The sequence below is a fragment of the Zavarzinella sp. genome (assembly GCA_041399155.1).
In the GTDB taxonomy this organism is placed as follows: Bacteria; Planctomycetota; Planctomycetia; order Gemmatales; family Gemmataceae; genus JAWKTI01.
The window spans coordinates 1,960,829-2,018,499 of record JAWKTI010000001.1 but is presented as its reverse complement, the minus strand read 5'-3'; the positions used below and the strand labels follow the sequence as shown (position 1 = coordinate 2,018,499).

At 48.2% G+C, this 57,671-nt stretch carries 41 protein-coding genes and 1 pseudogene (2 of these 42 running past the window's edge); 16 read left to right on the top strand and 26 right to left on the bottom strand.

Annotation, left to right across the window (positions count from 1 at the left end; translation table 11 throughout):
- The 5 genes from R3B84_08320 to R3B84_08300 form a co-directional block, all read right to left on the bottom strand.
- A protein-coding gene (locus tag R3B84_08320) for a DUF1592 domain-containing protein (protein ID MEZ6140561.1) crosses the window boundary here: on the bottom strand, positions 1-1,453 show its 5' portion. 941 nt of this gene lie to the left of the window's left edge; the window shows 1,453 of its 2,394 coding nt (coding positions 1-1,453); the start codon lies at positions 1,451-1,453; its stop codon lies beyond the left edge, outside the window.
- Between the two features lie 95 nt (positions 1,454-1,548).
- On the bottom strand, positions 1,549-3,498 hold the full coding sequence (ccsA, locus tag R3B84_08315; GenBank protein MEZ6140560.1) for a cytochrome c biogenesis protein CcsA: 1,950 nt from the start codon (positions 3,496-3,498) through the stop codon (positions 1,549-1,551).
- Entirely contained in the window at positions 3,488-4,825 is a 1,338-nt protein-coding gene (locus R3B84_08310) for a cytochrome c biogenesis protein ResB (protein MEZ6140559.1), read from the bottom strand. Before R3B84_08310 ends, ccsA begins: the two co-directional genes overlap by 11 nt.
- A 19-nt stretch (positions 4,826-4,844) precedes the next feature.
- Positions 4,845-5,432: a hypothetical protein gene (locus tag R3B84_08305; protein ID MEZ6140558.1), complete on the bottom strand. Its 588-nt coding sequence runs from the start codon at positions 5,430-5,432 to the stop codon at positions 4,845-4,847.
- 197 nt (positions 5,433-5,629) lie between these two features.
- Positions 5,630-6,286 (bottom strand): phosphoribosylanthranilate isomerase, encoded by a 657-nt coding sequence (locus tag R3B84_08300; protein ID MEZ6140557.1) that lies wholly within the window; start codon positions 6,284-6,286, stop codon positions 5,630-5,632.
- 279 nt (positions 6,287-6,565) lie between these two features.
- On the opposite strand from R3B84_08300, the gene R3B84_08295 reads away from it, so the two are divergent.
- The gene (locus R3B84_08295; GenBank protein MEZ6140556.1) at positions 6,566-6,934 is read left to right on the top strand and encodes an HU family DNA-binding protein; all 369 of its coding nucleotides are present in this window, start codon (positions 6,566-6,568) and stop codon (positions 6,932-6,934) included.
- 158 nt (positions 6,935-7,092) lie between these two features.
- Positions 7,093-7,320, top strand: coding sequence for a hypothetical protein (locus R3B84_08290; GenBank protein MEZ6140555.1), 228 nt, complete (start codon positions 7,093-7,095; stop codon positions 7,318-7,320).
- Between the two features lie 39 nt (positions 7,321-7,359).
- On the opposite strand, the gene R3B84_08285 is transcribed toward R3B84_08290, so the two are convergent.
- Positions 7,360-7,782, bottom strand: a complete 423-nt coding sequence (locus R3B84_08285) for a DUF1553 domain-containing protein (GenBank protein MEZ6140554.1) — start codon at positions 7,780-7,782, stop codon at positions 7,360-7,362.
- Positions 7,722-9,638 carry a DUF1549 and DUF1553 domain-containing protein gene (locus R3B84_08280; GenBank protein ID MEZ6140553.1) on the bottom strand — a complete coding sequence of 639 codons (1,917 nt, stop codon included), beginning with the start codon at positions 9,636-9,638 and terminating at the stop codon, positions 7,722-7,724. The genes R3B84_08285 and R3B84_08280 overlap by 61 nt, the downstream gene beginning before the upstream one ends.
- A gap of 212 nt (positions 9,639-9,850) precedes the next feature.
- Between R3B84_08280 and R3B84_08275 the strand changes: the two genes are divergently transcribed.
- From R3B84_08275 to rph, 5 genes are all read left to right on the top strand, one after another.
- On the top strand, positions 9,851-10,432 hold the full coding sequence (locus R3B84_08275) for an RNA polymerase sigma factor (protein MEZ6140552.1): 582 nt from the start codon (positions 9,851-9,853) through the stop codon (positions 10,430-10,432).
- A gap of 125 nt (positions 10,433-10,557) precedes the next feature.
- Positions 10,558-11,439 carry an acetylglutamate kinase gene (argB, locus tag R3B84_08270; protein ID MEZ6140551.1) on the top strand — a complete coding sequence of 294 codons (882 nt, stop codon included), beginning with the start codon at positions 10,558-10,560 and terminating at the stop codon, positions 11,437-11,439.
- A 38-nt stretch (positions 11,440-11,477) separates the two neighbouring features.
- Positions 11,478-12,677 carry an aspartate aminotransferase family protein gene (locus tag R3B84_08265; protein MEZ6140550.1) on the top strand — a complete coding sequence of 400 codons (1,200 nt, stop codon included), beginning with the start codon at positions 11,478-11,480 and terminating at the stop codon, positions 12,675-12,677.
- Between the two features lie 50 nt (positions 12,678-12,727).
- The gene (argF, locus tag R3B84_08260) at positions 12,728-13,654 is read left to right on the top strand and encodes an ornithine carbamoyltransferase (GenBank protein MEZ6140549.1); all 927 of its coding nucleotides are present in this window, start codon (positions 12,728-12,730) and stop codon (positions 13,652-13,654) included.
- A complete protein-coding gene (gene rph / locus R3B84_08255) occupies positions 13,654-14,394 on the top strand; it encodes a ribonuclease PH (GenBank protein ID MEZ6140548.1) in 741 nt (246 codons plus the stop codon). Before argF ends, rph begins: the two co-directional genes overlap by 1 nt.
- 24 nt (positions 14,395-14,418) lie before the next feature.
- On the opposite strand, the gene R3B84_08250 is transcribed toward rph, so the two are convergent.
- The 6 genes from R3B84_08250 to R3B84_08225 all read right to left on the bottom strand — a co-directional run bounded on the left by R3B84_08250 (position 14,419) and on the right by R3B84_08225 (position 22,278).
- Positions 14,419-15,060, bottom strand: a complete 642-nt coding sequence (locus R3B84_08250) for a CbiM family transporter (protein ID MEZ6140547.1) — start codon at positions 15,058-15,060, stop codon at positions 14,419-14,421.
- Positions 15,061-15,067: 7 nt separating this feature from the next.
- Positions 15,068-15,757: a DUF4198 domain-containing protein gene (locus tag R3B84_08245; GenBank protein ID MEZ6140546.1), complete on the bottom strand. Its 690-nt coding sequence runs from the start codon at positions 15,755-15,757 to the stop codon at positions 15,068-15,070.
- Between the two features lie 441 nt (positions 15,758-16,198).
- Entirely contained in the window at positions 16,199-17,302 is a 1,104-nt protein-coding gene (locus R3B84_08240) for a cis-3-hydroxy-L-proline dehydratase (GenBank protein ID MEZ6140545.1), read from the bottom strand.
- A gap of 71 nt (positions 17,303-17,373) precedes the next feature.
- Complete coding sequence (locus R3B84_08235) at positions 17,374-18,423, bottom strand: ABC transporter permease (GenBank protein ID MEZ6140544.1); 1,050 nt, start codon at positions 18,421-18,423, stop codon at positions 17,374-17,376.
- Between the two features lie 5 nt (positions 18,424-18,428).
- Positions 18,429-19,379 (bottom strand): ABC transporter ATP-binding protein, encoded by a 951-nt coding sequence (locus tag R3B84_08230; protein MEZ6140543.1) that lies wholly within the window; start codon positions 19,377-19,379, stop codon positions 18,429-18,431.
- An 82-nt stretch (positions 19,380-19,461) separates the two neighbouring features.
- Positions 19,462-22,278 carry a serine/threonine-protein kinase gene (locus R3B84_08225; GenBank protein MEZ6140542.1) on the bottom strand — a complete coding sequence of 939 codons (2,817 nt, stop codon included), beginning with the start codon at positions 22,276-22,278 and terminating at the stop codon, positions 19,462-19,464.
- A 207-nt stretch (positions 22,279-22,485) separates the two neighbouring features.
- Here R3B84_08225 and R3B84_08220 point away from each other — a divergent pair, with 207 nt between their 5' ends.
- A complete protein-coding gene (locus tag R3B84_08220; GenBank protein ID MEZ6140541.1) occupies positions 22,486-23,847 on the top strand; it encodes a DUF1501 domain-containing protein in 1,362 nt (453 codons plus the stop codon).
- 13 nt (positions 23,848-23,860) lie between these two features.
- Here R3B84_08220 and R3B84_08215 read toward each other — a convergent pair whose 3' ends face one another.
- Positions 23,861-25,867, bottom strand: coding sequence for an NAD(+) synthase (locus R3B84_08215; protein MEZ6140540.1), 2,007 nt, complete (start codon positions 25,865-25,867; stop codon positions 23,861-23,863).
- Between the two features lie 175 nt (positions 25,868-26,042).
- Between R3B84_08215 and R3B84_08210 the strand changes: the two genes are divergently transcribed.
- From R3B84_08210 to R3B84_08200, 3 genes are all read left to right on the top strand, one after another.
- Positions 26,043-27,218 carry a hypothetical protein gene (locus R3B84_08210; GenBank protein ID MEZ6140539.1) on the top strand — a complete coding sequence of 392 codons (1,176 nt, stop codon included), beginning with the start codon at positions 26,043-26,045 and terminating at the stop codon, positions 27,216-27,218.
- Positions 27,219-27,225: 7 nt separating this feature from the next.
- Complete coding sequence (locus R3B84_08205; protein MEZ6140538.1) at positions 27,226-28,485, top strand: hypothetical protein; 1,260 nt, start codon at positions 27,226-27,228, stop codon at positions 28,483-28,485.
- Between the two features lie 105 nt (positions 28,486-28,590).
- Positions 28,591-31,905, top strand: coding sequence for a DUF1553 domain-containing protein (locus R3B84_08200; GenBank protein MEZ6140537.1), 3,315 nt, complete (start codon positions 28,591-28,593; stop codon positions 31,903-31,905).
- A gap of 65 nt (positions 31,906-31,970) precedes the next feature.
- On the opposite strand, the gene R3B84_08195 is transcribed toward R3B84_08200, so the two are convergent.
- The 4 genes and pseudogenes from R3B84_08195 to R3B84_08180 form a co-directional block, all read right to left on the bottom strand.
- Positions 31,971-33,593, bottom strand: a complete 1,623-nt coding sequence (locus R3B84_08195; GenBank protein MEZ6140536.1) for a hypothetical protein — start codon at positions 33,591-33,593, stop codon at positions 31,971-31,973.
- 79 nt (positions 33,594-33,672) lie between these two features.
- On the bottom strand, positions 33,673-34,584 hold the full coding sequence (locus R3B84_08190) for a prenyltransferase/squalene oxidase repeat-containing protein (GenBank protein ID MEZ6140535.1): 912 nt from the start codon (positions 34,582-34,584) through the stop codon (positions 33,673-33,675).
- A 129-nt stretch (positions 34,585-34,713) separates the two neighbouring features.
- The gene (locus R3B84_08185; GenBank protein MEZ6140534.1) at positions 34,714-36,165 is read right to left on the bottom strand and encodes a DUF1501 domain-containing protein; all 1,452 of its coding nucleotides are present in this window, start codon (positions 36,163-36,165) and stop codon (positions 34,714-34,716) included.
- Positions 36,166-36,179: 14 nt separating this feature from the next.
- Positions 36,180-39,214, bottom strand: a pseudogene (locus R3B84_08180) (PSD1 and planctomycete cytochrome C domain-containing protein).
- A gap of 398 nt (positions 39,215-39,612) precedes the next feature.
- Here R3B84_08180 and R3B84_08175 point away from each other — a divergent pair.
- Genes R3B84_08175 through R3B84_08165 form a run of 3 tightly spaced genes read left to right on the top strand, consistent with a single transcriptional unit; the run spans position 39,613 to position 41,013 of the window.
- The gene (locus R3B84_08175; protein MEZ6140533.1) at positions 39,613-39,990 is read left to right on the top strand and encodes an STAS domain-containing protein; all 378 of its coding nucleotides are present in this window, start codon (positions 39,613-39,615) and stop codon (positions 39,988-39,990) included.
- A 38-nt stretch (positions 39,991-40,028) separates the two neighbouring features.
- Positions 40,029-40,397, top strand: a complete 369-nt coding sequence (locus tag R3B84_08170; protein ID MEZ6140532.1) for a hypothetical protein — start codon at positions 40,029-40,031, stop codon at positions 40,395-40,397.
- Entirely contained in the window at positions 40,330-41,013 is a 684-nt protein-coding gene (locus R3B84_08165; protein MEZ6140531.1) for an LOG family protein, read from the top strand. The genes R3B84_08170 and R3B84_08165 overlap by 68 nt, the downstream gene beginning before the upstream one ends.
- A 7-nt stretch (positions 41,014-41,020) precedes the next feature.
- On the opposite strand, the gene R3B84_08160 is transcribed toward R3B84_08165, so the two are convergent.
- Positions 41,021-42,238: an NPCBM/NEW2 domain-containing protein gene (locus R3B84_08160; protein ID MEZ6140530.1), complete on the bottom strand. Its 1,218-nt coding sequence runs from the start codon at positions 42,236-42,238 to the stop codon at positions 41,021-41,023.
- Positions 42,239-42,294: 56 nt separating this feature from the next.
- On the opposite strand from R3B84_08160, the gene R3B84_08155 reads away from it, so the two are divergent.
- The gene (locus tag R3B84_08155) at positions 42,295-42,687 is read left to right on the top strand and encodes a hypothetical protein (GenBank protein MEZ6140529.1); all 393 of its coding nucleotides are present in this window, start codon (positions 42,295-42,297) and stop codon (positions 42,685-42,687) included.
- 1 nt (position 42,688) lies between these two features.
- Here R3B84_08155 and R3B84_08150 read toward each other — a convergent pair whose 3' ends face one another.
- From R3B84_08150 to R3B84_08130, 5 genes are all read right to left on the bottom strand, one after another.
- Positions 42,689-43,021 carry a hypothetical protein gene (locus R3B84_08150; GenBank protein MEZ6140528.1) on the bottom strand — a complete coding sequence of 111 codons (333 nt, stop codon included), beginning with the start codon at positions 43,019-43,021 and terminating at the stop codon, positions 42,689-42,691.
- A 46-nt stretch (positions 43,022-43,067) separates the two neighbouring features.
- Positions 43,068-44,150, bottom strand: a complete 1,083-nt coding sequence (locus R3B84_08145) for a prenyltransferase/squalene oxidase repeat-containing protein (protein MEZ6140527.1) — start codon at positions 44,148-44,150, stop codon at positions 43,068-43,070.
- Positions 44,147-44,884 (bottom strand): hypothetical protein, encoded by a 738-nt coding sequence (locus R3B84_08140; GenBank protein MEZ6140526.1) that lies wholly within the window; start codon positions 44,882-44,884, stop codon positions 44,147-44,149. Before R3B84_08140 ends, R3B84_08145 begins: the two co-directional genes overlap by 4 nt.
- Before the next feature lie 97 nt (positions 44,885-44,981).
- Complete coding sequence (locus R3B84_08135; protein MEZ6140525.1) at positions 44,982-48,875, bottom strand: hypothetical protein; 3,894 nt, start codon at positions 48,873-48,875, stop codon at positions 44,982-44,984.
- A 33-nt stretch (positions 48,876-48,908) separates the two neighbouring features.
- Positions 48,909-54,005: a BatA domain-containing protein gene (locus R3B84_08130; GenBank protein MEZ6140524.1), complete on the bottom strand. Its 5,097-nt coding sequence runs from the start codon at positions 54,003-54,005 to the stop codon at positions 48,909-48,911.
- A gap of 117 nt (positions 54,006-54,122) precedes the next feature.
- Here R3B84_08130 and R3B84_08125 point away from each other — a divergent pair, with 117 nt between their 5' ends.
- The gene (locus tag R3B84_08125) at positions 54,123-55,013 is read left to right on the top strand and encodes an ABC transporter permease (GenBank protein ID MEZ6140523.1); all 891 of its coding nucleotides are present in this window, start codon (positions 54,123-54,125) and stop codon (positions 55,011-55,013) included.
- A 127-nt stretch (positions 55,014-55,140) separates the two neighbouring features.
- Here R3B84_08125 and R3B84_08120 read toward each other — a convergent pair whose 3' ends face one another.
- Positions 55,141-55,527 (bottom strand): hypothetical protein, encoded by a 387-nt coding sequence (locus R3B84_08120; protein ID MEZ6140522.1) that lies wholly within the window; start codon positions 55,525-55,527, stop codon positions 55,141-55,143.
- Positions 55,528-55,809: 282 nt separating this feature from the next.
- Positions 55,810-57,671: the 3' portion of a valine--tRNA ligase gene (locus R3B84_08115; GenBank protein ID MEZ6140521.1), read on the bottom strand. Its footprint extends 1,129 nt past the window's final position; the window shows 1,862 of its 2,991 coding nt (coding positions 1,130-2,991); the start codon falls outside the window, past its right edge; the stop codon is at positions 55,810-55,812.

The window sequence follows — 57,671 nt, the reverse complement described above, 5'->3', positions numbered from 1 at the left end:
TCCCCTGGCGAGCCAGTTCCAACAGTTCCGCATCAGGCATGGTGCTCCACAGAAAATACGACAGTCTGCTGGCGATTTCCCAATCGTTTAATTCCCCACGTTGTTTGGCTTCATCACCCTCAGCCAGGAAGAGAAAATCTTTGCTGCAAAGGATTGCCAGCATGGCTGTTTTCGTTGCCTGCCGCACACTCTCTCCGTTGGAAATTTCGTGTTCTGCAATGGAAACATACCGTTGCAATTGATCGGAAGTAATTGGTTTTCGAAATGCATCGGTGGCGAATCGTTGCAGACAGAGTTTGACTTCTTGCTTGTCCTTGGGCATGTAAGATGCGCGTTTAGTGCGTGTTTCCTCGGTAACCAGTGGCCCTTTCCATGAAATGGAATCAATAATCAAAAATGGGTAACGGGCCTGCCCCTGTTCATCGGTTAATTTCATCTGCCACGGTAATCGGCCTTCCTTGATACTGATAAATGGAACAGTGCCATGTCTGCCGGAACGTGGCAGGTTGGACGGGCCAGGGACATCATTATAGACCATGATACTTGGGCGGCCCTTCGGTAAATGAGCCTGAAAAGTAACCGTAATCGGCTGGTTTTCAGGAGCAATAATGTCCCGTTCGAACAGCACTCGATCCAGCTTTTCTTCATAAACCTTCAAGCGAGGTGCCCGACCATGGGGCGGTTTGAGCCCACTGAGTGTGTAGCTGATTTCATACATACCTGCAGCTGGCAGTGGACCCTGCAATGCAGAATAACGAAACTGATCTCCAGGCCAGGCTTCAAAGCGAACTTTATCCAGCAACCCACGTTCCCGCAATGTTTCGCGGTGTCGACTGTTAATCTGTGTTTCCAGAATTGCCCGTTTACTGCCTGTAAACAGGGGAGCTTCCGTATCTGGAAAGGCTTCGTCCAGAATTGTTTCCGCTGCAGCAAGATATTTTTCGATGTTTGCGGGAGACAAGGTCAGAACAGAACCGATTCGTTCAAAACCGTGCCATTCTGGATCATCCAGAAAACCTCCAGGATCGGTGGCATCGAACTGTACTCCCAGAAGGTCACGGACGGTATTGACATACTCATCTCGACTGAGACGGTGAAAACTGACTTTCCCACGTGCGGCCATACGCGCTGCTTCACCTGACTTCAGTTGATCTGAAAGCCATTGGGTGACCATGGTGCTGAGCTTCGGATCTGGCTGAACGGGATGTTTCTTTGGTGGCATCTCGCCAGCGGTGATGCGGCCAAGAATTTCTGCCCACTGGGGGGTGTTTTCAAAACCTACTTTTGGTGACAGCTGATCGATACGAAAGTCGTGGTTCGATTTGCTGTGGCATTCATAACAGTATTTCACCAGATACTGGCTTACTTTGGCATCCAACTGATCCGCAGCAGATGCTGGCAAGCCAGCAAGCAGAGTAAAACAGGTGCAAAAAATGAAAGCAGCTTTTGGCATTGGGTGTGGTACAAAAATCTCTTTAGATGAGATCGTACCAAAATATCAGATGGTTCACAACAAAATTCAGATGAATCAACGAGATGATATGGACATTAGTCTGACTGTTTTGACTTCCTGCGATGTCTTTCTGGAATGATACTCACTGGTTCGAAACTGGCCCAGTAGCGAGTGGGTACCATGCCAAGGATTGAAATCAACGCAAAAACAATCCAGGTGGTTGTACAGGCCAATGCCAGTTTTTCGCTGAAGCCATAGGCATGTAAGCCAGCCCCGAGCTGGTTGGTGCCAAACCAGGACCAGGTAGTGATGATATTTCCCTGGATTGCCAGGATGGCAAAGCCACGTGCTTTGACCAGCCCTGCCCAGCGTGCGTGCAGGATAATGGCGTTCCAGATCACAATCAAGACAGCACCATTTTCTTTGGGATCCCAACCCCAGAACCGGCCCCAGGATTGGTCAGCCCAGATCCCACCCAGAACGGTTCCAGTAAAACTGGTGAGCATTGCAAAGCAGATCACGCCATACATCATCCGATAAGCATGTTTATCACCACCATTCGCAAACAGTTTCGTGAACATCCCTATGAACACATACGCACAACCAATGATTCCAGCGACATAGCATGCAGCATAGCCGATGGTTACAATCGTAACGTGGGTCCACAACCAGAAATTGGTATCCAGAACAGCCTGCAACATTTCCATCGTGTCGCCAGTCACAGACAGGAATTGTGCAATGATCATCGTGGCCATACCAATCACACCCGCTGTAATACTGCCGAGCCCATTACGGTAGATTGTTTCGAGAACCAGAGAAACAAACAGGGCGATCATGCCGATAAATACAGAAGAAGAGTAAAGATTAGTTACTGGTGGGCGACCAGAAATATAAATCCGCATTACCAGTGCCGTAAAGTGTACTGCCAGTGTTAAGGTTGCCAGCCAGAATGCACTTTGTCGTAATGGCTTTGTCAGGCCTAACCAGGAAAACAATGCTAGAACAGCGACAAGAACGTATGTCCATTGGCAGAACAAAAATGGACGCCAATTATTTAAGAAGTGTTCAGCTTTTATTTTGGAAAGTTGTGATGAAGTCAATGCTGGCGTGAAATTTTGATGATACTCTGCCAATAATTGATTGAACTCTTGGACATTGTCCTGTTTAAAGGCATCCAGCATTTTCAGCATCTGTTTGGCATTATCTGTGTAGCTCTCCTGCTGATCAACCAGAAGTTGTTTCGCCCGATAATCTTCAAGTGCTTTGTTTCGACTTGCAGTTTGAATATATCTGTTGGCGGCTTCAACAGATGGGAACTTCTTTCTGAACTCTTCTGCTACCTGTGCGTTCTTGCTTAATTCTTCGAAAAACTTGATTCGGGCGGCAGTGACTGCAGCCTGACCATCAACACTTTCCAGGTAATTTTCTTCCAACGTCGTTTCAAGATCTTTGAAACTGATCCATTTTTCATTGACATTCACTGCTGGAAAAATTGCAGGGATTTTTCTGGTGATTAGTTCGTTAGTCAAACGTAGTTGCTGGCGAAATTCATTCCACGCGCTTTCTTCTTCGCTCAGGTCTGTTCCTTCTTCCAATTTGTTCTGCACCTGAGTGATGTTTTTCCAGAATTCTGGTTTGTTCAATTCCTCAAGAGAATATCGGTAATTGCCGGGACGATCTTCCAACTGTAATGCATTTCGAATTTCTGGTGAATCAATTCGGATAAATTGGCGATCACGATGGTCGGGATGTTGACACCATTGCTCCAATAACCATCGAACTGCGGGTTGCTTTTCAGTGACAAACTCTTTCAATTCAGCGTCAAAATATTTAATTTCGTAAGTCTGGCTGCCATTGCTGATCGCCATTAGTGCATTTCGTGCCAGTGAGTCCAGTGGCATAAAACGCCCGCCGTGTTGGATCGGGATTTTGCCAAAGGAGACGAAATTGAACTGATCTTCTTTGACTGTTTGTGGTTTGGCAGGATAAAGCAGCAGAACACCACCTAATAACACCACAATCAATGGCAATAGTTTATTCCACATGGGTGCTCTCCTTCTTCAACTTGCTTACGAACTTGTTCAGGTGGAGTGTAAAATGAACCAGCATTCCAAGGGCAATCAGAGCGCATGATACATACGGACCCCATGGAGCAAACTTGCCCACAACTCCCCCACGGTATTGCACAACCTGCAGGCCAGTGGTCCGTTTACGGGCATCCATCGAAGATTGATAAAAGGTACTACCTTCGTATCGAAGTGGGTGATTCATCCAGATGTTTGAATCAAATTTTTCACCAGTACTAGGGTTCGTCAGTGTGATTTTGCTGGTATAGTTTTTAGGTATTTCAGTACCGGGGTATTTTTCGTAGATCAATTCGTTTAAGCGAATTTTGAACGCCGTGTATGTGCGTTTCAAGCGAAAATCAAGACGATATACTTTGCCACCTACTTCTACCTGATCAATCTTGCTTAACATGGGTATATTGCCGCGAGTGAGTTCGACCGCAGTTGATGTGGCCAGCACGCCAATCGATTTTCCTTCTTTACTAAGCAATTCATAGTAGATTGCTGGCATATTGATGTCGCCTGCTTTAACGCCGGTAACTGGCTTCTCTTCAGGAAAAGAGAAAGTCACTCCGTTTCCAACTGTGGGTGCTATCGGATGTTTGGTTAGATCTTCGCTGAATTGACTGTTGATTGCATAATGGTGTACTTTCACTAGAAAAGGCAGCGAATCGTGGGAAATAGGCTGTTTCGTTTTTGCTGAGCGTTTCAACATCTCGTCGGGAATCACGACGACATCATCCACCCCATTGCCCGCATCGCTCATTACAGCCAGTTCGGATTCATCAAAACTGATCATGTAGTTGGAAGTCGCTTTTTCTTTGATGTCCATGCGATATTCTTCAGACATTTCAGCATGGTAGAACTCTCCGAACAACAGCAACAACATACCCCCGTGAATGATAAAAATACCTGAACGCTTCCAGGTAAGCCGAAATCGGGTGAAGTGGGCAGCAGTCAGATTGATCACCATTGCCCAGCCGAGTAAGTAACCGCCCACAAATGGAACTCGAATCATCTGATTGGTTAATCTGAATTTAAAAAATACTTCTGTGAAATCTGAGAAAACATTAATGTCTATCCAGGAGATCCAACAATAGAAGTAGTCTTTCAGAACGATCTGGATGCCCGTATTCTTCTGGGCAACAGTGCCCATGAAAACCAGGAAAAGCGAAATAACAAAGAGAACAATCGTCAATTGCAATGAAGCTAATGGTTTCAGTAGCATCCAAAGTATATCTGAACCAGTCATCTCACGTGGGACACTCGTGGGAGGGGTATCGTAGAAAGTGTCTTTATTTTGCATTGTTACGAACTCATGAAAGTTATTTTGCAGGCACAGGTTCGCCGGCACCTCGTTGAAAGCTGGTACCCGTCACTTGCACCAGATAGGCTTCTTCGCCAGTTCTAGTTGGGATCATCTGATAGTTATCAGACAAATTGTCTTTTGTCGCCGCGGGTAGGTCAAATTGCCCGCGCCAACGATTAATATTAATTAATAGATCGCCACCAAAGTCAGAAACCACGATTTCCGGACTGTCTTGGTTTGGGCCAGTTTTGATAATGGCACGCTGAAGTTGTGTGCGGGGTGCTTCCTGCGTCCAGCCAGCGGGCAGCTGCCATTCCGGTAAGTTTTTGCGATCTTTGAAGTTATGAACAGTGGCGACCCATTTTTTGAAATCGTCCATCACCTTTTTGACTTGTTCTCCATCGCCGCGAATGGTGAAGAACCACCACCATGGCCGTTCCGGGATATCTTCGCACCATAACATTGCGGAAACCAGTACCTGCTCCACTTCTTCGCGTGGGGCCTTGTATGTGCGGATTTCTGGCTTCGGGTCGCAGCCTGCAGCAACAATAATCCCAGCCAGGATGAATGGGATCAGTCGAAAATATTGGAAAATTTTAACCATTTCAGATTGTCTTAATTTTCACGATCAAGGTTTTCGGCAGCACCACTAAAAGATCCGTTTTATGGATTTCGATGCCTGCCGTGGAATGGATCACCACGTATCGTGGTGCCATTAAGGTAGGAACATCAAATATTATACAAGTGGCAACCGATGTTCCGCTTCTTATTTTCGGGAAAATCCTGTCAAATTTCCCAAAATTACATCGTTCTGTTCGCGTCTGATACCGATCGAACCGCTGTCACGAACTGTTGAAGTAGGCGGCGGTCTTTTTTGCCCGGGGCCGATTCTACGCCACTGGCAACATCCACGGCGAAAGGACGCACGATGGAAATTGCCTGTGCGACATTCTCGGGTGTCAGGCCACCTGCCAGAATCAGTGGGACAGAAAAACTCTGCCCAGCCAATAAATCCCAGGGTGCGGTAATGCCCGAACCGCCGTGAAATTCGGGATGAAAGCCATCCACAATAATGGCGCTGGGGCGATTCCCAGAACTGGTCAAGTGTTCCAAATGCTTGTGAATCTGGTCGATATCGGCCTGTTCACGCACGCGGAATGCGGGAATCAGGCCAAAAGGGAAGGAATTCTCATGAGTTGGCAGTTTTCCGTGGATCTGGACCCCACGGAGACCCAGTTGGTAGGCAAGTGCTGTCATCAGGTTCACAGGAGTATCGACAAATACACCCACCAGGGAAATCAGTGGAGAAACAGCGTTCAGGATTCCCGCACATTCTTTGGGTGCGATGTAACGAGGTGAAGGAGGGTAAAAGTTCAAACCAAGTGCATCCACGCCCAGCTCTTCACAAAATCTGGCATCTTCTGTTGTCGTAATCCCACAGATTTTAATACGAGTCATTTGTAATACCGGGGTCGATTCATGTGGGCAGTTGTCTAGTTATGTGTATTTTATGAACGAAAACGGCTGATAAACTGCACAAAATAGACAAAATTTCCCGAGGCACATGCGTATGAACTTTCAAGGGGAAAGACATGGCATTTTTGTTACAAAAATTGTTCTAACTTCTTACCAGTAAAGTCACTACGTCGAATCCTTTTTGCTTGACATTACCCCACGCGCTACCTAGACTTGAGTTTTGTCTACGTCTAAACCGATCTGGCAACTGGGGGCCTACTTGTGACGAAAAAAGAGATTGTCTGGAAATTAGCGGAACGTGCCAATTTAACGCAAATGCAAACCAAGGCGATCGTGCAGTGGACATTCGATGCGATCATTGAAACATTGATTGAGAAAGGCAGAATTGAACTGCGTGATTTTGGTGTTTTTGAGGTAAGGACTCGAAAATCGCGTCGGGCTAGAAATCCGCTGACCGATGAACCGGTCAACGTGCCCGCGAAGAATGTGGTTGTCTTTAAGCCTGGCAAGCATATGGAAGAGAAAATTCGCGATGAGGCAATTGCTTACGAGCCCAAGCGCAAAGAATCTGATAAGCCAGGTAAAGGGCGAAAGGCAAAAAAGAAAGATGCCGACCCGACACCTGAATAATCGACACAAGTTCTCCAGTTGTTTATTGAAGAATTACAGGTTTTTTCGTTACAATTCTCAAGAATCCGATCTTTGCTGCCGATAATCCTTTTGAAAACAACATGTATGCAAGGTTGCTTCGGGAGAGCCTCGGTTCTCATTGAAGGAGGATGCTGATAATGGCACGGAAGTTATTGCTGGGAATCGTGGCGATCGCAGCATTGTATGCTCAAACGGGGTGTGCACTGATTAACCAGTACCCGGGCGATCCCAATGAACGAATGAATGTATTAATTAACCAATCGGAAGATTTGCGTCAGGCTCGTCTCGAGTGGGGCCGATTCTGGCAGAATCACCAACCGTCGACGATGACGTACGAACGGGTCAACGGTTCCATCGGGCCGTGATTGTGCTGATTGGTGAGAATCTTCTCATTAATGGTATTGCTATCTGATGAAAATAGCTTCATTAGAATTGAACAAAACCAGTGCCAGTCGTTGCCAGCCCAAATCTTTCACAAACTGAGTGCACTTTTGGGTCTCCTGCTCCGTGGGAGGCCTGCCGTAGATTTTCAGGAACGCAAGTTCCACGCCTGTAGTGACTTGTGGCGATTTTTCTAATTCGGCCGCAAGCGAAGTTGCCATCTCGTGAATAAATCGGTGATTCATCATCGATAGTGCCTGCACCGGTGTAATACTTTTTGCCCGCCTTGGGGCTGCCATTGCCGGATCGGGGCAATCAAAATCACTGAGAATATCAACGTGGGCTGCTCGGGCGTTCTGGTGATAAACTGCTCTGCGATAAGTACTTACATCGTGTTGGTCCAAAGGGTGATAGGTGGCAACGTTGTCCTGGACGTAACGGTACAATTGAAAACCTGGTCCCCACCTTCATGTCGCAGGAGATTCGCCATTTGCAGCACCCCGTCTCGGATTTCTTCGCCAGTCAGCCTTCGAGGCGGAAAACGCCATAAAAGACGAGAATCGCCATCCTTTTCTGCCGCTTCAGGCCGAAATGCGGAACTTTGCTGATATGTCTGGGAAGTAACAATCATGCGGTGCATTGATTTCAGTTTCCATTCACCTTTTTGCAACGTTTTTGCCAGAAAATCGAGCAATTCCGGGTGTGAAGGTGGGGAACCCATCAAACCAAAATCACTGGGAGTCGCCACAATTCCGGTTCCAAAGTGGTAGTGCCACAGCCGATTAACGATCACTCTGGCAGTTAGCGGATTCTCGGGTGAAATCAGCCAGTCTGCAAGAGCTCTTCTTTTTGCAGAATCGGTGGCATCGTTGGGAAGCTGAAAATGGAATGCACGTGTTCGAAATGCCTCCATTCCCTGGATTGCCACCACAGAACCCTTTTTGGCGGGATCGCCACCCTGAAAAATGTGGAACGGGCCTTTCTGGTTCTGGAATGTCCCCACCCAGGTGGGTTTGGGAGGTGCTTCCAGGCTAATTTTTTTCTCTAAGTTCTTTATTGCAAGTGAGATACGATCAATATCCTCGGTCTTTTTTGCCTTTGTAGCTGCTTCCAATTCGCTCTGATATTGCTTCAACTCTTTTTCGAGTAGATCTTGCTGCCTGGCCGTGCGTGCGTGCTTCACCTGCTGATCACCGTGCTTCACACCCGCAAAAATGGCATTGAACGCATGGTAATCCTGTTGCGAAATGGGATCAAACTTATGGTCGTGGCAGCGCGCACAACCTACCGTGATGCCAAGAAAGGTTTCCGTGGTCGCACGGATCATTTCATCGATCGTATTTGCCCGAATGATCGCTGCCTGGTACGCATCCGAATTTCCCACGTTGTCATACGGTCCGCAAACGAGAAAAGTGGTGCCATGCCGGGCCTCTGGTCGTTCTGATGCAAATTGATCCCCAGCGATATGTTCTTGAATCAGATGGTGGAACGGTTTATCGCTGTTCATCGCATCGATGACATAATCACGAAACGGCCAGAGAGTCTGGATCAGAATATTCCGTTCAAAACCGTTGCTCTCACCAAAACGCACCACATCCAACCAATGTCGGCCCCAATGTTCGCCATAGCGTGGTGAAGCCAGCAAGCGATCAACAAGTAATTCGAATTTATTCTGACGTTTGTCGGCGAGATATGTCCGAATTTCCTCAGGTGTTGGTGGTAGTCCAATGAGGTCGTAAGTCGTTCTGCGCAATAGAGTTAAGTCATCCGCCATAGGGTTAGACTTCAGTTGGTTTTCAGCCAGCTTTGCCCAGATAAAGTGGTCAATTGGGTTTTGCTGCCACTCTTTGGGTGCGTCAGGAATCGCAGGTTGGTCGTGTTGCTTCAAGGGCTGAAAAGACCACCAGTTGGCATCTGCACGCTGCTTGGGCAGGATCACCACTGTTTCAGGCCAAATTGCCCCTTCTTTCACCCACTGAGTAAGGGTTTTCAATTCCAGGTCATTCAGAATTGCCCCTTCTTTTGGCATGCGGGGCTTTTTCCCTTCCTTTGCAGGAACAAGAAGTTTGAGCAATGGGCTGTTTGCAGGTGTCTCGAAGTTGAAATACTGTCCTTCCTGAAGATCTTTTTTGGTTGAAAGTGAAATATCCCCTTTTTTGTTGTTCTCGTGGTGGCACCGAATGCAATGTTTTTGAAGAATTGGCGCGACTTCTTTCGCAAAATCAACTGCCGCCGTGCTTGAATTAACGGTAAAAAAAATGGCACTCAGTGCGAGCAGGCAGATATATGAGGAAAATCTCATCAGTTGTCAGTTCCCAAGTTTCATGTTCTGTAGAGTTTAACACATTGGTGGTTAGGATTTCAACGGAAACCCCACCCACCCGGAAGTCTGTTCAGTGGGTTTATTCGGATAAAGTTTTTTTCGATTTGCAACATTTCATAGTTGACTGCCAACAATAATACTCACCGCGGGTTATAATAACGGTGATCTCTCCCGACCAAATTGGGTGATTTGTGGCTTTGTTACCCTATGATCGCGAACTTCTTGAACGCTGCCTGCAGCAGCAGTCTGGTTCCTGGAACGACTTTGTCGATCGATTTGCAGGATTGTTCCATCACATCATTCGTGCTGTTTCATTTTCCAAATGTATTCCCCTGCAGCAATCGGAAGTGGATGATGTTTTGCAGGATATATTTTTGCAAATTATTGCCAATGACTTCACCGTGCTGCGTTCATTCCGTGGCGACAGTTCATTAGCCACTTATTTGACGATCATTGCCCAGCGATGCGTCACTACCCAGCTTGCCAGAATCTACCGTGAAAGGAAAGCCAACCGAACGTCCGAAGAACAGGTTGTATTACCTGCTGAACCCGCAGCACAATTAACAGATGAAGTGAATAATCTCTTGTCTCGTTTGAAAGATAAAGAACGGGAAGTTGTTCGACTGTTTTACCTTGAAGGCCGATCATATGAAGAAATCAGTTCGCTTACCGGTATCCCACTGAATAGCGTTGGCCCAATTATCAGTAGAGCAAAAAAGAAATTAAATCGCCCACCTGCCAACAAATCTTCCTTGCAGCCGAAAATTGCCTGAACCAATTCCCACCGAGATATCTCGTTATCGTTCAAAGAAGTTTTAAAATGTAATTTCGTTATCCATTGACGCTGATGGCCTCCGGGTCTACACTGCTTTTTTCCCGTGATGTGGGTACATCGTACATGCTGGCAGCAACATTACCGAATACGATTGCCGATTTGCGGATGATTGCTGGATCATTGCAGCACGAGCGTGGGGCAATATTTGTCATTAAGCTGGGCGGTAGTGCCATGGAAGACCCCCAGCAGGTTTCTGCCACTCTGGAATCAATCTGGCTCTTGCAGCAACTTGAGGTTCACCCGGTATTGATCCACGGTGGTGGAAAAGCGATCGATCAGGCGATGGCGGCTGCAGGGCTGACACCACGGAAAGTACAAGGCAGACGATACACCGACATCGAAACACTTGCGATTGTCGTTGATACCTTGACTAATACGATCAATCGGCAACTTTGTGAACAGCTATCAGACATTGGCGTACCTGCTCAGTCAATGCACCTTGGGGACTATCAGGTGCTGTTTGGCGAACAGTTTTTTCTGCAAAACGCAGACGGCACCACCACTGACCTGGGTCATGTTGGCAGTGTCACTCGTGTCAACCGGGCTGCCATTCAACAGGTTCTTGATGCTGGTGCTGTGCCAGTAATCCCTTGTATTGCACAAGGTCCTGATGGTGGCTGGTTAAATATCAATGGAGATACTGCTGCGGGCGCTGTGGCAGCTTCACTAAAATCCTCGCGGTTATACATGATGACCGACACCCCGGGATTGTTACAACAACCAAAAGATCCGTCTTCCTTGATCCATCGCCTGGCCCCGACGTTGCGAAGAGAATTAGAAACTGCAGGCGTCATCGATGGTGGGATGTTGCCGAAAGTAGAAGCCTGTTTTGAGGCATTGCAGGCTGGCGTCCAGCGTGCAAAAATCATCGACGGAAGGCGAGCTTACTCTTTGTTGCTGGATTGCGATCCATCAACGGCTATTGGAACAGAATGTGTTCTTTAGAATTTACTAATTGATCAGATTTCCCAGGAATGAACCGCATGACATCACCGGAAGTAATCAGCCTCTTTCAGGAATACGTTATTGGTAATTACACACGTTATCCGGTTTGTCTGGTACGTGGGGCTGGTTCACGTGTTTGGGATGCGGAAGGAAAAGAATATCTCGATTTCTTCCCGGGATGGGGCTGTGGTCTGCTTGGGCATTGTCCACCTGCAATTGTGGAAGCGGTACAGAAACAGGTGGCGGAATTGATCCACGTTCCGAACACCTGGTACACCATTCCTCAGGGACAACTTGCAAAAGAATTAAGCACCCGAACAACTTTTGGCGGCAAGGCATTTTTCTGCAACAGCGGGACGGAAGCCAACGAAGCCGCAATTAAACTGGCCCGCCTGAATGGTAAACAGACCGGTGCCATGGGTGATCGGTACAAAATCATCACCATGCACAACAGTTTTCATGGTCGGACATTCGGTTCGCTTTCTGCTACGGCCCAGCCAAAATACCATCAGGGTGTCGGACCGATGTTGCCCGGCTTCTCTTATGTGCCTTACGGCGATCTGGATGCACTGGCAAAGGCAATCGATCCGGAAACAATCGCGGTGATGTTGGAGCCAATCCAGGGTGAAGGTGGGGTAAATATTCCCACGGATCATTTTTTTGCAGGCTTGCGCGAATTGTGCGACCAGCACCGGATTTTATTAATATTTGATGAAGTTCAGACTGGGATGGGACGCACCGGCAAGTGGTATACCCACCAACATTGGAACATTCAGCCGGACATTATCACGTTGGCCAAAGCAGTTGCAGGTGGGGTTGCGTTAGGTGGCCTGCTGGCCCGCCCGGAAGTTGCCAGTAAGCTGGTGCCTGGAACGCACGCTGCTACTTTTGGTGGCAATCCAATTGCGTGCGTCGCTGCACTGGCTACAATTCGGACAATTGAAGAGGACAATCTCCTGGAGCGAGCAATTGCGATAGGAGAGCGTTTTCGGTCCCACGCCGCTGATTTTTCCCAAAAATCAGGCTTAATTCGGGATATTCGGATCAAAGGTGCAATGATTGGCATAGAAATTGCTAGCGATGGTGCCCCAGTGGTGGCTGAGTGCCTGAAGCGCGGATTATTGATTAACTGCACCCACCAGACAGTGATTCGATTATTGCCTGCTCTGAATATTTCCGATGAGGAGATAGATCGTGGGTGTGAAATTCTAATGAGCGTGTTATCCACGCTGTCTTAATTATTTTATTTTTTGTCGGCTGACGCCATTTCATAGGAGACTGGCGTTTTATGAAAGATTTTCTTCGAATTATTGACCATTCCCCGGAAACACTGCGGCACATGATTGACCGTGCTGCGGATATCAAACGTGATTTGAAAAAAGGGATCATGCACCACCCGCTGCGGGATAAGATTGTTGCCCTGGTGTTCGAAAAGCCCTCTTTACGCACCCGCGTGAGTTTTCAGGCGGGAATTACTCAGTTGGGTGGGGAAAGCCTGTTTATCCATGGCAGTGAAGTCGGGCTTGGTGAACGCGAATCTGCGGCAGATTTTGCCAGAGTGATGTCCCAGTATGTCGATGCGATTGTCATGCGGGTGTTTGATCATCGTACTGTTGCGGAAGTTGCGAAATTTGCCACTGTTCCTGTAATCAATGGATTGTCCAACACATCCCACCCCTGTCAGGCAATGGCAGACATTCTGACGATTCAGGAATCGTTTGGTAGCTACGAACGCAAAAAAGTAGTTTTTATTGGCGATGGCAATAATGTTGCCCTGTCTCTCGCAGTGCTTTGTGGGAAACTGGGGATGCAGTTTATCCTCTCCTGCCCGGAAGGATACGGTTTTCCGAAAGATTTTGAAGAAACCTATGCCAGTTCCGTTGATGGTGCTATTCCCCACGAAATTCGTGATCCGATGGAAGCTGCCAGCATGGCGGATGTGCTCTATACCGATGTCTGGACCAGCATGGGACAGGAAAAAGAGCGCGAAATCCGACTGGAAAAGTTCAAGCGGTATCAAATAAATGAAGAAATGATTAAGAAAGCCCCGCTACATGTGCGGGTGATGCACTGTTTGCCCGCCCATCGTGGGGAAGAAATTACCGATGGTGTCATCGAATCACCAGTGAGTCTGGTGTTTCAACAAGCTGGTAATCGCATGCACGCACAGAAAGCAATTCTTGAATGGTTATTTACTGAAGAAAAGGTGTATTAATGCCCTATCAAAGGCAGGATGGTCGCCAGTTCAATGAATTGCGTCCGATCAATTTTGAACTGAATTTCACCAAGAATGCCACCGGCAGTGTGCTGGTGCGCTGTGGCAACACCGTTGTGCTGTGTACGTGTCAGGTGGAGAATTCTGTTCCTCCGTTTCTGGTGGGTAAAGGGACTGGTTGGCTGACTGCCGAATACGGGATGCTTCCCGGTTCCACTCATTCAAGGAAACAACGTGATAAAGCAGGGAAAGTGGATGGCAGATCAGTTGAAATTCAACGTTTGATTGGCAGAAGTTTGCGGGCTGTGGTTGACCTGAGCCAGTTAGGTGAGCGTACTTTGTGGCTGGATTGCGATGTTCTGCAGGCTGATGGCGGTACACGCACCACCGCCATCAACGGCGCTTTTGTAGCACTATACCTTGCACTGGCGAATCTGAAAGAAACCCTCCCACCAATTACGGCTATTTTGACGAATTCCGTTGCAGCTGTCAGCGTGGGGATTGTTGAAGAGACAGCGGTGCTGGACCTTCCCTACGTAGAAGATCGTGATGCTGCAGTTGACATGAATATTGTGATGACGGGTAAGGGGGAATTCATCGAAGTGCAGGGGACTGGTGAAGAAACTACCTTTACTGGGACACAATTACAGCAGATGTTGCAACTAGGACAGGACGGTATTGCCCAGATTGCACAATTGCAACGTGCTTCTCTGGGCGAATTGTGGCAGCACTCGTGTTGATGGAATTTCTTGAGAAAAAATAACTTACAACGATTTCACTGGGCCAGTTTCTGTCGTTTGGATGCCGAGTAATTCCGGTTTGGCTTTTGCAAGATATTTTACAGTAGCTCCCACAATCGCAGCTTCAATCCCAATGATTGGCAGGTGGGCAAACCCCATCACGGTGGCCAGATAACGCCAATCTTCATTCCCACCAGCAACCAAAACCAGCCAATTGAGGACAACAGCACCCGTGACAGCGAATGCACCTGCCAACGCACCAGCAACCATAGGCGTTTTTCGAAGAAAACGGAAAATGCTACCTGCCATAAGTGCAGGCAAAGAGATGATGACTATATTACATCCCAGGCTGGAATACCCACCATGTGCCAGCAACAATACCTGAAGCAGCAGGCCTATGGATATTGCCAAAACTGCCTTCCGGCCGAGAATCACCCCCAGTAGCCCGTTCATCAGTAAATGAACCGAAGTGGGACCGACGCGAATATTGATGGTAGATGCTACAAAAAAAACAGCACTGAGCATTCCAACGCGGACAATATCCGATTCGGAAAAGCGATATGATCCTACCGCGATCAGCAACGTAGCAAGCAGGTATCCAACTTCTACGTAGGTAGTGGATAAAATGCTGTCTGCAATGTGAACTGCAAATAACGGAGAATTCATATCTTTGTTACTTCTTTGTTACGTAGACCCAGATCGCAGCACGATGGTGGACCGGAGCCATTTCACCTGTTGGGCTTGCCATGGTACCAGCATTTTCTTTTGTAGCACAGATGCACCACCATCCAGGGTCGGGCAGACTGACTACGGCTTTACCAGTTCGATCTGATTTTGCTGTAAACGTAATCAATTCGTCTGGCGGAAGCACTTTTGGTGCCTCTGGCAGATAACGTTCCGTTTCCAGATGGGCACCTGAAAGGTCGCATTGAACGCTGAATGCGGTGCCTGAGAGAATGCCGTATGGTCGTGTCAGTGGTTGCAAACTGAATTCTTTTTCGTTAGTCCCACGGTTGTCCCAACCTTTCTGAGTTTCAACATGAATTGTCACGCGTGTCTGATCCACGTGGTAGGCTTTTTCCTCTGGAATCCAAATTGGTGGCGACGTGACAATCAACGTGTAATCCCCACGTGCAGGTGGAGTGAGCTCGAGCTGAAAAGCATTTACTTTTTCTTCGCCTTCTCCAGCAATATTGATTTCCTGCCAATTTTCCATTGCTTTTACACTACCGTCTGGCATCACCAGAACGGTTTTCGCTGGTGCTGATGCGGGATAGGTCTGATGCTCGTATGGGTGTCCGTATGAGTAGGAGATCTTCATCGATTCCCCTTTCTTCCCACTAGTGGAAGAAGGGAGAAGCATATGGAAATGGCAGAAGCCACATGATGAACTTGCAATTAACAGTACCAAGGTGAGCAAGAAAGTTCTCATACAGATGATCCGTATTACGAAAATCAATTTTGTAATATTGTGTTTCCTAGACATTCTATGGGGCAAGAGTAGCTACTGAAATGAAAAAAAGATGAAAGTGGCAGGGCGGATGCACAACAACATCTTGAGAGGAAATCAGTTGCCAATATTCACGCACCTGCTGGGCAAGGCACTTTCTCAAATCATTGTCAGGATAATCCATTCATTCAAAAGAAGGTGCTGTTAACATGGCAGAAATCAGTTCGGGCAATCGAGATGCAGAAAAACCATCGAAGAACTCGATGCCATGATAGCAGAACTGTGGGTGCTGATTGCTGACAATTAAATCAATTAAGTAGCGTGATTCCTCAGTACCAATGATGAAAAAATATGTTAGCCCACGGTGAGAACAGGATTCCCCAGCACTTCCATTCGTGGGGTGATCCCCAAACCAGGCTTTGTGGGAGCTGCAAGTCGTCCATTAATTCGCTGGGGTGCATCGAATGCCGTAGAGACCGTGACATAACTATTAAAGTCGGTGCTGCTGAATAACAACTCGGTAGGGGTGCTGTGTGCCAGGTGCGCGATGGCTGCTGTGGCAAAATCACCACCCCAGCTATCTTCCAGGGTCATTGCAATACCCATGGAAATACAGAAATCGCGAGCTAGTTTAATTTTGGTCAACCCACCGAACTTACTGATTTTCAGATTGACAACATCCATTGCCAGATCGCTGCAGGCACGCTGCAACATTTCCAGAGAATCGACAACTTCATCAAGAATGAATGGCAAGTTGGTATTCCTGCGGACATTTAAACATTCCTGGTAGCTGAAACAGGGCTGTTCGATGTAGACATCGCGATCACGAACAGCATTGACCACACGAATCGCTTCATGCTGGCTCCAGCCAGTATTCGCATCTGAAACAAGTCGATCACCTGGCTTCATGATATCTGCCACCGCATGGATTCGTGCAATATCTTCATCCGGATCACCGCCAGTCTTTAATTGAAATCGGTGGTAGCCTTCTGCCAGATAGCCAGCCACGTTTGCCGCCATTGCTTCAGGAGTATTCTGCGATATGGCCCGATACAGATGGAATGATTCGCCATATCTTCCACCAAGCAGTTCGCAAATCGGCAGGTTTGCGTGCTGCCCCAAAAGATCCCAGCAGGCGATGTCGATGCCGGTTTTGACATACGGGTGGCCTTTCAGGGCAAAATCCATCAAGCGGTTCAGTTTCCCCACTTCGCGTGGGTCCTGCCCAATCAGGTGGGGCCCTAATTCCACTAACCCGGCACGCACCCCCGCCGCGTAAGCGGGCAGATAAAATGGTCCCAAAGGACAGACTTCGCCATAACCAATGTGCCCAGTGTCGGTTTCCACGGCCACAATAGTGCTATCAAACACGGTAACCGATTTCCCACCTGACCAGCGATAAGTGGTTTCATGTAAAGGTAAATCAACCTGATACGCCTTGATCTGTTTAATTTTCATAACTGCTCAATTATCAATTAGAATCGCAATATTGTGATATTGCTATGTGATTGTTGTGTGATATTGTGGTTTTATTTCCACCGGAAGATTCTCAAAGCGATTACGAAGCCAATCCCACCCCATGCCAGCATGATGATGATTTCCTGCATCAATTGGGTGAGATGCTTGCCTTCCAGCATCACCCCACGCAAACTGTCGATGAGTGCGGTCAGGGGGAGTACTTTAATGAGTGGCTGCACGATTTCCGGGAACCGTTCGGATGAAAAGAATACGCCCGATACGACGTACATCGGGAGCATCACTGCATTCATTAAACCGGAAACCGATTCAATCGTTTTCACCCTGCTGGCAACCAGTAAACCCAGGCCACCAAAGCAAAAACCACCCAGGCAAATGACAGTAATCAGTTCCAGCAGGGTGCCTTGATTTCGCACGTCAAAAAGCAGGTATCCGAATAATAACAGTACCAGCACTTCGGGAATTGTGAAGATCAGTCGGCTGAACATGATAGACAGAAGGAAATCCCGCCGCACCATGGGTGTGGCTAAAAATCGCTTAAGCAGTTTCCGCACTCGCATGTCGGCGATGACAAAACCGATCCCCCACAGACCCCCACCCATCAGGTTCATGCCCAGCAAGCCTGGGAGTAGAAAATCGATATAGCGGCTGCCAGGTTGTTCCAGATGTTTTGTTTCAATCGGTGGGCCGCTGGCATTTGCCTGCCGTAATAAAATCGCTTCAACAGCATGGCGTGCCAGCACGGATTCCGGGCGGTTGACTTCGTCCCAGAATAAATAGCCAGTATCCTTGGGGGCAATAATCAGGTCAGTTTTGCCCGCAGCTAACTGTTTTTGCCAATCAGCTGTTGCGGTGCGTACCACCAATCGGCTATCCTGCTGCAATAATTGGGTAGTTTCTGCAATTTTTGCTTCGGACAGCCCAGTGGGGTCAATGTCCACCGTGATTCGTTCCACAGGACGCTCACGGAAGGCAATTCCCAGTGCCAGCGCTATCAATAATGGGAAGCAATATACCCAGAATACAGCGGCGGGTTCTCGGAAAAATTCTCGAATACGGGCTCGGGTCAGTTCCCAGATCGCCGAATAACGTTTCGGTTCCATCGAAATCAGTTTCCTTCACGTAATTGGCGGCCTGTGAGATTCACAAATACATCTTCCAGAGTGGCATGCCGCGTGGTAAGCGTGGTCAGGTTGTAGCCATGACTCTGCAGGTGTTTCATGAGTGCAGGCAGGGCAATATGTGGTTCCGTCGCCGAGATTGCATAACTTTGCCCAGCATGACGACAATGACTGGTTCCCGGTAGTATTTCAAATGCTTCCGGTTTGGGTGTTTCCCCGGTGATTTCCAGTTCGAATTCGATCATATGTTCCCCACCTAGTTGCAGAATAAGTTCTTTGGGGGTGCCACAAGCGATAATTTTACCGTGGTCGACGATTGCCACGCGGTCACAAAGCCTTTCTGCCTCATCCATGTAGTGGGTGGTAATCATCACTGTGCGGCCGCGGGCTCGATAACTTTGGATGAATTCCCACAATTGGCGACGAGACTGGGGATCAAGACCAGTCGTCGGTTCATCCAGAAATAGCACTTCCGGATCGCCAACAATAGCACAGGCTACGGCGAGACGCTGTTTCTGTCCGCCGGACAGTTTCACGACATAACTGTTCGATTTTTCCTGTAAAGAAACGCGGGCAATCGCTTCATCCGGTGTCAGACCTTCAGGGTAAAAACTGCGGAACAAACGAACGGTTTCTGCAACCGTCAGTTTGTCGGACATGACCGTTTCCTGTAAGGAGATGCCGATTTTCTGCCTGATAGCGGTGGCGTCTGTTTGCCATGATTTGCCAAGGATGGAAATATTGCCCGACGTGGGATCGAGCAATCCTTCAATCATCTCCATCGTGGTGGTTTTGCCAGCGCCATTGGGTCCTAACAGCCCAAAACATTCCCCCACGGAAATGGTCAGGTCAATTCCACGCACCGCTTCAACGGGCGTCTTGCCTGGGTAAGTTTTCGCAATTTGTTCGCAGTGAATGGCAGCCGATGTGGTAATCATCAGTTCTCCAGATAACTAACTTGTTATATTAGCTTCGGTCATTGATTACCATCCCAGATTCCAATGAAGAATCGATGAGAACTTACTCTTCGTCGTCTTCGACAAGTTCTTCGGCTGGTTTGAAGAGAACAATTGCCAAAATGGTTAGTGACACGCCCGCCAGCATTCCAAGGTGGTGTGGGGCAATAGGTCCCAACGTGGGGATACCTGGCACGAAATGTAACGAAGCGGTCACAACTGCTGCGAGGAGCATCACTAACTGGCGTTTTCTGGAGCCAGTGAATACGGAAAGTAGCAAAATCAAGCCAGCCACGAGAGCGTTTAGTGAATCCACCCAGCGGAATGTACCAAACACGGGCAGGTCGATTGGAATACCACGCTGCAACAACACACGCAATGAACCTGCTGCCTTCAGTGCGGCTTCCTGGCTGTCTTGCTGATTGTTCGCAGAAATATCGATTTTCTTCGCAAGTTCTGTAGCAGCAGCGATTTGCGCCCGATATGCCTTGACCCAAAGGCCACCAAGTACAATCAACAGCGCTGCCAGCAGAAAACGGGTCTGCCAGCCAAAGAGCAACTGATCTACCACCTTGACTGGATTAACTGGTGGGCGATTGCTGGGCTGACTGGGTTTTTCCGATTTTGTGAGAATTTCTTTAATGTTTACCACTTCGGTTTTCTGTTGCCGCAATCGATTCACTTTTTCAACAAAGTCGTCAGCATTAGCCGCCGCCTGCAACTGCGCAGCACGCTGATCCATTCCCTGGGCACGGAATCGAGCTGCTTCAATTTTCTCGAGGTGTTTCAAATCTTTTCTTTTCTGACGTTCTGCATTTGTCCGATCAAAAAATTGAATAATCGGATCACGCCACCCACCAAACTTCGTTGTGCGGAAGTTCTCATTTTCTGCAAATTTTGCTCTGGCGTGAATTTTCGCATCATAGCCGAAAATTGCCTCAAATAACTCTTCCCAGCGTGGGCCACTGTTCTGGCAAACATAATCTCTGAGAGATTCCTCATCCATTCCCTGTACCCGCATGGTACGCAGCAGTTGATCGATGCCAGCTAGCACTTTCTGTTGCTGTACTTTGATTGGGCGGTCCAGCACAATGACGGCGGTAAACGCAATACCAACGGAAACAATGGACACCCCCACCCATACCCACAACAGCCCTGTAAACCAAAGCACGAGTATTACCAGAATGATGAATGCGGTGGCCATCAGCCAATCGTTCAGGCGTGCCCCAAACAGATATTGGCGGGTGCGTTTCCAGATGTAGGTTCGGTTCAGGATGCCATCGACCACAAAGTAACTGAGGAGAGTTTGTACCGCCGTCAGCAATAGACTGGAACCTGCAAGCCACCCACCAGCCAGGTAACCCACCACCACGGCAATCAGAGCGACAACTGCGGCCCCACGTACTACGGTCTTTTTTCGCAATTTTGCTGGCGTCGATTGGAATTGTTTTGCTAATAATTCAAACGTCTGTAGTTGCTCCGTGGCTCGATTCGAAGTGCCTGCCAGTTCCTTCAGAATTTCTTCCGTTGCTGCAATCAATTCTGTGGTGGTCTGAAAACGATCACCAGGCTCTTTGGCAGTCATTTTTTCGATCAGTTTTCCAACGGAGGCAGGAATACCAGGGATTGCCGGCATGGGTTCCGTGGCATGTTTTGACATGACATCGAATACTGACTGCCCACTGAAAGGTGGGGCACCTCGCAACAGCGCGTACAGCGTGCAGCCAAGCGAATAGATATCGGATCGAGCATCCACAGCAGAAGCATTGCGGCATTGCTCTGGAGACATATACGCAGGTGAGCCCATAGCGGTATTCACCATTGTAATATCCGAGGGCAGCGAACGCAGACTGGAACCAAACGATCCCACTTCCGGTTCGGTTTTTTTTCTTTCGAGTTGATCGTCATCTTCATTCATCGTGGGGGTCTTAACCAGACCCAGATCAGCTACTTTGACCAATCCGTGGACGTTCAACATCAGGTTATCTGGCTTGATATCGCGATGGATCATCCCACGACTGTGGGCATAGTTTAACCCGCGCGCTGCCTGCAAAATGTAACTCAGTGCCTGTTCAACGGGCATAGGGCCATTTTTTTTCAGAGCATCGCCCAGGGACTGTCCTTCAACAAACTCCATACTGAAAAAATTGGTGCCATCATCTTCGCCAATATCGTAGATCTGAACCACGTTGTGGTGGGCTAATTGGGCCGCTGCAAATGCTTCGCGAGTAAAGCGTGCCAGAAAAATCGCATCCTGCGACCATTCGGTTTTCATTACTTTCAGTGCAACAGGACGATCCAGAGACAGTTGGCGAGCCAGATAGACCGCCCCCATCCCACCCCGTCCCAGTTCCTTAATGATCTCATAACTACCAATTTTTTCTGCAAGTTCTTCACCACTGCTGGACATAGGCCGGGATTTGCTTGTGTGCTGCGTTGCCACAGTAAACTCGCTGTCTGCCTCATCCATCCTGGTCTGGTGGCTGATCGTCGATTCCAGATTGGGATTACTGGTAACCATCTGTGTGGCGTCGTTGGTATCGTAGCCAGCTACATTGGCGCTACTGGGCATTGTTGCATTAGCATCAGCCCCAATCGGTGCTGATTTTGGCGCCAGTGATACAGTTCGATCAGCCATTGCTGCAGATTCACCCGATGGTGAAGTTGAAATCGATGCATCTGCACCCACAAAGGTAGCGTCCGTCAGCGAAGCTGGCAATTCACCGGGTACTCGTTCTGCAGTCCAGGATGCAGGATCTTCACCTGGGACCAGCAGCACAATTTTGCCATTGCACTTGGGGCATTTTGGCTGATATTTTCCAGGTTTCGGTGCAGTTTTGACCGTAATTTTGAATTGACAGTAAGGACAATGAAAAAACATCGGTAACCCGAATTATGGTATTGAGTGCAGGTCTGCGCTATTGTCCACTTTTTCATAAAGATCGACAAGGGTTAAACGAATACTTCATGTTGCGCTGCGACGTATGTTCGAAATCGTGCATGTAGAATGAAGTTTTCGCTTGTACTCCTGCGTTGGTTAAGTTATACTCCCCCCCCCTACCAAACTTCCTGCGGGAGTCGATTGCAAGTGTTCCGACCAGTATCTTCAACTCAATCACAGTCGCGACGTAGTTTCCTGAAATTTGGCACTTTTGGTGCTGCAGGACTGACATTGCCAAACTTGTTGCGGGCCGAATCAGAAGCGGGAATCCGCTCTTCCAACAAATCAGTGATCTTCATCTATCTGGTGGGTGGGGCACCACACCAGGATATGTTTGACCTGAAACCAGATGCACCGAAGGAAATTGCAGGTCCCTGGAAGCCACGTGCGACAAACGTCAATGGCATCCAGATCTGTGAAGCATTTCCGAAGCTGGCTGGGATGATGGATCAACTGGCAATCATTCGGTCTTTGGTGGGCAATCAGGCTGGGCACGATGCTATTCAGGTATTTAATGGCCACAATCCCAAAGATAAAGCACCCGCAGGTGGGTGGCCACAGTTCGGTTCAACTGTTGCAAAAATACAGGGGCCAACCAATCCTGCAACACCACCGTTCATCAGCCTGTGTTATACCTGCACGCACGGTCCGTACAACGAACCTGGCCCTGGGTTTCTGGGGGCATCCCACTCGCCCTTTCGACCAATGGGTCCATCACGGGATAACATGACTTTGCGTGGGGTTTCTGTGGACCAATTTGGGGATCGCAAGCAGTTATTGAAGCAATTCGATACGATTCGACGCGATTTTGACGCAAAAGGGATGATTCAGGGAATGGACACGTTCCATCAACAGGCGTTTGGCTTACTGACCTCTTCACGGATGGCAGATGCCCTGGATCTTTCCAAAGAAGATCCCCGCGTGGTGAATCGGTATGGAACCGGCGATCCGACGAAAATGATTGATGGCAACGGTGCACCACGTGTTCCGCAAAGTATGCTGGCCGCACGTCGCTTGATTGAAGCCGGTGCCCGTGTGGTTACCCTGAACTACAGCAAGTGGGACTGGCACGGCGGCAGGAATACGGAAGGCCGGGCGAACAACTCCATTTTCGTGCGAGAACAGGAAGACTTCCCGATTTTTGATCAGTGCGTCAGTGCTCTGATCGAAGATCTGAAACATCGTGGATTGGACAAGGATTGCACGGTGGTTATCACTGGTGAGTTTGGCCGCACCCCGAAAATCAGTAATCAGGTGGGTCGGGACCACTGGCCACAGGTCAATAGTGCCCTGCTCGCAGGTGGTGGGATGAAAACCGGGCAGGTAATTGGAGCCACCGACAGGTTGGGTGGGGAGGCAACACAGCGACCGGTAACATTTGGTGAAATTTACGCTACCCTTTACCACAATCTTGGCATCGATGTCAATCAGGCCACCATTACTGATTTGAACGGTCGGCCTCAATATCTGGTGGAAGAAAACGCCCAGCCACTCCCAGAACTGGTCTGATCTTCATTTTTCTTTAATGATTCAGACTCTCGATCCACGCATTCACCTGAGCATCGCTGGGCATCCGCCAGTCCCCACGTGGGGAAAGAGAAACGGAACCCACCTTGGGCCCATCTGGAATACACGACCGCTTATATTGGTTCTGGAAAAATCGCCGTAAAAACAATTGCAACTGTTCCCGAATCTGAGAACCGGTATACGGGTGATCGAAGCGGGCCTGTTCTGCCAACCAGACAATTTTCCGTGGGTGCATTCCAAACCGAAGAAAGAAGTACAGAAAGAAATCGTGCAGTTCGTACTTACCAATAGTGGCTTCCGTCGATTGCACTTTACCATCGGCACTGATTGGTAAGAGTTCTGGCGAAATTTCGGTGGCTACGATGTCCAACAGGGTTTCCCGCGTCGGGCCACTGAATTCGTGATCTGCGATCCACCGCACCAGAAACTTCACCAGCGTTTTCGGAATGCTGACGTTGGGATTGTACATGCTCATGTGGTCAGCGTTGTATGTGCACCATCCCAGGGCCAGTTCCGACAGATCCCCAGTACCAATCACAAATCCAGAATTCATTAAAATTGACGTTCTGGCACGTGCCTGCACATTTTCGAATACGAGATCAGCCTTTTTTTCAGGTGGGAGGTGCAATAATTGGTCTGACAATTGATCGAGTGTAAAATTGTCAAGATTTATGCCAAATGGTGCGTGTTTCAACAGCACCCACTCGTCAAAACAAAGTTGGCGAATATCCACCTCATCCATGCTGATTTGCAGGTGTTGGCCTAACTGACGTGCATTTTGCAAGGTGCGTGGGGTCGTACCAAAGCCGGGCATAGTATAGGCACGCACTCGTTCAGCAGGAATCTCACAATCCTTTAATGTTTTCCAGAGCACCAATAGTGCAAGGGTCGAATCCAGACCACCGGAAACGCCAATGGTAATCTTTTCCGGTTTGGCAGCGTGTAATCGTCGTCCCAGTCCAGCGACCTGTATGTGAAAAATTTCTTCGCACCGTTGGTTCAATTCAATGCTTGCTTTGGGAATAAACGGGTGGGGGTCGATGGAACGTAGTGTGCGGGTACTGGTTTTCTTTTCTGGCAGTTCAAAGCCAATGGTGCGGTAGTTTGGCAGGTCGTTCACCATACCACCATCAACAAATGTGCTTGTTGTCTGGCGGTTGACTCGCAGACGGTCCAGGTCGATATCCTGGACCAACAATTGATCAGTGCGTGAAAATCGCTCACTTTCAGCCAGCAGTGTCCCATTTTCTGCGATTAATGCATGACCGCCAAATACCAGGTCTGTGGAGGATTCTCCCACGCCGGCACCAGCGTAAATATACCCGCTCATGCAGCGCGCAGATTGCTGCACCACCAGGTCTCTGCGATAGGTCACTTTGCCGATGGTTTCATTACTGGCCGATAAATTGGCAATAATAGTCGCACCGGCGAGGCACATCTGCGAGCTGATCGGAATGGGTGTCCACAAATCTTCGCAGATTTCAATTCCCAATGTACAATCGGGCACGTTTGCAGCTGTGAAGAGCAGGTCTGTTCCAAATGGAATCGGATCGCCATCGAATTCAACAAAATCTACCAGTGCGGCAAAAGCAGGTGCAAAAAAACGGCGATCGTAAAACTCTTTGTAGGTGGGGAGATACGTTTTTGGTTGCAAGCCCAGCAATTGTCCCTGACTTATTATAGCTGCACAGTTATATAAGACCTGATTGATGGACAGTGGCAGGCCCACAATGAGGATACCGGCAAAATGTTTCTCCGAATCATGGATCAGCTGTTGTAGGGCATTCCTGGCTGCATCCTGCAGTTCCTTCTGAAAAAAAAGTTCGTTACAGGTATATCCAGTGAGACTGAGCTCAGGGAAAACCAGCACGTCCACATCCAGCGACTGGGCTCGCACCATCAGGTTTTTGGCAATGACAGCGTTTTTTCCTGGGTTTGCCAAGGCCAATTGTGGGACTGCAGCAGCCACCCGAACCATCCCGAAGCGATCGTTTTCAACCATTGTGTTCCTTACCGCCGTTCCGCAGGCCAAATGTCACCAGCAGTGATTTTGAAGTTCATTGTATTCTGCAGAAGGTGATGGAATGCTTCAGTACAAACTGTGGGGCAATTTTGTTGCACCTTGATTTCCGATTTGGCATGATAGGCGGGTAATTCTTCGCCAGCACCTGCAAAGCATGCCAAAGAAAATAGCTGCCATCATCACGGAATATCGGCGTCATTCCCATGCGGATGTGATTATCGGAAAAATCCTTGAAGGCCCCAATTACGATGGTAAAAATCTTTACGACATGGAAATCACCACTATGTATGTGGATCAGTTTCCTGCAAATGACATGAGTAGGGACCTGGCAAAAAAATACCAATTTTCCATTGTTGACAGCATCGAGAAAGCGCTGCTGGACCCACGTGGGAAGCTTGGCGTCGATGGCGTCATCATTGTGGGAGAGCATGGAAAATACCCCAAAAACGATCGTGGGCAAATTTTGTATCCCCGCAGGAAATTTTTTGAGGAGATAGTGAAGGTTTTTGCCAAAACTGGCACCGTGGTGCCTGTTTTCAACGACAAACACCTTTCCGCACGTTGGATAGATGCTTTTTGGATGTACGAACAGGCAAAAAAATTGAAGATTCCAATGTTTGCGGGTTCATCCTTACCAGTTACTTGGCGCAAACCAGATCTCGAACTGCCGATCGGTGCGGAAATCACTGAAGCGGTTCAGCTTGGTTATGGCCCACTGGAAGGTTACGGTTTTCACGCACTGGAATCGTTGCAGTGCATGGTAGAACGCCGCAAGGGTGGGGAAACGGGTGTTTCTGCAGTTACCGCACTTCAAGGTGCAGCGATCTGGCAGGCGCTGGACCATGGGGCATTTTCTAAGTCCCTACTGGAAAAGGCTTTAGGTGTGGTTCCTGCACACGCACGTGGGGACATTCGACAGATTACCAGCAAGGCACGCGATGCTGCTGTCTACCTGATTGATTACCGCGATGGTTTTCAGGCGGCAGTGGCGATGCTGAATGGTTACCTGTATGAAGGTGACGGTGGGGCGTTCTGTTTCGCCACGCAGCAAAAAGGCAGCAAAGAACCAGTTGCCACCCACTTTTATCTGCAGCAGCCCGATCCGTTTGCTCATTTCGCGCAACTGGTTACTGCAATTGAGTTTATGATGAAAACTGGCAAGCCTCCATACCCACTGGAACGCACCTTGCTGACCACCGGTATGCTGGATGCGGCGATCAGCAGTCAGAACACTGGCAAACGGGTGGAAACGCCTGAATTAAAAATTGCCTACCAACCCACCCAGTGGAAGCATGCCACGGGTGTAATTCCCAAATCAATCAAAAGATGAGAAAAATATGAAGGCAGTGTTCATTGTCTGGCTTTGTTGCACGACGATCGTAGTTGGGCAATCGCCCATGCCGTGGCTGGAGGCGAAGGCTACAAAACTTCCCAGTGAGTTTACGAATCAGGAGAGCGGTTATTTTTCAATCATCGAAGGGAAAAACGGCTTACTTTACATTGGTTCTGCCAAATATGGGGTGAATGGTTACTTGTTGGAGCATGATCCGAAAACGGGCAAGACCCGCATGGTCATGGATGTCATGAAGGAAATTGGTTCTAAAGCCACCGGATTTGCAGCACAGGCAAAGATCCACACTCGCAACAATGTGGGAGAACTGACCGGCAAGATTTATGTGGGTTCGAAGCAAGGTTATCCAGAAAAAGGTGAGACCCGGGCAGGTTACCCCGGTGGGTACCTGCTGACATACGATCCGAAAGAGGGCAAATGCGAACAATTTGGCATCCCATACCCCAAACATGGCCTTGCCAGTGTGATGCCGGACGAGGTCAATGGTCTGGTATATGTATCGACATGTTCCGACGACCGTCCGATTGATCACACGCGGTTTATGATTTTCGATCTTAAGTCTAAGAAATACAAGGACTTAGGGGATTTTGAGCATGCATATGCCTTTATAGTGCTGGATGAAAAAAGGAGGGCATATCACCCCGCAATTGGTGGGAACGTGGTGCGTTATGACTCCGCAACGGCAAAACTGGAACAATTGCTGGTCACTATCGATGGGAAGCTACCGGAATACTCATTAAGACGTGCAGGTGCGATCCTGAACTGGGATACCACATCAGATCGAAAACTGCTTTACAGCGTGGAAATGTCTACCAACCAACTGTACCAGTTTGATTTGACACAAAGCGGTAACACCTTACATGGTAAGGCGTTAGGGAAATTATTGCCCCAAGCCGCTGCAACCGACTGTCGTGCGATGTGTGTCGCACCCAATGGCAAAGTTTGGATGGCAGTAACGGAGCAACGCCGACCGGGTGGGCCGCTGATGCATCTGGTGAGCTATACCCCGGGAGATGCTTCGCCAAAGAACCACGGGCCTGTTCGGCTGGCGAATCCTGATTTCACCACATTCGTTGATGAACAGGGCAAGCCCAAGCCTTGGCACCACACAATTCGAAAGGAGAAAGATGGTTCGATGACACCCTGGCAACCATTAGGCATCGCAGCAGGAGCAGATGGCAGTGTCTATGTCGTTAGTATCGCCCCATTTACGCTTCTGACCTTTGACAAGATCGGCGCCCGTTAAACACTGCTGTGAATGAATTTTTGGTAAAAAATCAATTTCCATCAATGATTGGATTGTGGTAGAATATATCTTCCTGCCACACGTAGATTTTTTGAAAGGCGACTCATGAACAAACAACGATTTGTTACCACAATTGTCACAACATGCCTGATGTTGTTGCCGATGATGGGCTTGGCGCAAACTCCACCACCAAAACTGGTTCAATTGTCGGCAAAGCCATTTGAAATCAATCTCGATAATCCATTCAGATATTCGCAACTGCTGATTACCGCAACCTTTGATAATGCCAACGTGATCGACGTGACTCGGGCTGCAAAATTTGCAGCGCCCGATTTCGTGTCAATCAGCAAACTGGGTATGGTCACTTCGACCAAAGACGGCAGTGGATCAATCAAGGTGGAATATGCTGGTCAGCAAGTAGAAATACCCGTCAAAGTTACCGGTTTTGCTGGCAAAAGCAAAATCAGCTACGTGCGGGATGTGACACCGGTAATGTCCAAACTGGGTTGTAATCAGGGTACCTGTCATGGTTCGAAGGATGGTAAAAACGGCTTCAAACTGAGCTTGCGTGGGTACGATCCGATCTACGATCACCGTGCGTTAACAGACGATCTGGAAGGTCGACGGTTCAATCGGGCAGATCCCGCACGGAGCCTCATGTTGTTAAAACCTGCTGGTGCGGTTCCCCACGCAGGTGGGGTGCTTTGGCAGCCTGGCGACCGTGGATACGAAATTGTGCGAGAGTGGGTGGCTCAAGGAGTTCAGCTTGACCTGGATACCCCTCGTGTGAAATCGATTGCCGTTTATCCCAGCAATCCCACAATCAACAAAATAGGCGATCAGCAGCAATTCTCTGTTTATGCCACCTATGCAGATGGCACGGTAAGGGATGTTAGTGCAGAAGCGTTTATTGATAGCAGCAATACGGAAGTTGCTACGATTGATAAAACCGGGCTGGTCAGCACCCTACGACGCGGGGAAGCCACCATGCTGGCACGTTATGAAGGTGCTTATGCAGCCAGCACCATAGTGGTGATGGGTGATAAAACGGGCTTTTCCTGGAATAACCCGGAATCATTTAACTACATTGATGATCTGGTTTACGAAAAATTGCAGCGTGTGAAGATCCTTCCTAGTGAAGTGTGCACCGATGCCGAATTTATTCGTCGTGTCTATCTCGATTTAACTGGGCTTCCACCCACAGCGGATGTCGTGCGAAAATTCCTGGCTGATCAACGTCCTATGCGGGAGAAACGCACCGCACTGGTGGATGAGCTGATTGGTTCACCGGATTATGTGGAGCATTGGACGAACAAGTGGGCCGATCTTCTGCAGGTAAACCGCAAGTTTCTGGGCGATGTCGGTGCAGTAGCATTGCGAAATTACATTCGCAAATCGGTGGAAGATAACAAACCGTATGACCAGTTTGCCAGAGAAATTCTCACGGGTAGTGGTTCCAACGTCGCTAATCCTGCCGCAGCGTATTACAAAGTATTGCGAAATCCAGAAGATACGATGGAGAATACCACCCACCTGTTTCTGGCAATTCGCTTTAACTGCAATAAGTGCCACGACCATCCATTCGAACGATGGACTCAAGACCAATATTACGAAATGGCTGCTTTCTTCACCCAGATTTCCCGACGTGAAGATCCTGCGTACAAAGGTAAAAAGATTGGTGGGTCTGCTGTCGAAGGCGCTGTGCCACTCGTGGAAGTGATCGCCGATACCAATTCGGGCGAAATCCGCCATGCACGCACCAACGAAGTGTCGAAACCTGCCTTTCCATATGATCATGCGGGCACGATTGATCCCAAAGTGGCACGGAGAACTCAGTTAGCAGACTGGATGACCGCTAAGGAAAACCCTTATTTCGCAAAGAGTTACGTCAATCGACTCTGGAGCTACCTGACAGGGGTGGGGATCATTGAACCTGTCGATGATATCCGCGCTGGTAATCCCCCTACCAATCCAGCACTGCTGGATAAACTTGCGGAAGAATTTATCAATAGTGGTTTTGATACTCGCAAAATTATTAGAACAATATGCCTGTCACGCACCTACCAATTGTCTGTTAAAACGAACTCGTGGAATGCCAACGATAATATTAACTACTCCCACGCAGTTGTGCGGCGACTCTCGGCGGAAGCTCTCTACGATGCAATGCACCGTGTTACGGGCAGCACCACGAAATTGCCTGGATTACCACCGGGATCCCGTGCGGCACAATTAGTTGATGGATCAGTGAATTTGCCCAGTGGTTTCCTAGATTTGTTCGGCAAACCAGTACGTGAAAGTGCTTGTGAATGCGAGCGATCTTCCAACCTGGCACTGGGACCGATTCTGAATCTGGTCAATGGGCCAATTCTGGCAAACGCAATCAATGACCCCAATAACTATATTGCCAAACTGGCTTTGAAGTTCCCTGATGATCGTAAATACCTGGAAGAGCTGTACTTAAGTGTGTTAAATCGCTATCCCACCCCCGCGGAGATTGAAGTGGGACTGAAGGCATTAGCCGCTGGAAAAGCAGACCACCAGGTCCTGATCAATGCATATCAGGAAAAGTTAACTAAATTTAAGAAATTAGAGCAGGAGATCGATGCTCGTCAGGCTGCGTGGGAAAAATCACTGGGCTCTGCGCCACTTTGGCAGCCCGCAGTTGTCACTCGACCAAGTTCGACTGGCAAAGCAACCCTGACCGTAAGCCCCACCGATCAGACGGTGACAGTCAGCAATCGTAACCCACCAGTAGATACTTATAATCTGACTTTGAGGTCAAATCTGAAAAATTTGACTGCATTGAAATTGGACGTTTTTCCAGATTCGAGTTTGCCAGCACAAGGACCTGGACGTGCGGATAATGGTAACTTTGTGCTGACATCATTAAACATTATTGTCCCAGGTGGCAGTAAGTGGGGCTTGCCGCTCGTAGTGAAAGTGGTCGCACCAAAAGCCAGTTTTTCACAAGCAAACTTTGATCCAGGGAAAATTTTTGATGGTAATCCCAAAACTGGCTGGGCAATCAGCCCTGAATTTGGCAAAGGCCACACGGCATTGTTCCCGTTTGCCGCACCACTGGGGAATGAACAGCCAGTAACCATTCAAATTACGATGAAGTTTGAATATGGGATGAAGCATTCGATTGGTAAGTTCCGTTGGAGCACCACCAATGATGGCAAGCCGAATCTGCAGGACGGGGTCGATGGGCGATTGCGGAATCTACTTGCGGTTCCTGCAGAGAAGCGAAATGAAGCTCAACGTGCGGCAATTCGCGATTACCATCGCAAAACTGTGCCAGCTTACCAGCAGGAAATGGCTAATTTAGGTCTGGCACCATCACCTGATACCCGCGTCACTGGTGCTCAGGACCTGGTGTGGGCACTGATTAACAGTCCGGCATTCTTGTTCAATCACTAAATTGTGGTGGGTTTGAGTTAGATTTGGACTCGTTTCAAACAGAAACTGCTTCTATTCCAGACATGTTATTCCGGTAGTGCTACTGCGGCTGCCTGAATAATCTCCTTAGTCTCATCATTTTGAATCAGTGCAACGACCTGCAGGTTTTTGAAATCAAGTGGTCTGCTGGAGAATTTGAAGTTGACACCAGCCCGCAACGCACGAGCTTCCAGATTATCCATTGCCTTGATCTGATTAGCTTTTAACTCACTCACCTTAATAGCAAGTGATTTTTCACCAGTTTTTTCAGTAAGTGGGAACCCTTTTGTCCCTCCAGGGGTGGCACGTACCACTGCGTGGTGATAGATCTGGCCGTTACCAGCTTTGAAGCGAACCCGTTCTTCCGTTACCACAAAGCGCAGGATAATTTTTTCGCCTGGTTTAGCAATATCTGCGTAATTTACTTTAATGGTGATATCATCGCCCTTTCCCGTAGCTGCGACAGCAAGTTTTGCCTCTGCAGGTTTTTCCAGCCATGGGTCAATCAATTCTTTGTAAGCAGCGTACTTGGCGCGAGCTAACTTTGCGGAACCTCCCCCGCTCAGTTCTTCTTTACCATTAATAAAGATTGCCGGGGTATTTTGTTTTTCCTGATCGATGATGTAAAAATTCAGTCTTTCATCCGTCTCCGCATTGGCTAAAGGGTCTGGTCCGGGAATATTCACGTGGTAACTCAGCACGAGCAATTCCGTTGGTTTGTACGATTGTAACAAACCTGTAACAGCCAGATCGACACCCACGCTGCCTTCGGATTCGCTGCCTGTGAATAGTTCTACAACTGCAACGCGGTTGCTGGCAGCTTTACGACCGGCATACGCTTCTGGTTGAAATGGAAATTGATTGCGAAGGTAATCTGCATATACCCGTGGTTCCAGGCGAGCCACTTTCGCCATGTATTCTTTGAATTCGGCGTCCCGCTTGTTTTCAAAAATCTGGGCAATTCGCTCTAAAGTAGTTAGTTGTTTCAGCAGAGTATCGTCACGAGTCAACAGTCGCTCTGGCAGTTTGGCCTGCTCTACTGCAATGGCGATAAACGCCTGTTGGCCAATCAAACGTTCTGCAATCCGCAATGAGATTGTTTCCTGCCATTTTGTGCCATAGGCTTCGGCACGTTTCATCGCTTTTTCGACATATGCACGCACGTCCGCTTCGGTCATCTTGTTTTTTTCTGCACCATCAAGCACAAGAAACAGGTTGCCAAAAAATTCCTGATCGGTGGCACTGCTATCGAGCAATTCTTTCTGAAACTGGAACAGATCTTTACTGAGACTTTTCAGTTTGGTAGGCTTCAAATCCAGTAGAATCAGCGAGCCATCCTGATCCAATGTCCCTTTGATCATTTTGCCATCATCAGCCATTTTTCCTTCAAACTTCCAGCGGTTCGGTCCAAAAGTGATATCCAGGCTGATTTGTTGTTCGCGAATTACGATGGAAGTTTTCGCTTCAATTTTTATCACCGGAACCGTATCCAGGAAATCGGCGATCCACTTACCGTCTACTTCACTGAACATAAACAACATGTTCAGATCGAAGCTTTCTCGCTGTCCCTGAATGGGAACCGAAAGTCGCCAGTTGCCAGCGAAATCGGCTGCAGAAGCGAGTTGAGTGGTGCCAGCCAACAGCACCAGCGAATACATACACAATTTCATTCCATCCTCCTATGTGCGGTGGGAGGTTATCTTAAGCACAGTGCGACAAGGGGTGGAAAAATAATGTCGTCGCTGGAAATTAATTTTTTGTTGCAAGCCAGTGCAGAATAATACCCGCCTGATATGTTGCAGAGATCGTTGAAGGTTGCTTAGGTGCGTTTCCAAATCCACCATCTGCATTCTGACACTTCGCCAACCAAGATTTCATTTTATTCTCATCTTTTGGTTTCGCTTTCAACAAATGAATTGCCCGCACCACGCGATAAGTGCTGGCTAGATCCGTGGTTTTGGTGGTGGGATTCCAGTACCCACCATCATCTGTCTGACCAGTTATCAGAAAGTTTGCAATTATGTCCTGCTGCGATTTGGGAAATTGGCTGCCCGTTCGCAAAACCATAGCTGCAACACTGCCGGTATCCCAAGTGGTGCCCATTTCGGGACCAAAAACACCAAATCGATTGGCACTCGCTTTCACAGTGGTCAACCAAGGTGAAACCTCCGCAGGAATTGGTGGGAATGCTTCCATACCCGCAATCGCGAGCCGACGTTCCTCAAAAGTATGAGCGTTCTGTACTAAATAGGTGCGGCTTTTGGTAATATCAAACTTAGAATTTAGTGCTTTCAGACCCATTAATGCCACGGCAGTGGGGACGACTGCAGGCTTCCCTTTCGGTGATGCAGCAAATCCACCTGTCTGGGGATCGAAGCAGGAGATGATGAACTTCTCACAATCTGCCGGTTTCTTGGGTTTACTGCCAAAATAGCCCAGTGCTCGCACGCCCGCAGTGGTTGACATCACACTGACCGTGCCTTTTGGTCGATCCGTATACCCACCTTGTGCATGCTCTAATTGTTCAATCCACGTCACTGCTTTGGAGGCTTCCTGGGCAGCAACGGTGGAACAAAGCAGGCAAAAGCAAATAACAGATAGCAAAGCCATGTTCTGGAAATGTACAGGAAAAAGGATGTTACGAGTGATTTTGGTCATCATGGATGCTTGTTTTCCTTTGGCTTGTCAATCAAAACCTGGTTATCGAATAACCGCCAATTGTAACATAATTTGAGCTGAATCAATATCAGAATCAGTACGGAACGGTTGAGTTCCTGGCAGAAACAGATGCTATGCCAACAATCCTTTTACCACTTTCCCTTCTACATCAGTTAAACGAAAATCTCGCCCCTGAAAACGGAAGGTCAACCGTTCATGGTCGATACCTAACAGGTGCATGATTGTCGCATTCCAATCGTGGATGTGAACACCATCACGAACGATATTGTAAGCGTAATCGTCTGTTTCGCCGTAAGTAATGCCCGGTTTCACCCCACCACCTGCAAACCACATCGTGTAACACCGACCGTGGTGGTCACGACCATAGTTAGTGTTTGTCAAGGCACCCTGGCTGTAGACCGTTCGGCCAAATTCCCCACCCCAGATCACGAGTGTATCATCCAGCATTCCCAGCCGCTTTAAGTCAGAAATCAATGCTGCCGATGGCTGATCGACATCGCGACATTGCCCACGGATCTGTGCCGGCAGGGAACTGTGCTGATCCCAGCCACGGTGCATCAATTGCACAAAACGCACACCACGCTCTACCATGCGACGTGCCAGCAGGCAGTTGCGGGCAAATCCTCCGTCAGTTTCCTGATCTTTGATGCCATAAGCATCGAGCACCGATTTCGGTTCTTTTTTCAGGTCAGTTAATTCCGGCACGCTGGTTTGCATGCGAAAAGCCATTTCGTATTGTTCAATCCTGGTCTGTATTTCCGGATCGGCCACCTGGGCTGCGGACATCTGATTCAACTGATTTACCGCATCAAGGACATTTCGACGTGATTGGTTGCTGATCCCAGCCGGGTTCGACAAATATAACACAGGATCTTTGCCAGGATTAAAGCGTACGCCCTGATGCTCGGAAGGTAAAAAGCCAGTCCCCCACAGGCGGGAAAAAATGGGTTGATCGTTCTTGTTGCCACTACCTTGCGAAATCAGCACGACAAAAGCAGGTAGTGACTGGTTTTCGGTGCCAAGGCCATATGAAAGCCACGCACCCAGGCTGGGGCGACCAGGCTGTTGACTGCCAGTTTGCAGGAAAGTAATTGCCGGATCGTGGTTAATTGCTTCGGTATGCAATGTCCGTACGACTGCAATATCATCCGTAATTTTGGCAATGTGGGGCAAAAGTTCACTTATCCACGTGCCTGACTTGCCATGCTGTTTGAATTGAAAGATTGAGGGTGCAACCGGTAAGGTTTTCTGACCAGAAGTCATCCCGGTGATCCGTTGTCCCATGCGGATACTGCCTGGTAAATCTTTACCACGATTCTCCTGCAGCTTGGGTTTGTAATCAAACAGATCAATGTGGGATGGCCCTCCAGACATGCAAAGGTAAATTACCCGCTTAGCCTTCGCAGGGTGATGTAGGTTTTGCAGCACACCGGGGACACTATTTTTTTCAGCAGCCTGACTGCTTTGTGGCTTCAGGAGCGATGCCAGTGCCATCATTCCCAGTTGAGTTCCGCTGTTGTTCAGGAAAACCCGTCGATTCAACAATTGATTCCAGTTATGCATGTTTATCTCCAGGTTTATTGTCGGGTTAAAGCCTCATCCAGATTTAACAAGGCATTGAATACTGTTGTCCAGGTAAACAGTTCTTTGGCATCCAGCTTCGAATCAACAGTTGATTCCCCCACCTGCAACAATTTCCTGGCGCTGGGTGCATCCTGGTCATAAATTTGTCGCTGTTTCTTCAACAACTGTAGCACAACGTGCGTTTCCTGTTCCGAAGCGGGACGTTGCAGAGCTATATTGAACATTCGTTGGATTAATTCTTCATCTTTGCCTGGTTGACTTACAATCTTTTCCGCCAGTTTGCGTGCTGCTTCCACGTATGTGGGGTCGTTCAGCAGCACCAAAGCCTGCAGAGGGTATTCGTTACCGAACGTTTGATGGTGCAGGTTTCGCGATCTGGTGCATCTAATGTTGCCATGGCTGCAGGTGGTGATGTGCGTTTCCAGAAAGTATACATCGACCGACGATACAGATCCGAACCGGAACTGGGGGTATATTTCTGTGCTGTCCAGTTTGCCCCATCGGTGCGAGACATCAAAGCTTCCCACAATCCCGGTGGTTGGTAAGGGAAAACGCTTTTCCCGCCGATTTCGTTCTGCATTAACCCACTGACAAATAATGCTTGATCTCGAATGAATTCTGCAGAGAGGCGATAGCGAGGTGCCCTTGCCAGATAGATATTCGTGGGATCCAGTTTTAACTGCTCTGGTGTAACCTGTGAACCTAGCCGGTATGTACTGGAAAGTACCATCTGTTTCAGGAGTTTTTTTACATCCCAGCCAGAGTTGATGAAATCAACAGCCAACCAATCTAATAGCTGAGGGTGGCTGGGAAACTGCCCTTGTGTGCCAAAATCTTCAGAGGTATCCACCAACCCACGACCAAAGATCATCTGCCAGTAGCGATTTACCGTTACCCGTGCAGTAAGTGGGTGGTTTTCAGATACCAGCCAACGTGCCAATCCCAGTCGATCCTGCGACGTACCCTTCGGTAGTGCAGGCAGAACAGAAGGCGTACCAGAAGTTACCTTTTTGCCTTTTTTGTCGAACTGCCCACGTTCCAGTATAAAAGTATCCCGCGGTTGTGCCATTTCGCTCATTACCATGACCGAAGGCATTTGCGCTTCCATGGAAGCCATTTGCTGCTGGATTTGAACAATCTGTTGATTGATGTTCGCCTGGTGGGTAGAGACTGCAAATTGATAATATTGCTGCAAAATCTGTTTTGCAATCAACCCACGTTCACTTGCGGGTACTTTTAATGCGGTGCGAATCAATTTGGGAAGTGGCTTTCCCAACGATGGGCTGGAATCGCTCGTTGTGTAAAGTTGTAGCTTCCCAATCTGGTGCTGTGCAAATCGAGATTCAAAACCAAGCTGAACGGCAACAATACCATTTTTCGGATCCAGTGTTTCTTTCAATGTAAAAACCAGTGAATGATCTTTGCCTGTGGCTGGATAGATTGCCCACCCATTTTTTCCTGTGGCCAGATTTCTGACAGGATATTCTGCCTGGCTGAAACTTGCATCGTACTTGATGACTTCTTTGCGTAAAAAGTTTTTCTCCTGGCCTTGATACACATGTACTTCCGTCAGAACAAAATTGCCGTTTTCTGATCTGCCAGGGCCACCAGCTGAGAGTCGTTTGTCTGCGAGTACATCCAGTCGAAAACCTGTAATTGGTGCGGTAATCTTCGTACGAATTGTGTAGACATCTCTGGGTGGGTTGCTGCCACTGATCCACCAGGTGCCATCGGTTTCTTTGCGGAAAATACCTTTCCCCTGGCTAGTAATCGATGCAATCTCTGCGACGTCCCACGTGGGTGTATTGGTGCCAATCTGCTTTTCCCACTTGGCTTGTTCTTCAAGCAATCGAGGATTGGGCTGGTTTCTGCTTTTTTCCAGCTTGGCGATTTCCTGCTGCAGTTGATCCAATCGCACTTTTTGGTTCAGGTCAGGTACACGTAAAATGGGGACGGCGTTCCCACGACGACCATCCAGTCCATTTTCAGGAACATTGTTGAAGAACGCATACAGCCGGTAGTAATCTTCCTGACTGATAGGGTCATACTTATGGTCGTGGCACTGAGCACATGCCACCGTCAGCCCCAGCCAGATGGTGGATACCGTATTCACCCGATCAACAATGTAGGCGTTGTGGTACTCCGCTGGATTTGCCCCACCTTCAAAATTAATCATGTGATTACGATTGAATCCAGTGGCAATTCGCTGTTCCAGGGTGGGGTTGGGCAGCAAATCCCCAGCTATTTGCTCGATGGTAAAATCACGATACGATTTGTTCTGATTAAAGGCCTTAATCACCCAATCCCGCCACAAAGTCATGTCGCGGCCGTTATCGATGTGATAACCATTTGTATCGGCGTAGCGGGCGGCATCCAGCCAGTCAACAGCCAGCCGTTCGCCAAAACGGGCGGAACTCAAGAGCTGCTGCACTAGTTTTTCGTAGGCATCAGGTGCGTTATCATGGACAAATGCTTCCACTTCAGCAAACGTCGGTGGCAATCCAGTGAGATCGAGATAGAGTCGACGAACTAATGTACGTCGATCGGCCTCTGAATTTGGTACGATGCCCACTTTTTGCCATTGCGCAGCAACAAATGCATCAATTTCATTCCGTACTTCGAAATCTTCCCGAACCACGGTGGGAGGTGGGGAGAGTTTTGGCATTTCAAACGCCCAGTGACTTTCGAAAGTAGCCCCATTGACAATCCAGTTGCGGATCACCTCTATTTGCTGTGGTTTCAAGGTTTTCTTGGTTTCAGGTGGGGGCATCAATTCGGTGTGATCTTTCGTCACCAGCCGCTGAAAAAGATCACTTTGCTCAGGTTTGTCGGCCTGCACCACCGATAATAAGCCTTCTTTGGTGTCGAGTCGAAGGTCGGCCTTCCGTTGTTTCGCATCCGGACCGTGGCACGCAAAACAGGTGTCAGCAATGATTGGGCGAACATCCCGATTGAAATCGAGTTTATCAGCACCAATAATGCTGGTGGTATTAATGCTGAACAGGAAGAGGAGAAGATATTTTTTCATAGCCACATCGCAGAAAATTTTGATGAGAAAGCCAGCATCACTGTGTAATACGGTGATTTTAGCAGAATATCACCACGAATCCTAGCAGTGGCGATCAGAACCATCGTGCTCACCTTTGCAAGGCAAAGAATGCTCTCACAAGTGTACAATATACATTATGTGTACAATTTTATATTCTGTCAAGTGGTTTTCAAAAAAAGTAGAAAATTTTTCCAAAATTACCCTGACACGTTTTCCGGCTTCCACAGTGGGTTGGGTGGCAAATAGTTCGGAAAGGGGTGCTGAACGTAAGAGCTGAGGAGCACGTAAGTAATTATTCAGTATGTACTTGGTGAAGCCAGTTTGAATCGCTTCCGATTGGATGTATCCTAATAAAGTGATAGCAGGGGCTTAGAAACATGAGCGAGCAGAGCAGTCTGGAATATTTTTCGGTAACCCGCAGGGGGGAAATCGTGGTGATTGTGCCCAACGCCGATGTTGAGCAATTACCATCGAATGTCATCGAAACCGCTGCCCAGGTGGTGCTGGCCCCACTGAAAGAAGCCCCACCAAGCCTGGTGGTGATCGATTTATCGCAGGTCAGCTATTTTGGGTCGGAATTTATTTCCTTCTTGCTGCGCTGCCACCTGGTGGTGAAAAAACACAGCGGTGAACTGGTAATTGCGGGAGTTTCTGACCGAATTAAAGAATTATTAAGCCAAACAAATCTGGATACAATCTGGGCAATTTACCCCACCGTAGATGAGGCGATTCAGATGCTCGGTGGGGCTTACTAAGCCGCAATTACTGTTACTACAAGAAAAAGGGATGTTTTGTGAAGGAGAATAAATCCCGCCCGAACACGGCGGAGGAATTTCTGGAAGAAATCAAAAGCACCGCCAGTCGCTTGCAGGATGACGGCATTTCGCGTGGTGATGCGAAACTGCTTTCAACAGCTTTAAAAGAATTGCGTTACTGTTTCCAGGTATTTTCACGTTATCAGAACAAGAAAAAAGTCTCGATATTTGGTTCTGCACGCACCCCACCAGAACATCCTACGTATGTTCAGGCGATGGAGTTTGGAAGAAAGTGCAGAACAGGATTGGATGGTGATCACCGGAGCTGGGGTCGGGATCATGGAAGCTGGTCACCTCGGTGCGGGGCCAGAAATGAGCATCGGTTTGAACATTTTGCTCCCTTTTGAGCAATCTGCAAATACGGTCATGACGGGTAACGACAAATTAATGACCATGCGTTACTTTTTTACACGCAAGTTAATGTTTATCAAAGAAAGCCATGCGATTGTGCTTTTCCCAGGCGGCTTCGGCACCCACGATGAGGGATTTGAAGCGTTGACGTTGATCCAGACAGGCAAAAGTCACCTGATTCCAATTGTGATGGTAGATCAGCCTGGCGGCACGTACTGGAAGGATTGGGAAGAGTTTACCGTGAATGAACTGTTGGGAAATCAGTTGATTTCACCAGCAGATGTTCACTTGTACCACATTACGGAGTCCGTTGACCATGCTGTGGAAGTGGTAACGAGGTTCTATCAGAATTATCATTCTTATCGATACGTAAATCATTATTTAATGATTCGTTTGTTGAAACCATTGCACCCAGCCGCCATAGAAAAACTGAATCTGGAATTTCAGGATATTCTGGTTGATGGGGAAATTGTGCCCGCCGAGGCAGATCCGTTAGAAGCCAGCGATCCTGAATTGATGCACCTGCCAAGATTGAAGTTGCACTTCGACCGAAAACAGCATGGCCGTTTACGGATGTTGTTTGACGAAATCAACAATTCTCCAACACTGTAGCAGGATATTATTTCTCCAGTTGAATCCAAACTGGGTTGACCACATTGAGCCCATTGTTCTGAACTGGCTGAGCCAGTTCAAGACAACGAATTTTCAGTTCAGAGACGTTTTTTAATGGAATATTTATCAGTAAAGAGTCTTCAGCACCACTGAAATTACCATGATTAGGCAGCTCGACCGGTATATCATCAAGCAGAATCTGGATTTGTGCTGATCCACGTGAGGCAGTGATAGCATCAAGGCCCAATCTTGCATGAAAGGAAGCATATTTTTTCTTTAAATTGAACGAGATTTCCTGTCCACCTTCCATCTGCCATCCCTGGCAGAAAATATGAAACCGTTGATTAATAAAAAAGCTCATTCGTTGGTTTGCAATCGGTTCGGGTTGCCCAGGCAACAGGCGTACGATAGTTGGCTCAGTGTGTTCAATTCGAAAAACATCTGCACAAGAAATGCTGATGACTTGCCTGAAAATCGTGCTCCCTGTGATGAGCTTCCCGTCGCACGATAATTTCAACAAAGTGATTCGAGAACCGTCTCTCAGGATAATTCGGTCGAAACTTACTGGCAGAGGACGTTTTCGCTGCAATGCAGGATTCCAGACGATTCGAGAGACTTCAGATAGTTTCAGGGATTGATTTCTTTCGGCACTACGAACAATTAATTCATCAGCTGATCGCTTTGCAGTTAGTACTGTCCCTAGTAACTGTGTCTGATGTGCAAAGATAACCTTGTCCCGATCAGTAATGTTTTGAGAAATGGGGAGTTGGCGGGCTTGGGTGATGACTATTTCTTGTACTGCAGAAACCGGAAATCGCAATGGCTCATTTACTTTGACTCTGTCATTGGGTTGCCAGGTAATGCTGTCACCATCGGTTTCGAGCATCGTTCCACGCAGATGGTCACCGTTAATGAAAACAAGCACTCCAGCCTTGGGTATCTCTGGTGCCGCTGTTTCCATGGAACTGATTTGAAACCATTGTTTTGAAGTGAGTTGTATCTGGTTTACCGAACAGATTCCGTTTCGAATCTCTGGAAAATTACGTGTTACCAACAATCCCTTGGGAGTAGCAATTTCAATTCCATGGCTGTGGGATTCCAGATGAAAGACTGCAATAACCGAGAGTATGATGAATCGGTACAGGCAAAGAGTGGTTCGCTGAAACATGGTTGGTATTAAAATTTTTTGATTCAAACCTGGTGATTTTTCCAGAAATAATGACATAAATCATTGCCACTATCAATAGTATAGTGTAAGTTATCAATGTTCGCCGAGTTTATGTGAACAATGATGAAATAATAGGAAAAGCTATGGCAAGGGTTCCAGAAGGAACGGTCAGTAAAACTCAAATGGTACGTCAGGCTTTGGACGAACTTGGCAAAGGCGCCAAGCCAAAGAGCATCCAGGAGTTTGTAAAAGAAAGGCATCAAACAGATATCACGACGATGCACATTTCTCAAATTAAATCTCACCTGAAGAAGCATGGGAAATTAAAGCCACCACGTGCTGGCAAAACAACTGCAAGTGCTGCACCTGCAGCAGTTGTGGATGAAGAAACAGGATCAGCCAAAACTGCTGACATTGTTAAGTTCATCCGAACTTTGGAAGAGTGGCAGGAAAAGTTAGGTACTTCCGAATTAAATACGGTCATCAAAAGCTATTTCGGCAAGTAATTCACTCTTTTGCTAATGAATCGCCCGCCATTACCAAGTCCTGAATTGAAAAAATCCTCTTTGCTGAACTAATATCTGGTTCGAGCACAGCATTATGAATTCCCAATTGTAGACAGCCTCGAAAAACAGTCAGAAGTTCCAATACAGTTGGCTTCCACACTTTCCATCCTCTCTCCTGTAATGAATCCTGGTATTTTTGAGCAGATGCGACGTCCAGGAACATTGCAATCGCGTCTTCACCATTATTTATCCGCCAGCGGGCAAATTCCGGACCCTGCGGGGTCATGCGAACTAGCATTACTGGTTGTACTTCGTGTTGTGTATTCAGCAGCATTGTGTCTTTTCGGGTCTAAGTTAGAGTGTTAACGAGAGACAAAAACTTACTTTTGCAAAATCGGCAGGTAATTATTGGGTAGTTGCAGGATAATACAGGCCATCGCAGTCGCATAATGGTTGCAAATGGTTGGATCGATCCAGGCACCAGCACTGGTACGTCGAAGCATCAGCAGTTCTCGACTGATTGCTGGATACCATTCGTTCCAATATGCAGGCCCTGCGGTCCACATCGCCTGGGCTGCATAATAGTGTCCGTAGAAGTAGTGGTTGGCCATACTGATGCGCGAATCCTGCGATGGTTTGAACTTGATCAGATATTTTAATGCTCGATCAATTTCTTTCCCAGAGTAAACCCCAGCACAATACAAGGCTACTAGTCCGGCGGCAGAACGTGGGAAAGCGGAAGGGCCCTGACCGCTGAAATAGCTGAAACCACCATCCAGTGTCTGGCAGGACCGTACATAGTCTTCGCACTGCTTTGCTACTTCACCTGGGACATAAAACCCTGCATTCCGTGCAGAACGTAAGGCCATGATCTGGCAGATTGTAGCGGAAGAATCGGCCTGTTGCTTCACAGGCTCGTAACGCCAGCCACCTTCCGAATTCTGGGATTGAATGATCAAGTTAACAGCACGTTCAATCGTATTTTTTAATTTGAGCTGTAAAGTGGAATTCGGCACCATTCCGTAAAGTTCGCACAAAAAAAGAGTGCCAAAACCATGCCCATACATCGGAGCCTGCTGAAATAATCCATCAGCATTATTCAAATAGCCAGCAGGTGTTTTTTGTTCTTTATCAAGGATATACTGCATAGCACGCATGACATTTTTGCCATACGTGCCGCTGCCGGGCATGTTCCCGCCGGCCATCATGGCCAATCCTGCTAAACTGGTCACTGCAATGTTACCACGGAATAGAAAATTATCACCGAATGAACCATCATTATTCTGAGTGCCAGCGAGGTAAGCTAAGCCTGAATTGATCGCTGTTTGAACATCAATTGGCACATCGTGTCGATAATCACCTTGATTCGAAGTTCCGGTATCCTGTGCAAAACCAGCGATGTAACAGGTAGCAGCCACCGCAGTGGTGGTTTGCAAAAATGCTCTTCGTGATGAATTTGTCATTTGGAACCTGGAAACGGAGCTTGTTGGCGTTGTTTTGCCAGAGTTTCATAATACCTTTTTAATGCATCTGAATACTTTGGCATGAACTGCTCGCGGTAGTAGGCATCCATCTCCTGACGAGCTCTTTCGGGCAATTGGCCCCAGATATCTTCATATAACTTTGACAGTTGTTCCTGCCGCCATGCAGGAGAGCCTTTGCCAAATAGATCCCCCTCTGAGGCTTCTTTACCAGGTGCTTTCTTTGCTGGTTGTTTGCCCATTGTTCCACCTGTTTGAGGGCTAGGATCATCCTTCGTGTCCTTGCCCTTGCCAACTTCTTCAGGCATCGGACCTATTTCGGGAGGCTGATTCCTCGAATTCCTGTCTCGGTTTGGCCGACCGGTTGAATTTTCTTTTGACTGCGACTGATTCTTTTGATCGGATTGTTGCGGTTTGGGTGGTACATTGGCTTTGCCAGAAGCAGAACTTCCAGTTGAATTAGGTTTGTTATTTTGGCAATTATTGCAGGAACTGGATTGATTTTCTGCCTGTTTCAACAATTCGTTGATCAGGTCAATGTTCTGTTGTTGTAAATCTCGAGTACCTTGATCTGTTTTGCGAAGTTGCAACTGATCAGCAATCTGCCTGGAATTTCCAACAATCTTCTCTGCAATTTCTTCTGGTTTCCTGGTGGGGGCCGTTTCTTTCGGTGCTTCCTGAGAAACTGCCGATTGCATCGTTGCTAGAAAAAACAAAATTCTTGCCAAAAAACTTCTTACTGAAATTTGGGAGACTATATTTTGGAAGTATTGAGCCGATATTCTTTTGCATTTAAGCATGATCATGTCCTGATTATTCTGGGATTTCGGGCATTGGTTCTTCTGGGCTTTTAACTGCTTTCTGAATTAACTCTGCAATATCCCGCTGCATCTGTTCTAGCAATTGTAATTCTAATTGCTCGTCATCATTTAACTCAGCCATGGCGGGGTGCTTTTCAGCAAACAATTTCGTTCGGTGGGCAATATCTGTCTGTAATTCTTTCAACGCTTTCAATTCTGCCAATGGCGGGAGCTGATTTCCAGTCGTCTGCGGCGGTGGCTTGGGCTGATCTTTGGCTTCGGTTTTGGCCACAGCAGCTTTTTGTTTTTGTTCCTGCTGATCTTTCAGTGCGGTCATTAACTGGACAAGTCGCATTTTGACTAATTCCTGTTGCGACAATATTCCCGCTTGCAGTAATTCTTCTGTCTGCAGATCAAAAGGGCCCAATTCGGCGATATCCAGTCTTAAAAATAACCGCCGATCAATCAATTCCAACGCACCAACAGCTTGCTGCAGCATGCGATGAAACACTGGCACTTCTTTGAAGTCTTCGTTTTGAGTCAACTGGATTGCTGAGGAGACAGCTGTTTCTTCTTTCTGCAAATCGACCAGACTTACTCGGAGTGAACGATCCCACTTATTAGCCCCAATTGCCTGTTGGTGAAGCCGAGTCATTTCGGCAATGGCCCGTTCCTGACGGTCGCGCAATGCCTGTAGTCTGGAGATCAATTCCTGTTGTTTTTCTCGCTGCAATTCTTCACGCTGTTCATCTTTTGCATTGTTCATCTGCTCTTGTGCCTGGTCAATTTTGTCCAGAACTTTGTTTTGCTGGGCGGTTGCATCGTCTCCACGTTGCATCGCTTCGGTCGCTTCCTGAACCATGCGGGATGCCTGACGTAACTGGTTTGCAGCGACATCGTTCTGTTCCCGTTCTAGCCGTTCCGCTATGTGGTCCAGTTGTGCTTCCAATTCTGCTTGTTGTTTCGCCAGTTTTTGAAGTGCCTCCGCACGTTCGGTGGGGTCATTCAATCGATTCGCTTCCTGCGTGGCTTTCAAAATCTCGTCTTGTTTGTCAAACACCTCGTTGAATGTTTGATTTTGCTGCCGAAGTTTTTTCACCAGCAAGTCTGGCTGATCCTGTGCCTGAGGCTGAAGATTTTCTAATAATTCCTGCAACCGTTGCTTTGTGCGTGCGTTTTCCTGTTGCCCCAAGGTGGTGTCTGCTTTCTGCAAATGAGCTGTCGCAGCCTGAGACACTTTCTTGAGATTTTCCACATTCCCGCCATCAATGGCGCGTTGCAGTGCGTCTTTTTCTGCCTGCACCTCTGCTTTAAGTTCTTGCAGGTCAAGCAGTTCCGCTTGAAGGCGTTTTTTTTCAGCCGTCACAGCAGGTGGGGATATTTTGTTCTGCGTATCCAGTTTTGCTAGCTTTGTTTCGATATCTTTTTGTGCCAGGTTTAACTCACGAAGGCGGACGGATCTTTCTTCAGTCAACTGATACAGTTGTTCTGTCAACAAGCGGACGCTTTCGGCGATTGTGGCTGAATCTGCAGCCGATTTTTCCAGAAGTTTTTTCTGGTCATCAGTTAACGTCTCCGGCTTCATGTTCTGTGGGACTGTAGTTTGCTGTAATTTTAATTGGTCACTAAGTTGATCAACTTTCTGAATTATCGTGCGTGCTTCTGCACTCAGTTTGGTTGTACTGTTACGCGGTTCCAACAACTCTGTCAGGTTTTTCAGAGTTTCCCAGTTCTCCTGTTGTTGGCCAAGGATTGTTTGATAAACAGTTTGATATCTATTCTGTTGTTTGATGGATCGCCACTCTTCCAGGCGTTCTGAAAGTGGGTCGAATATCTGATTTTCCAGTCGTTTCAGTTCTGTGATTGTGAAACGAAGTCGCTGGACTGTGTCTGTAGTTGCCAGTCGATTCTGGTTGATCGTGGTTTCGATATCGAGCAGGCGTTTGATGATGCCATCATTTGGGTGCTGAATTCGTGTGTGGATCGATTTTTGTTGTAGTCCCACCTCATTTGCTGCGGCAGAATCCACTGCCGGGATGGTGGTGTTCGAAAAATCCCGCCGATCATGCACCCGCTCGCGCATTTCAATGGTGCGTGTCTGTAACTGAAAAATTTCTAATATTTCTTCGCGAATTTTTGCCAGTTGTTCATCAAGCGAGGTTCGCAATTGGCCCGCAGTCACAATTCGAATCGCAATTTCACGGCTAAAGCCAGGTTGGCGAAAACAGTCAACATAGTTGAAGTCTGTTGCCAGAAAACGCATTCGAACAAGATCCCCCGCTGATAACGTTTGGTTATCTTGTTTCCGGAGTGATGCCAGTTCAAATTGTCCCTGATAACGGTAATTTCTGATACCAATCCCACGATGATAGGGAAGTGGGGCAATGGCAATCTGGTCGGTCACCAGTCGAATCTGATCTGCGTCCATGATTGGCAGTCGTTTGGTTGGTTCTGCATTAATCTGATATTCAAGTAGCACCCGTGCAATTGCAAAAACAGGATCATCGACACTGATTTCATAATTCCATGGTGCGGTCGGCAACAATGCAAAAAGATCTACACCTGGCGGGGGATCGACAATTTCAATTGCTGGAAGTGGATCCGGGATGATATTCACTTCCAGTAACCTGCTTCCAGCAACGCCACTATCATCTTCGAACCGCAGAATGTAATTTCCCGCGACCAGTGGGGCCCACCTGATCTGCATGATCTGGCGATCGTCTGATAATTGCAATGGAACTGATTGCAATGCGCAATTATTTGCCAGATAACCAGTTAATGCTGCTTGAGATGAAATTGGAAGCGCCTGACTGATCGTTGAAGCCATTATTGCGGGTGCATCATGGTCCAGTTCCAACCATGCACGTTTGATGGGTCTGTCAACTGCGGCAACTAGATTCAGGTGCGTACCCGGAAATAGCTCCACAACGCTGGTACCATCCTGCAATGCCAGTTTGGCCAGATCAGTATAAGTAGGATATTCCAAAGTAATTTGTGGGGATGGCCGTTGATTGAGTGGCACCAATTTTGGTGGAATCGCAACCTGTACTTTCCCCACCAAAAATGAAGTGTCATTGGCCTGAATTGTCAGTTGTGCATCCTGTTGCAGCCTGCTGCTATCCAGTCGCACGGAAAATCGAGTTTTTGGTTCTGAAGGAACGGGGAAGTTCGCCGTGCTGATGTAACCACTAGCATATTGTAAGTTTACTGAGATGGTGCTGGGAATGTTGCCCGAAAGTTCCAACTCTAGCTCCAGAGAATCGCCACGTGCAATTCGGACAGGAAAACTCTCTGGACTGATAACTTTAATGAATACCCGCTGGTCCACAATCTGATGGTGGTATGGCAGAAAAAATCTTTGTAACGAGTTTGTAACTAGTTGCGATTTGATGCCGAGTAATAGCAGGAAAATGATGCACGCAGCGAAAGCCAGCAAGAAAAGACGAAGCAAATATCTGCTGGGTACAACTTCGGCAAGGTCGTAGCGTTCCGCACGCCGAATAGCTTTCCGGATAGTTGCCCGCGTAAAGGCATCGTTGGGCAACGGGGTTTGCATCAGACCGACGGCACTTCGTAATGAGTCTTCAAATACTGGAAAACGCAATTCGATTTGTTCAGCCAGTTTTTCATGGGACTTCGTGATTTTCCAGGGTTTCAGAATCGCACGGTAAATCCAGCGAAATGAAGAAACAATGCAAATTATCAGGATGCCGGCGCGCACCAGGCTGGGAAGGGCAAAAAAGTAATCCAGTGAACTGGTGATTGTCAGAAAAATGGCAACTATCAGTATCAGACCTGAAAGACCACGAATTAACGTCACCCACCGCCAGCGGAATATCAACGGAGCAAATACATGTTCCAGAGTGCTGGCAGATTTGTACGCGGGTGGTCGTAAGGTCAACGGCATGCGCGGCTTTCCAAAAATGTTCTCTCTATACCACTATAGCAAACGCCATTTTTTCCGGTAAATCCATTCTGCAGAAAATAATGTCAGCAATAGTACAAATACCCACGGATGGTTCCAGATGGGGTAGGGTGGGCAAGGTTGATCCAGAGGAATGCGAACTCCTTCTGGAAGTGAATCAATCAATTCACCACTACCAGCAACTGGAAAATATCCCCCACGGGTGGTTAGGGCGGCTTGATTCATTGCCAGTCGATCCAGTTGCGTATTTTCCATTTCACCAGGTGGGGGCAACACTTGCACAGTTGTTCTAATCAACCGGTTGTTCTTCGGGTCGATGGTGCTTAATGCATAGTCACCTTCAAGCGTTCCTGTGTAAAGAACTTCGTATGTTGATCGTGAACCATCCTGTTTCGCCAATTTAAGGGTTTGTTGGTCCAGTACGCGATTTCGGTCTGTCAGGGCACGTCTGGATAAAGCAACTTCTACGACTTCCGTGGGAACAGGTGCATCGTCTGGAAAGCGAACGGTAATTCGCATTGGTTCGTCACGCCTGTAAGTTTTCTGATCGGTGCGAAGTTCGGTACGCCCGACACGACCACGTGCCAGCATTCGGATGGTCTGAATCCAGAATTGATTAAAACGGCTCTCATCATTACGAAAACGCCAACGCCACGTTTCATCGAAACCAATAAAAATCACCCGGCCACCACCATAGAATTGTTGCGCTATCAAGGCGTGTGTTGGCTCAGTGTTCATCATTTCCGGATGCAAAGCCAGAACTTCCGCCGATAATTTTGCACGAACCGATTGATCATACCAATAAAGTGGCTGCAGTTCCTGCCATATTCTCATATTTTCATCATCATCTGCAGACATGCGAAACATGGGATGGCTCTTCCCGGCAACGGCAATTTGCAGGTGGTAAGGTTTGGTAATTGTGGCAGTTTCCCGACCAGCAGCATCTGTGAATTGCACTGGCAGCACCTCCTCAAGTGGCGTGCCTCGGTAACGTGCGGGATTTGAGAATCTGCCCGCCTGGAAGATGATTCCCCCACCTTTTTTGACCCAGTCAGCAACCGTTTCAAGGTGGTTACCACGGCCGGGCAGGTCGTTGGGATCAACATCTCCCCAATAGATTACATCATACTTTGATAATTCTTCAGAAGTGGGGAACCGGCTGATCGAATTCGTGCTTTGTTTGCGGGCATCGGGTGCCTCACTCAGTTGCAGAAAATCAACCTGAACGGACTTTACACCGTTTTGGGTAGCGAGTTCTCGCTCAAAAATCGACCTGAGATAGCGAAAATCGTAACGAGGGTAACCATCGACCATTAGCAGTCGAATTTGGCGTGCCTGCAATACAAGCACCGGGTGCTCGTAGTTGTTGTTGGTTGTGTCACCTTCCCCGCTGATGGTGGGAGTATCAACAACATAGATTTTTTCACCTTCTTCTTTCGGCTGATGAATAAATCTCACCCGCTTCCCTGCCTGACCCGGTGCCAGTGAGATCGTCTGGCGTTGCAGTTCGACAAGTTGATTGTCGATTTTTTCGTAAAGTACGACAGGCACGGTAGTTGGCAGTGGGCTGCCAGAACAAATCAGGCGGAAATCGATGATCAATCGATCATTCACATTCACCACATCTTCCGCACGGAATTCACTGATTGCGATGTCAGGTGGGAGATTTTCTTCCCCGGTACCCACAAAGAACAGCGGGATATTGGCCCGATTTGCGGTGCGTTGCGTTTCCGACCACTTTTCACCAGTAGTAATCACACCATCTGAAAAAACGATGATGGAACTGAGCGATCTCCCACGAAACTTTCGGATCAGTGTTGTGACCATTTCACCAGTGCGGCTTGATTCGCCCATTGGATCGATTGACAGAAGTAGTTTCAGGGCATCAGGGCAAGCAGCCTCATTATCGATCGTTGCAAGGGTAACCGGTTCGGTTGCTCCATAGCAGAGATGAATCCGTAATTGCTTATCTGACAGCAATTTAGGTAAAAATTCTCCATCGTTGGCAACAAGCATTCCACGCACAAGATTCAGGCGGTTTGGTTGGGAAAGCCAGTCAATTTTCTGTTCGATCAGGCTGAGTTGGGTTGTCAGTTGCTGTTGAAAGCCAGAAGCGGCAATTTTCGCACGCACTTGATCTCGCTGATCTGTCAACGCCCGAATTTCGGGTGCAGCATATTCCAACCAGGACTGATGCAATTTGGAAGCTATTTCATTTGTGTTTATATCAGAGTATTTATCTATCACTGACATACTTTTAGAATCGTCGATCAGTACTACGATTTCTGGCCAGGCTTCCCGCTCTACAACTAACTGCGATTGTGGCAGAAGTAGGTAAAGTGCCAAAGCGAGTGCCAGAGACCGCGAAATTATCATCAAGGAACGCGGTAATAACCCAGCACCACGACTTCCCCTTAGGTGGGCCAGTTTTTCAGCTCGGTAAATGAGTACAATCGCCGTAGTGCAGCCCACTAACAAGCCCGCCGCCAACCAGAAATGAGTTTTTCTTAATGGATGAAGATAGTTGCGTGTCTCCCACCGGATGTGCATTCCTTCCCCGGGAGCACCCGTGGGGAGCATGAAGAAATCTTCCAACAATTTTTGCCGAACTGTCGGTGCGAAGGACAAGAATTCGCCTTTCGCAGTAAAAACTAATGAGAAAACCAGCACCGTAGTTGCAAGTAGCAGGGGCAACAACAGGAAAAAGGTATGCCAGAAGGCGGTACGAATTTTATTGTCGTCTGTGCCCACACCAGCTCGTGCGGAGCCGAACTTCCAGGCAGCAACAAGTTCCAGCATCAGCAGGATAAGGAAGCACCACAATCCCAGCTTGGCCATATCCGGCCCGCGTGGTGCCCGCTCATAGTAGGTGGGTTCTAATTCCTGAGTCTGCCGATTTCGTGCCAGGATGCTGCTGGCAGAATTGACCAATTGAACTGGTTCGGAACTGCTTGTCTGCCAGTCACTTAGGGAAAATCGTTGCAGGTCGCTTGCGGTTCCTCCTTTCGCCGTTAAAGTGGGGACATTCACTGCGTAGATCAACGGGGTTTGCCCACTGATCACAAAACGGTGGAAACCCGCAAGGAGGAACTGGTTCGAACGGACTACGGCACTGCTGGTATCAAGTTCCACCGTAGTTGTTTCCAGCAATTCCTTTTGTGGGTCGAGAAAATGTTCCACCGTTAATCCGGAAAATGTGCGGGAGACATATTCCTCCAGCACATCGCCCGTGGCGAGGACTTTCTGTTCTGATGTGGCTGCGAAATCTTTCAGCGTTTCCTGAATCATTGGCAGAAAACAGAATGAATTCGGCCAGTCATTCCAGTCTCTGTTGAGACTGGAAGTGCAACAATACACTTTTCCACGGTGAAGCGGGAAGACCACCAGGGCGGGATCATTTGTGGCTTTTTGATCCGCATTTTCGTAATTCAAGATTCGCGTTGCAGCAGAATTGGCGGGCAATTCCATCCGAATGTATTTGCTGATCCGAGGTGTGCGAATGCTGGCCCGCTCTTCCTCTTTGCGAAACTGTTGCAACGGAGGGCGATCAAATGCACCTTCCATTGGAGAAAAATAATAGCCAGTTTCAGCATTTTCCTGGATCGAAATCAGTTTGCCAGGCAGAATTCCCTGTCCATCGGCAAACAGCAAGCGGTTATATTCATCCATGTTATTGGCAACATTGGGTCCCATGCCAATAAAGACAGACCCACCTCTTTTCAGTAATGCTTCCAGTCGTTGAATTTCTGTAGCGCCAATGCGAGGCAGATCACAAAGAAACACGCTGTTGATTGGTGAATTCGGCTGAAAAAGTTCCCCACGTACAGAATCGGTAAACTCCCGTGGCGAAAGTACTTGCACCACGCCGGGCGTATTGGCGTTGGGTGCCAGTTCTGGATTGGGGTTGATTGCTGCAACCAGAAAGCCACTCGCACGCTCCAGTGGTTCGTTTGCCGGTTTCCCATTCACTACCAGCACAGGGATACGGTCCAGCACAGGCAGGATAAAACTGCGGCTGTTATCGACACGGAGACTGTCTTCGCCCACCCGCACCTGAACCTGATAATTCCCCACTTCCCGCAGGCGATTTTGTTCGACCAGTGGGAAAGTCACCTGGATGGTGCTGCGTGGGGGGATTTCAACCAGTTGCTGGGCAATAGTCCGCAATGGCCCCGTTCCCCCAGGTGGTCCTAACAGAAATTCGACCGGTAGTTGATTGACAGCAGTCCTTCCATGGTTCGCAATTGTCACCTGAAAAACAACATCCTGCTGCAGAAAAACGATCGGTTCGGCGGGTTGTAATGCCACCACACTGATGTTGGCTTCGTCTTTGCCAGCACAATCGACGAATACTACATCGGCATTCTGTAAAATACGATCCCAGACATTATTTTGCGTGGTACTGGCACCATCCATACTTTTGGGTAGTTCCCACGCCGATTGGCGAATATCGGAGAAAAACACCACTTCTCGCTGGTCAAACTTCCCCAACGGTCTGCTACACAAATCTGCAAGCTGGTTCAGACAGCCAGGATGATCCCCACTGGTATGTTGAGGCTGAATTGATTCGATGGCCTGCACAATCTGCTGGCGATCATCCGCTGGGCCTGGTATCAGCAGATCCAGAGAGTTTTGGAGCACAATCACCGTGAATCCATCACCTGCAGGGGCATTGTTGATGTAGGATAATGCCTGCGCAAGTGCGTAATCAAGCCTGCTGGAACCATCTTCCCGATTAGTTGTCATTGTGAAAGTGTTTTCAAGCACAATCAATCGGTGTGTGCGTCCCTGATTGGAAACTGGCAACAACTGGCCGGGATAGACCACTTGCCACAATCGTTCTGCCCACGGACTCATCGCTGCCATGGCAAAAATGAGCGAGAGCAGCAGTAACGATCGAAGCAGCAAGAGTAACCACTTTTCCAGCCGCATGCGGCGGACATTCTTTTTTTGTGCGGCCAGTAAAAACCGCATCGCAGCAAATGGAAGGATGATAAACCGCTTCCGGTTTAAGAAGTGGATCAGTACCGGAACAGCGACCGCTGCACCCGCGACAGCAAGCGTTGACAGGGGTGATGCAAATACAACGGCAAAAAACAGTGACAGAATCACTGATCGTTTCTCATAGGTAAAATCAGGAAAATCTCTACGAAATTAGTGTAACCATTTGCGGGAGTTCTGGCGAATCTTCGCTCGGAATCTCGATAATTTTCATTGGGCACAAAAACGATGAACTCAGCTTGGAAGGCGTGGGGCTATCTCATTCAGTGGACTTTTGCGAGACAGTGGAAGGCAAACCAGATGGTTTGGATCTCGCTGTTCCTGCTGGGCATCTGCACTGGTATTGTGCTGTTATTTACGACATCCACTGGTTGGAATCGTTACGAATGGCGGGTGCAGCGCACCAAACCGTTTCGTGCGGAATTTCTGGCAGGTGGGCTGGCCCATGCAGCAATTGAAGGTTCTGAACTGATCGCACGTTACAAAAGAGAAACCAAACCTCATGCCGTTTTTTCCAAAAACGTAGTTTTTATGTTGTACCTCGGTTTTCTCTTGCCGATGCAAAGTCTCAGTTTTGCGGCAGCGGCATTTGGCCAGGATCGTGAAAACCGTACCATGATCTGGCTGAGCAGTCGACCGATCCCACGTTGGGGGATCTATCTGGCAAAATGGCTGGGAGTGCTGCCGTGGGTATTATTTCTGAATGTTGGTGGTTTTGCGATTCTCTGCCTGGCAGGTGGCAGTACCGGGCGCGATCTGTTCTGGCTATATCTGCCGTCCATCATTGCAGGTAGCCTGACATTCAGTGCGTTGTTTCATTTTTTCGGTTCGATTTTTTCACGCCCGGCCATCGTGGGCCTGCTCTATGCCATGTTTTTTGAAACAATTCTCAGTGAATTACCGATCCCGGGTACCATCAAACGGCTCAGCATCAACTATTATGTGCGCTGTCTGATGTACTCTTCAGCTGAAAAATACGATGTACCTACCGAAAGCGAATCGCTTTTTGTGCCAGTCAGTGATACCACGTCATACATCGTATTGCTATCTGCAACGCTGGCGATTACCTGTTTTGGGATGTGGTATTATTCCCGCACCGAAATCCATGATGATGCGTGATCTTTTTGGTTGGGAACAGTTTCAATAGATCCCAGATCATTTGTGACCAACTTTGGTCACTTAATTGTGCACGGCTTCGAATCAGTTGGCTTTTACAAGTAAATTGATTCTCAAATCCGCTCAAGCATTATCTCTTGATAAAATTGCCGTTTTCATCATACCGTTTGGGGTCTGTGTATCCGAAAAAATCGTTGTAGCAGATTTGTTTCGGCCCGATTCTAACATCAAGGCTCTGGAATGCATCCAGCCGCTCATGAAAAGTGAACAACTCCTCTGCTTCGCAGGCAGCCATGGCTGCTGGCAGAAACCAGCCTAGTGAGTTCTTTACCGCAAGATTCCCCTCTGGTGAGTACATTCCAAAGTCGTTGGGCAGTTCATAGTCTTGGGTGGGAGTTAGAAAACCATCGTGAATGGCCGAATCCAGCCGTTCACGTACTTCCGTATCGCAGATTTCGCTGTGATCTGATTTGATTGCAATCAGGCGATTGAGCAGTTCCGCAAGAACCTCATTCATGATGATGCTCCATTTGTTGTTCGGCTATCGTTTTTGCCTGGCCAACACACAGTTTCACCTGACAATTTGCACATCGAGCCCTTTCAGACGCTTTGGCCTATGGATTTCATTCAACTCATCCCAATTCAATTCAATTCACAGAACTGGATTCCCGCCTTCGCGGGAATGACGGTTGTTGGCACAACCGTCTGAATGTCGTCCATTAGACGGCTTTCAAAATGACTGGCAGGATGTCAACTGAGCCTGAACTAAAGCCATAAACACATATTCTTGTATGGCCCTCTAACTAAAATCCTGGATCATTTCTCTGATGGAAGCCATTTGCTTTGTCAATTCCATCACCAGTTCCCTCTGTTGAGCAACCACTTCCGCGGGTGCTCGCGAAACAAACGACTCATTCGCCAGTTTCGCAACGGTGGCATCGTGTTGCTTGAGGGTGGTGGCCAGTTGCTTTTCCAGTCGGGCACGTTCATCTTCCACATTGATAAATCCTGCCAGTGCCACATAGCCTTCCATATCTTCCACCAGAAATGAGGCGGATTGGGCAGGTTTCTGGATGTGGGGGCCGCATTCCCACTGCGATAATCGCCCTAACTGCACAATAAACCGCTCTATTGGCTGAAGTGCCTGGTGGCGGGCATCTGGGCAGCGGACTGCTAATGGCATCTCGGTGCGGTCATCGATCTGGTAGCGATTGCGAATTTCACGCACCGCACGGATCAGATCCTGCATGTGGGCAATCGCCTGTTCTGTTTCTGGTTTGAGAAGTTCCTGATTTACCACAGGCCAGCGGGCAACACTGGCAAATTTTTCCACTTCAACTGCATTCTGCAGGCCGCGTTTTGGTGCAATTTGCCCCAGTGCCTCCCACAGTGATTCGGAAAGAAATGGCATTACTGGCTGAATCAGACGGACGATTCCGTCCAGCACCGTTATCAGAATGTGCTGCACCAGGGGGCGGTCTTCGGCATTTTTTAACCGCCCCTTGCTCATTTCGATGTACCAATCGCAGAATTCCGACCATGCAAAATCATAAATCAGGCGGGTGATTTCGCTAAAGCGAAACTTTTCAAACGCATCCGTGACACTTTGAATGGTGGTGGTCAGTCGGCTCAGGATCCAGCGGTCTTCTAAAGGCAATGCTTCAATGTTAACTTCAATCGGCTCATATTCATCGATATTCAGCAGGATAAACCGTGTTGCATTCCAGAGCTTATTGGCGAAGTTCCGCCCCACATCGAAGCGTTCGGACCCCTGCAGTGCGGTGGGCAATTCCGGATCGGTTTCCAGCCACGGGCCACCCGGACGAAATTGCCCTTTGCAGTTGGTACAGGTCACTTTTCGCGTCCGCATGTACATATGCTCTTTTTTGACTGCATTCAGTGTGCCGCAGTGGGGGCAGACGTTCCCCACAGGCAGCTTGGAATCCTGCGTTTCCCCTGCCGATCCCACCATAACGAAACGCAATGCATCCGCCCCGTACAGTTCGATGATATCCAGCGGATCGACGCCATTGCCCTTCGATTTGCTCATTGTGTCGCCGTAACCGTCGAGGATTTTTGGCGTGATGTACACGTTGCGAAATGGCACTTCGCCTAGATTGTAGAGCCCTGTCAGCACCATACGCACCACCCACAGGGTGATGATGTCGCGGGAAGTTACCAGCGTGCTGGTGGGGTAATAATAAGCCAGCTCCGGCGAATCCGTGGGCCAGCCCAGGGTAGAGTGGGGCCACAACGCTGAACTGAACCAGGTGTCAAGCACGTCCGGATCACGGGTAAATCCGTTCGATTCCAACAGCGTTTCCAGTTCCGGATGATCCGGAGCGACACAAACCTGCCATTTTGGCAGTGCCGTGGGTTCTTCCGAAGGGATTTCGACTGCCACAAACGCTTTAGCATCCTGGCTTGCCAGAAAATCCGGCCCCGCGTGGGGGCCTTTTGCCGCACTGCCATACCAGATGGGAATTTGGTGCCCCCACCATAATTGACGGCTGATGCACCAATCCCGCTTTTCCTGCAACCAATCGAGGTAGCTTCGAGCATAGCGATCAGGCGTAAAGGCGACTTTACCATTCTGTACAGCCTGCAATGCCATTTCCGCCAAACCTGGTTTGCCATCAGTGCGGTTGCCCATCAGAACAA

Excerpts from the sequence above, each read along its gene's own strand:
- R3B84_08290 (MEZ6140555.1), top strand. The coding sequence starts at position 7,093 with ATGGCACGGAAGTTATTGCTGGGAATCGTGGCGATCGCAGCATTGTAT.
- R3B84_08210 (MEZ6140539.1), top strand. The coding sequence starts at position 26,043 with ATGCCAAAGAAAATAGCTGCCATCATCACGGAATATCGGCGTCATTCC.
- R3B84_08230 (MEZ6140543.1), bottom strand. The coding sequence starts at position 19,379 with ATGATTACCACATCGGCTGCCATTCACTGCGAACAAATTGCGAAAACT.
- R3B84_08125 (MEZ6140523.1), top strand. The coding sequence starts at position 54,123 with ATGAACTCAGCTTGGAAGGCGTGGGGCTATCTCATTCAGTGGACTTTT.
- rph (MEZ6140548.1), top strand. The coding sequence starts at position 13,654 with ATGCCCTATCAAAGGCAGGATGGTCGCCAGTTCAATGAATTGCGTCCG.
- R3B84_08150 (MEZ6140528.1), bottom strand. The coding sequence starts at position 43,021 with ATGCTGCTGAATACACAACACGAAGTACAACCAGTAATGCTAGTTCGC.
- R3B84_08245 (MEZ6140546.1), bottom strand. The coding sequence starts at position 15,757 with ATGCTTCTCCCTTCTTCCACTAGTGGGAAGAAAGGGGAATCGATGAAG.
- R3B84_08265 (MEZ6140550.1), top strand. The coding sequence starts at position 11,478 with ATGACATCACCGGAAGTAATCAGCCTCTTTCAGGAATACGTTATTGGT.
- R3B84_08225 (MEZ6140542.1), bottom strand. The coding sequence starts at position 22,278 with ATGTTTTTTCATTGTCCTTACTGTCAATTCAAAATTACGGTCAAAACT.
- R3B84_08215 (MEZ6140540.1), bottom strand. The coding sequence starts at position 25,867 with ATGGTTGAAAACGATCGCTTCGGGATGGTTCGGGTGGCTGCTGCAGTC.
- argF (MEZ6140549.1), top strand. The coding sequence starts at position 12,728 with ATGAAAGATTTTCTTCGAATTATTGACCATTCCCCGGAAACACTGCGG.
- ccsA (MEZ6140560.1), bottom strand. The coding sequence starts at position 3,498 with ATGTGGAATAAACTATTGCCATTGATTGTGGTGTTATTAGGTGGTGTT.
- R3B84_08310 (MEZ6140559.1), bottom strand. The coding sequence starts at position 4,825 with ATGCAAAATAAAGACACTTTCTACGATACCCCTCCCACGAGTGTCCCA.
- R3B84_08185 (MEZ6140534.1), bottom strand. The coding sequence starts at position 36,165 with ATGCATAACTGGAATCAATTGTTGAATCGACGGGTTTTCCTGAACAAC.
- argB (MEZ6140551.1), top strand. The coding sequence starts at position 10,558 with ATGCTGGCAGCAACATTACCGAATACGATTGCCGATTTGCGGATGATT.
- R3B84_08120 (MEZ6140522.1), bottom strand. The coding sequence starts at position 55,527 with ATGAATGAGGTTCTTGCGGAACTGCTCAATCGCCTGATTGCAATCAAA.
- R3B84_08145 (MEZ6140527.1), bottom strand. The coding sequence starts at position 44,150 with ATGACAAATTCATCACGAAGAGCATTTTTGCAAACCACCACTGCGGTG.
- R3B84_08160 (MEZ6140530.1), bottom strand. The coding sequence starts at position 42,238 with ATGTCATTATTTCTGGAAAAATCACCAGGTTTGAATCAAAAAATTTTA.
- R3B84_08235 (MEZ6140544.1), bottom strand. The coding sequence starts at position 18,423 with ATGGAACCGAAACGTTATTCGGCGATCTGGGAACTGACCCGAGCCCGT.
- R3B84_08280 (MEZ6140553.1), bottom strand. The coding sequence starts at position 9,638 with ATGAGATTTTCCTCATATATCTGCCTGCTCGCACTGAGTGCCATTTTT.
- R3B84_08205 (MEZ6140538.1), top strand. The coding sequence starts at position 27,226 with ATGAAGGCAGTGTTCATTGTCTGGCTTTGTTGCACGACGATCGTAGTT.
- R3B84_08135 (MEZ6140525.1), bottom strand. The coding sequence starts at position 48,875 with ATGCCGTTGACCTTACGACCACCCGCGTACAAATCTGCCAGCACTCTG.
- R3B84_08175 (MEZ6140533.1), top strand. The coding sequence starts at position 39,613 with ATGAGCGAGCAGAGCAGTCTGGAATATTTTTCGGTAACCCGCAGGGGG.
- R3B84_08165 (MEZ6140531.1), top strand. The coding sequence starts at position 40,330 with ATGGAAGCTGGTCACCTCGGTGCGGGGCCAGAAATGAGCATCGGTTTG.
- R3B84_08305 (MEZ6140558.1), bottom strand. The coding sequence starts at position 5,432 with ATGGTTAAAATTTTCCAATATTTTCGACTGATCCCATTCATCCTGGCT.
- R3B84_08200 (MEZ6140537.1), top strand. The coding sequence starts at position 28,591 with ATGAACAAACAACGATTTGTTACCACAATTGTCACAACATGCCTGATG.
- R3B84_08300 (MEZ6140557.1), bottom strand. The coding sequence starts at position 6,286 with ATGACTCGTATTAAAATCTGTGGGATTACGACAACAGAAGATGCCAGA.
- R3B84_08190 (MEZ6140535.1), bottom strand. The coding sequence starts at position 34,584 with ATGATGACCAAAATCACTCGTAACATCCTTTTTCCTGTACATTTCCAG.
- R3B84_08250 (MEZ6140547.1), bottom strand. The coding sequence starts at position 15,060 with ATGAATTCTCCGTTATTTGCAGTTCACATTGCAGACAGCATTTTATCC.
- R3B84_08240 (MEZ6140545.1), bottom strand. The coding sequence starts at position 17,302 with ATGAAAATTAAACAGATCAAGGCGTATCAGGTTGATTTACCTTTACAT.
- R3B84_08195 (MEZ6140536.1), bottom strand. The coding sequence starts at position 33,593 with ATGAAATTGTGTATGTATTCGCTGGTGCTGTTGGCTGGCACCACTCAA.